The sequence below is a fragment of the Leptospira stimsonii genome (assembly GCF_003545885.1).
GTDB classification, from domain to species: Bacteria; Spirochaetota; Leptospiria; order Leptospirales; family Leptospiraceae; genus Leptospira; species Leptospira stimsonii.
Genome location: NZ_QHCT01000014.1, coordinates 1 through 45,000, shown reverse-complemented (window position 1 = coordinate 45,000; position 45,000 = coordinate 1). Strand labels below are relative to the sequence as shown.

Annotated in this window: 37 protein-coding genes and 3 pseudogenes; 22 read left to right on the top strand and 18 right to left on the bottom strand. The window is 42.0% G+C overall.

The window, feature by feature from the left end; genetic code table 11:
• Window positions 1–388 precede the first annotated feature (388 nt).
• From DLM75_RS23165 to DLM75_RS23135, 6 genes are all read left to right on the top strand, one after another.
• Window positions 389–943: a GNAT family N-acetyltransferase gene (locus tag DLM75_RS23165; RefSeq protein WP_118970887.1), complete on the top strand. Its 555-nt coding sequence runs from the start codon at window positions 389–391 to the stop codon at window positions 941–943.
• A gap of 284 nt (window positions 944–1,227) precedes the next feature.
• Window positions 1,228–1,881 (top strand): SH3 domain-containing protein, encoded by a 654-nt coding sequence (locus DLM75_RS23160; RefSeq protein ID WP_118970886.1) that lies wholly within the window; start codon window positions 1,228–1,230, stop codon window positions 1,879–1,881.
• Between the two features lie 744 nt (window positions 1,882–2,625).
• A complete protein-coding gene (locus DLM75_RS23150) occupies window positions 2,626–3,105 on the top strand; it encodes a group II truncated hemoglobin (RefSeq protein WP_118970884.1) in 480 nt (159 codons plus the stop codon).
• A gap of 466 nt (window positions 3,106–3,571) precedes the next feature.
• Complete coding sequence (locus tag DLM75_RS23145) at window positions 3,572–4,366, top strand: helix-turn-helix domain-containing protein (RefSeq protein ID WP_158586515.1); 795 nt, start codon at window positions 3,572–3,574, stop codon at window positions 4,364–4,366.
• Window positions 4,323–5,012 carry an L-2-amino-thiazoline-4-carboxylic acid hydrolase gene (locus DLM75_RS23140; protein WP_118970882.1) on the top strand — a complete coding sequence of 230 codons (690 nt, stop codon included), beginning with the start codon at window positions 4,323–4,325 and terminating at the stop codon, window positions 5,010–5,012. The genes DLM75_RS23145 and DLM75_RS23140 overlap by 44 nt, the downstream gene beginning before the upstream one ends.
• Before the next feature lie 143 nt (window positions 5,013–5,155).
• Window positions 5,156–5,779 (top strand): WG repeat-containing protein, encoded by a 624-nt coding sequence (locus DLM75_RS23135; protein WP_118970881.1) that lies wholly within the window; start codon window positions 5,156–5,158, stop codon window positions 5,777–5,779.
• Window positions 5,780–5,921: 142 nt separating this feature from the next.
• Here DLM75_RS23135 and DLM75_RS23130 read toward each other — a convergent pair whose 3' ends face one another.
• A complete protein-coding gene (locus DLM75_RS23130) occupies window positions 5,922–8,468 on the bottom strand; it encodes a N,N-dimethylformamidase beta subunit family domain-containing protein (RefSeq protein ID WP_118970880.1) in 2,547 nt (848 codons plus the stop codon).
• 391 nt (window positions 8,469–8,859) lie between these two features.
• Here DLM75_RS23130 and DLM75_RS25095 point away from each other — a divergent pair.
• From DLM75_RS25095 to DLM75_RS23105, 6 genes and pseudogenes are all read left to right on the top strand, one after another.
• Window positions 8,860–9,106: pseudogene (locus tag DLM75_RS25095) on the top strand (hypothetical protein); the annotation flags it as partial.
• A 296-nt stretch (window positions 9,107–9,402) separates the two neighbouring features.
• Window positions 9,403–10,227, top strand: a pseudogene (locus tag DLM75_RS25090) (Gfo/Idh/MocA family protein); the annotation flags it as partial.
• An 11-nt stretch (window positions 10,228–10,238) separates the two neighbouring features.
• Entirely contained in the window at window positions 10,239–11,960 is a 1,722-nt protein-coding gene (locus tag DLM75_RS23120; protein ID WP_118970878.1) for an ABC1 kinase family protein, read from the top strand.
• Complete coding sequence (locus DLM75_RS23115) at window positions 11,957–12,505, top strand: lipoprotein signal peptidase (protein WP_118970877.1); 549 nt, start codon at window positions 11,957–11,959, stop codon at window positions 12,503–12,505. Before DLM75_RS23120 ends, DLM75_RS23115 begins: the two co-directional genes overlap by 4 nt.
• A gap of 4 nt (window positions 12,506–12,509) precedes the next feature.
• Window positions 12,510–13,037: a cyclic nucleotide-binding domain-containing protein gene (locus tag DLM75_RS23110; protein ID WP_118970876.1), complete on the top strand. Its 528-nt coding sequence runs from the start codon at window positions 12,510–12,512 to the stop codon at window positions 13,035–13,037.
• Window positions 13,030–14,097, top strand: coding sequence for an AI-2E family transporter (locus DLM75_RS23105; protein WP_118970875.1), 1,068 nt, complete (start codon window positions 13,030–13,032; stop codon window positions 14,095–14,097). Before DLM75_RS23110 ends, DLM75_RS23105 begins: the two co-directional genes overlap by 8 nt.
• Before the next feature lie 475 nt (window positions 14,098–14,572).
• Here DLM75_RS23105 and DLM75_RS23095 read toward each other — a convergent pair whose 3' ends face one another.
• Window positions 14,573–15,091 carry a YcxB family protein gene (locus DLM75_RS23095; protein ID WP_118970873.1) on the bottom strand — a complete coding sequence of 173 codons (519 nt, stop codon included), beginning with the start codon at window positions 15,089–15,091 and terminating at the stop codon, window positions 14,573–14,575.
• 661 nt (window positions 15,092–15,752) lie between these two features.
• Between DLM75_RS23095 and DLM75_RS24350 the strand changes: the two genes are divergently transcribed.
• Window positions 15,753–15,923, top strand: a complete 171-nt coding sequence (locus DLM75_RS24350) for a hypothetical protein (protein WP_158586514.1) — start codon at window positions 15,753–15,755, stop codon at window positions 15,921–15,923.
• 103 nt (window positions 15,924–16,026) lie between these two features.
• Here the strand turns inward: DLM75_RS24350 and DLM75_RS23090 are convergent, their stop codons facing one another.
• Together DLM75_RS23090 and DLM75_RS23085 are read right to left on the bottom strand one after the other, a co-directional pair.
• The gene (locus tag DLM75_RS23090; RefSeq protein ID WP_118970872.1) at window positions 16,027–16,746 is read right to left on the bottom strand and encodes a carbon-nitrogen hydrolase family protein; all 720 of its coding nucleotides are present in this window, start codon (window positions 16,744–16,746) and stop codon (window positions 16,027–16,029) included.
• A gap of 19 nt (window positions 16,747–16,765) precedes the next feature.
• Entirely contained in the window at window positions 16,766–18,631 is a 1,866-nt protein-coding gene (locus DLM75_RS23085; RefSeq protein WP_118970871.1) for a hypothetical protein, read from the bottom strand.
• A gap of 121 nt (window positions 18,632–18,752) precedes the next feature.
• Between DLM75_RS23085 and DLM75_RS23080 the strand changes: the two genes are divergently transcribed.
• Window positions 18,753–19,121, top strand: coding sequence for an STAS domain-containing protein (locus DLM75_RS23080; protein ID WP_118970870.1), 369 nt, complete (start codon window positions 18,753–18,755; stop codon window positions 19,119–19,121).
• Window positions 19,118–19,858 (top strand): LA_1326/LA_4305 family lipoprotein, encoded by a 741-nt coding sequence (locus tag DLM75_RS23075; RefSeq protein ID WP_118970869.1) that lies wholly within the window; start codon window positions 19,118–19,120, stop codon window positions 19,856–19,858. Before DLM75_RS23080 ends, DLM75_RS23075 begins: the two co-directional genes overlap by 4 nt.
• 958 nt (window positions 19,859–20,816) lie before the next feature.
• Here DLM75_RS23075 and ileS read toward each other — a convergent pair.
• From ileS to DLM75_RS23025, 8 genes are all read right to left on the bottom strand, one after another.
• Window positions 20,817–23,561, bottom strand: coding sequence for an isoleucine--tRNA ligase (ileS, locus tag DLM75_RS23060; RefSeq protein WP_118970866.1), 2,745 nt, complete (start codon window positions 23,559–23,561; stop codon window positions 20,817–20,819).
• Window positions 23,562–23,568: 7 nt separating this feature from the next.
• Window positions 23,569–24,222 (bottom strand): leucine-rich repeat domain-containing protein, encoded by a 654-nt coding sequence (locus DLM75_RS23055; protein ID WP_118970865.1) that lies wholly within the window; start codon window positions 24,220–24,222, stop codon window positions 23,569–23,571.
• 16 nt (window positions 24,223–24,238) lie between these two features.
• The gene (gene purL / locus DLM75_RS23050) at window positions 24,239–26,476 is read right to left on the bottom strand and encodes a phosphoribosylformylglycinamidine synthase subunit PurL (protein ID WP_118970864.1); all 2,238 of its coding nucleotides are present in this window, start codon (window positions 26,474–26,476) and stop codon (window positions 24,239–24,241) included.
• A gap of 413 nt (window positions 26,477–26,889) precedes the next feature.
• Window positions 26,890–27,249, bottom strand: a complete 360-nt coding sequence (locus DLM75_RS23045; protein WP_118970863.1) for a DUF2752 domain-containing protein — start codon at window positions 27,247–27,249, stop codon at window positions 26,890–26,892.
• Window positions 27,250–27,258: 9 nt separating this feature from the next.
• Window positions 27,259–27,588: a TM2 domain-containing protein gene (locus DLM75_RS23040; RefSeq protein ID WP_118970862.1), complete on the bottom strand. Its 330-nt coding sequence runs from the start codon at window positions 27,586–27,588 to the stop codon at window positions 27,259–27,261.
• Between the two features lie 738 nt (window positions 27,589–28,326).
• Window positions 28,327–28,806: a hypothetical protein gene (locus tag DLM75_RS23035; RefSeq protein ID WP_118970861.1), complete on the bottom strand. Its 480-nt coding sequence runs from the start codon at window positions 28,804–28,806 to the stop codon at window positions 28,327–28,329.
• Window positions 28,807–28,905: 99 nt separating this feature from the next.
• Window positions 28,906–29,169 (bottom strand): hypothetical protein, encoded by a 264-nt coding sequence (locus DLM75_RS23030; protein ID WP_118970860.1) that lies wholly within the window; start codon window positions 29,167–29,169, stop codon window positions 28,906–28,908.
• 418 nt (window positions 29,170–29,587) lie between these two features.
• Entirely contained in the window at window positions 29,588–30,067 is a 480-nt protein-coding gene (locus tag DLM75_RS23025) for a flavin reductase family protein (protein ID WP_118970859.1), read from the bottom strand.
• 214 nt (window positions 30,068–30,281) lie between these two features.
• Here DLM75_RS23025 and DLM75_RS23020 point away from each other — a divergent pair, with 214 nt between their 5' ends.
• The 3 genes from DLM75_RS23020 (at window position 30,282) to DLM75_RS23010 (ending at window position 33,747) form a co-directional block, all read left to right on the top strand.
• A complete protein-coding gene (locus tag DLM75_RS23020) occupies window positions 30,282–31,319 on the top strand; it encodes a DUF3089 domain-containing protein (protein ID WP_118970858.1) in 1,038 nt (345 codons plus the stop codon).
• A 58-nt stretch (window positions 31,320–31,377) separates the two neighbouring features.
• The gene (yqeK, locus tag DLM75_RS23015; protein WP_118970857.1) at window positions 31,378–31,965 is read left to right on the top strand and encodes a bis(5'-nucleosyl)-tetraphosphatase (symmetrical) YqeK; all 588 of its coding nucleotides are present in this window, start codon (window positions 31,378–31,380) and stop codon (window positions 31,963–31,965) included.
• Window positions 31,966–32,097: 132 nt separating this feature from the next.
• Window positions 32,098–33,747 (top strand): ArnT family glycosyltransferase, encoded by a 1,650-nt coding sequence (locus tag DLM75_RS23010; protein WP_118970856.1) that lies wholly within the window; start codon window positions 32,098–32,100, stop codon window positions 33,745–33,747.
• On the opposite strand, the gene DLM75_RS23005 is transcribed toward DLM75_RS23010, so the two are convergent.
• Window positions 33,738–34,697 (bottom strand): glycosyltransferase family 2 protein, encoded by a 960-nt coding sequence (locus tag DLM75_RS23005; RefSeq protein ID WP_118970855.1) that lies wholly within the window; start codon window positions 34,695–34,697, stop codon window positions 33,738–33,740. The two genes, DLM75_RS23010 and DLM75_RS23005, sit on opposite strands and share 10 nt — an antisense overlap.
• A gap of 195 nt (window positions 34,698–34,892) precedes the next feature.
• On the opposite strand from DLM75_RS23005, the gene DLM75_RS23000 reads away from it, so the two are divergent.
• Entirely contained in the window at window positions 34,893–35,999 is a 1,107-nt protein-coding gene (locus DLM75_RS23000) for a CehA/McbA family metallohydrolase domain-containing protein (RefSeq protein WP_118970854.1), read from the top strand.
• Window positions 36,000–36,026: 27 nt separating this feature from the next.
• Here the strand turns inward: DLM75_RS23000 and DLM75_RS22995 are convergent, their stop codons facing one another.
• The 3 genes from DLM75_RS22995 to DLM75_RS22985 form a co-directional block, all read right to left on the bottom strand.
• The gene (locus DLM75_RS22995) at window positions 36,027–36,413 is read right to left on the bottom strand and encodes a hypothetical protein (RefSeq protein WP_118970853.1); all 387 of its coding nucleotides are present in this window, start codon (window positions 36,411–36,413) and stop codon (window positions 36,027–36,029) included.
• Window positions 36,414–36,601: 188 nt separating this feature from the next.
• Window positions 36,602–36,787 carry a hypothetical protein gene (locus tag DLM75_RS22990; RefSeq protein WP_118970852.1) on the bottom strand — a complete coding sequence of 62 codons (186 nt, stop codon included), beginning with the start codon at window positions 36,785–36,787 and terminating at the stop codon, window positions 36,602–36,604.
• Window positions 36,784–37,665: an SDR family oxidoreductase gene (locus DLM75_RS22985; protein WP_118970851.1), complete on the bottom strand. Its 882-nt coding sequence runs from the start codon at window positions 37,663–37,665 to the stop codon at window positions 36,784–36,786. Before DLM75_RS22985 ends, DLM75_RS22990 begins: the two co-directional genes overlap by 4 nt.
• A gap of 134 nt (window positions 37,666–37,799) precedes the next feature.
• On the opposite strand from DLM75_RS22985, the gene DLM75_RS22980 reads away from it, so the two are divergent.
• Window positions 37,800–38,750 carry a helix-turn-helix transcriptional regulator gene (locus tag DLM75_RS22980; protein ID WP_118970850.1) on the top strand — a complete coding sequence of 317 codons (951 nt, stop codon included), beginning with the start codon at window positions 37,800–37,802 and terminating at the stop codon, window positions 38,748–38,750.
• Here DLM75_RS22980 and DLM75_RS22975 read toward each other — a convergent pair.
• Window positions 38,735–40,651, bottom strand: a complete 1,917-nt coding sequence (locus DLM75_RS22975; protein WP_118970849.1) for an adenylate/guanylate cyclase domain-containing protein — start codon at window positions 40,649–40,651, stop codon at window positions 38,735–38,737. The genes DLM75_RS22980 and DLM75_RS22975 overlap by 16 nt on opposite strands.
• 509 nt (window positions 40,652–41,160) lie before the next feature.
• Between DLM75_RS22975 and DLM75_RS22970 the strand changes: the two genes are divergently transcribed.
• Window positions 41,161–41,955, top strand: coding sequence for a dienelactone hydrolase family protein (locus tag DLM75_RS22970; RefSeq protein WP_118970903.1), 795 nt, complete (start codon window positions 41,161–41,163; stop codon window positions 41,953–41,955).
• Between the two features lie 86 nt (window positions 41,956–42,041).
• Here DLM75_RS22970 and DLM75_RS22965 read toward each other — a convergent pair whose 3' ends face one another.
• Window positions 42,042–43,763, bottom strand: a complete 1,722-nt coding sequence (locus tag DLM75_RS22965) for an alpha-glucosidase (RefSeq protein WP_118970848.1) — start codon at window positions 43,761–43,763, stop codon at window positions 42,042–42,044.
• 182 nt (window positions 43,764–43,945) lie between these two features.
• On the opposite strand from DLM75_RS22965, the pseudogene DLM75_RS22960 reads away from it, so the two are divergent.
• Window positions 43,946–44,804 (top strand): annotated as a pseudogene (locus DLM75_RS22960) (hypothetical protein).
• Window positions 44,805–45,000 lie beyond the last annotated feature (196 nt).

The window sequence follows — 45,000 nt, the reverse complement described above, 5'->3', positions numbered from 1 at the left end:
ACGACATTTCCTCGGTTACCGCTCGATTATTAAGAGAAGGTAATATTAAAAGGCTTACCGATATTTTAACTAACCAGCGATTGCAGTATTAGATATGGGTTGTCAAGAGATTACTGAAAAACGGCAAATCCGAGAGTTTTTTGACCATGGTCAATCTATCGATCCTTCCTTTGATATCCATGGTCTTCGTGAACTTGGTAATGGAGTTCCTGTTATCAGGGTTGGTAATCTAATTCTTGAAAACCGTAATAATTCTGGCTCACCTATTGGGCTGAAACTCAAACCATACCAAGTAGTAACTCTTCTATATGGAACGAGTCGAATTGCTGTAACCACGTCGCCTAATTCATAGAATTCGGATGAGAACAATGGTATCTAAGAGGAAATCATGACTGAAAATAAACTGTCTGAACAAATTAAAATAAAACCTGTTACTAAGTCCAATTGGGATGATTTTGAAGTTTTATTTGAGTCGAGAGGATTATTAAATAATTGTTGGTGTATGGCTTGGCGTATGACGAAAGAAGAACTAAAATGCAACAACGCTAAATGCAGGAAAGAATATATTAGGGAACGTATTTTTTCAAACATTCCCATTGGCTTATTAGCTTACTCAAATACTGAAGCAATAGCATGGTGTTCTGTTGCTCCTAGAGAAACATTTCAAAGGCTTGGTGGCGATGAAAGTTTAGAAAATGTATGGTCAATCGCTTGCTTCTATATCGAAAAAGAATTTAGAGATAAAGGTCTATTAAATTTGCTCATAGAAGAAGCAATGAACTACGCTAAAAAAAAAGGAGCCAAATATATGGAAGCCTATCCTGTGAATCCTGATTCTCCAAGTTATCGTTATATGGGTTTTGTTAAAACCTTTGAAAAATTGGGATTTAACTATATAAAAAAAGCGGGGAAAAGAAGATATGTAATGACTTACAAGTTATAAAATATCGGATGAATTCATTAAGCAAATATATTCTGTTATATACAGGAAAATACCTGTGCCCTCTCGTGGAGCTCCGGGATTGCTTCGTAACCCTCGCTTGGCCTTCGGCACATTTGTTTTGCAACTCGGTTCACGAGACGCGACGAATGCCTCTCGAACCTCGTTCCAATTCCTCCGAGCGTCTAGCGCTCCAGGACCGCAAACGTCGAGAAACCTATGTCGTTATGCGAAAGTTTACTAAATATTTCTATGGAAAAGGAGTTTAAAATTATTTAATTAAAGTAATGAAAATATTTTATTTAATTCTATTCCTTATTTTTCAAATAAATTGCGAAAAGCCAGAATATCGATTTGTCGCAACCAAGAATGGCTTAATTTTGAGAGAAGAACCAGATCTCAACTCTAGGAAACTAGCCTCCTTGCCATTAAACTCAAAAATCCAAATCATTGAATTTAATGACAAAACACTTAAGATTGAAAATGTGGAAGGTGTCTGGTTACGGGCAGAATTTGATAATTATCGAGGGTATGTATTCTCTCCTTATTTATCAGAAGAAATTATCCCAGAAATGCTTGATATTTCAGGTATCTATTCTGGTGTCTACGGAAATGATAATAGCATTTATGGACAGGTGGAATTATTTCATGGAAATAGAGGCATTCTTACATTAAATTTTTGTCATGATATGGCTTATCCAAAAATAAAGTGGTTAAGAAATTCAGCATTTATTTTTGTAAATTTAGAAAAAGAAGATGAACGTTGTTGCCCTGAAATCAAAGATAAAACTTTAGAATTTCGTATCAACAAATCCAATGAACTTGTGTATATTGGAGAAATGATTTACGCATGTAGCCTCGGCGGATCAGGAAGAAAATTAAAAAAGCAAATCCATCAACCCAAAGAGATATTAACGCGTGAACCTTCGGCTAACAGATAGTCTAAAATCTAGATATGAACGGGAAGCTTACAGAAATACGTAACTATTGGAATGCAAAAATTATTTTCTTCATTTCGTCTATTTTCGTATTACTCGTCATAGGGCTCTCTTTTTACTTAGGTAATAAACCTCTAATTAATCATTTAAAAGAAATATGCATTACAATAAGTACTATCTTTTTTCTATTCATTTACTATGGATTATATCACGGCTACAAATGGTTAGAAGAATCAATCGATGTAAAATACAAGTTAATCGATTTAGATATGAGTGGAATAAATATTTCTAATATTGAAATTCCAGATCTTGACTTAGGACCATTGAGCATTATTTTTAGTATCGTCGCCTGGCTGTTTTTCTCGGCTTTTATTATTATTGCCAGTTTGTATTTTATTTCATTTGTGTGGGTTACTTTAATTTTTCTTACTTCAATGTTAAATTGGATTTTTTATAGAGGACTTCGAACGGTTTTTCTTAATTCAAAGCAATGTCACGGAAATCATCTCAAAAGCTCCCTAACTTCAGTAAAATTTACATTGGGTTATATAGGTTGGGTAAGTATTCTAATTTATTTCTATGATAATTTAAAATGATTTGTAAGAGATTGAACGTCGCCTTATTTCGATTTCTCATATCGTTCATCACTCTCGGCTCCCTCTCGGACTCATTTCGAAGATGCGAACGTCGATAAGCCTCTTTCGTTAGACGACCTCGTTCTTTAATATTTTGTCGAATGGAGATAGTATGAAAAAAATACCAACATTGTATGAATGGGCTGGAGATATGGAAACTTTTGAGAATTTGTTTGGCAAATTCTATGAAAAAGTAATTAAAGATGAACTACTACAGAGAGTATTCCAAAATATGTCTTCGGAGCATATTAAACACGTAGCTCATTTCGTTGCAGAAGTTTTCGGAGGAGATAAGCTGTACACCTCCGAGGATAAGGGATCCCATTTTCGGATGATCGGAAAACATATTGGCAAAATGTTAACTGAAGAAATGAGACAACGTTGGGTTCATTTACTCTTATTGACCGCTGATGAAATTGGACTCAAAAGTGATCCAGAATTCCGCTCCGCTTTTATAGGGTATATAGAATGGGGAACTAGATTAGCTGTTGTTAATTCAAACCTACTGGAAAATCCGATAGATAAAAACGAGGAAATGCCTAAATGGGGCTGGGGTGAGACTGGTGGACCATATATTGAGAATGAAAAATAATTCGCATTTATTCTTATCTTAAAAATACTGATTTATTTCAAAATAACGATTATATTCATTAGACTCGATGTATAACTGATTAAAATAGCAACGTCGTGTAACTGCGGCATCTCGCCAGGCATCGAGATTGATTCTTAGTTCTCGAATGGACTCTGCACATAATTGCTTTGTCACTTCCTTATGCGACAAATTCGCTAAGGCTCACTCGAACCCTGTAGCCTCCGTGTCACGCAAAAGAACTTGCGAACGCAAACCTCGAGAAGTCGGAGTTGCGAAATCGTTTCATTGCACCGATGGCTCGTCATAGAACGAACTTGCACGCTTTTAGACGAACTTCGCGTATTGCACGAGACTTATGGTTTTAAAAAATGGAATCTGAAATTTTCTTGCTTTTGCTTTTGAAGCGGACTATAAGCAGAGAATCAGTTTTAGAGAAAATCGGCAAATGATGACGGATTCAAATTTCTTGCAAATCATTTCTTTCATTCTCAATCCGGAATATGAAAATGAATTCATAAAAACGACTCATACCGGCTCCTTGAACTCTTATATTAAGTTTTTTGGAAATGAAATTCTATTCATCGGACAAACGGATCAACCTACCTTTGTTCACCTCACGGACATAGATCCACAATCATTCGCCGTAAAACTTCCGGTCGGTTCCCTACATGCAAACTTTGGAATTTCTCCAAAAGAGATTTCAAACAAAGTTTTCTCTTTTCACGATCTCCCGCAAAGCCCGGCAAAAGAACAGATTCTAAACGTGGTTCAAAAAGAAAAAAATCTCATTTTCAAAATTCGAACAATCGAAAAAATAATAGGCAACGAAACTCCAGTAGATTCTTTCCTAAAAATAATTTTAAGAGAAGGCGACGATTCTTTCAGCTCGGTTGAAGAATTGAGCGATGCCTTGGGATATTCCAATAGGCAAACACAACGACTCATCTTGGATCTTACTGGATTTTCACCGAAGAAATTCTTAAACATCCTCAGATTTGAAAAATGCAAAAGGATGATTCAACAATTTTCCCGCAAGTTTGACCTTTCCTCGATCAGCGCGGAAAGCGGCTTTTTTGATCAGTCTCACATGATCAGAGACTTCTTGAAATTTTCCGGGGTCTCCCCGAAATATTATAAATCTCGCATGTCCGATTTATCCAATACGAAAGCTTCCCCCTTTGTTAGAATCAATCCAACAAATCCGAACGGGGCCTTACATGTTCAAATTCAAAAGAATCGTTTCCAAGAATTTTTGGTATGAATTACTGCAAAACATCACGATCTGGAAAACGATCCAAAAGACTTCAAAATTCAGTTCCATCGAAATCAAAAAGATTCGAGAGGAATACAATAGATTAAGAAAAACCAATCGAGTTTTCATCAGAGACATTCAATCCGAATATCATGTTTCCTGGTGTTCTATCATTCTTTCCATTTATAAAGCATGCTTAGAGAAAGGTATGAAGAATGCGGACGCTATCGGCCTTACTGAGGAAATTATTTTCTCGAATATGAATGCCGAGGGAATCTCAAAATTTATCGAAACCGCTCTGGATAAATCCAAAGACCCATTCAATTTTATCGTGACCGCTTCAAAACAACAGGAAACAAATTTTTTCGGGAATACGTTTCGCTTTAGCAGAATCAAAGACGGATTCGATTCCTATCACGTCCATGTGAACGAATGTATGTACAACGAGTTCTTCAAAGAAAACGCCTATCCCGAATTGATGACAATCGTTTGCAAATGGGATATGATTTCTTGGTCTCGAGGAATCAAACAGGAAAAGCATAAGATTTTTTTCGAAAGGCCGGTCACTTTAGGGTTGAATGGAGAGGATTGTAAATTCAAGTTTGAAAGGATTCTTTTAGATAAAATAGATACCTCAAAGAATAAAACTTCGTAAACATCGGTGACTCCTTGCAAAGGTTACCGAGTGATCCTGGGATTTATGCGATGTTAAAAAAATAAAATCGTATAATTCAACTGCAACAGAATCCTCTTTACATGCTGACTTCGAAATTCAAACATAAGGAATATTAGTCCACGATGCATCAATCACAATCGATTTCTAAAAGATTCTTTTTGAATGGATTTTCTAAACTGTCAATTCTCTTCACCACCTTGATTCTTCTTTCATCGGGTTGTAAAAAACAATCGCTCAGTGCATTCGAGGAAGGAGATCACTTCGGATTTAAGAATCAGGACGGCGAGATTATCATCGCGCCGGATTATTTTTTCGTATATGATTTTAATGAAAAAGGAGTCGCGCTCGTTTTTGGAAAAATGGGATGGAGTTGTATAGATTCCGGAAATCGGATCCTATTGAATCCGTTTCAATACGACAATGGGCCCGATCCTTTCGTGGAAGGCTTGGCACGTTTTACGGAAAATAAAAAAATCGGCTTTTTCGACGTTGGATGCAGGAAGGTCATCGAAGCAAAATACGATTTTGCATTTCCTTTTGAAGAAAATTTTGCCGTCGTTTGTCTCGGTTGCAAATCGATAAAGATGGAAGAGCATTCTTCAATAGAAGGCGGTAAATACGGCCTCATCGATAGAAAAGGAAAAGTTATAATTCCGATAGAATATAATTCCATCTCGGTGGATCGGGACAAAAAAATCGCGCGGGCAATCAAGGGCAAGGTTGCAAAAGACATTCCGATTTTTTAATATATTTTCCAATTGATAGAACTATTCGATTCTCCTTTTCAGAAATATGAAAAGTCAAAGGTCAGCAAGAATCGCTGAGAACAACGGCTCCCCAGCGATCAAAAGATTTCTTCAATTCAGAAAAGATGAATAGACGTCGATTCTACTTTGAATCAGGAACATAAAACGCAGGCCCGTTATTATGCCAGCCTAAACAATCCGTTCCGATTGCGCATAATTGATTTGGCATATATAAAAATCTTTGAACCGGACTATCAACGGAATACGAATATACTGGAATGGTTCCAGGCTGCTGACTTAGGTAAGCATAAAAGGACGGTCCGTTATTATACCAACCAAGACAACTGGACCCAGTAGCACAAAATTGATTCGGCGAATACATAAATCTTTGTCCTCCGTCCGAATCTTGAACTTGGTATTGATAAATTGGCACAGTCCCGGGTAAGAGTCGATCATACGCGTAAAAAGCAAAACCATCGTAGTCATATTCAATTATTAATCCATTTCGATAAAAACTCTGCGGCAAAAAAGGAATTCGACTATAATATAAACTTTGATAAGCGTTCCAATTTTTATCGGAGTATTGATAAACGGCGGTGGTCGCTTTTTGAACTGCAGCTTTCGGCTGCTTTAGTTTTTCGATAACGTTCCAAACGATATTGCTCACTATATTTGGATTTCCATTTTTTTCGTGAACTAAGCCGTTTTGCCAGTCGTATAAACCCCCATTGAAGACCATTCCATTATTTTCAAAAACACCCATAACGATTCCAGTGTGATCATCTGTGGGCGAACTATGACCTGACCGTTCATAATTTACACTATTGCGCGCATCCAAATAAGCAAGGATCTGAAAGCTAATTGGAGATAAATCTTTGCCGGTCGCAAACATTTTTTTGTTATGCGTATCCTCCCCACTTGATACTAAACAACCTCCTTCACATTTGAATAGAAGACTGTCTCCTTCCGTCGATCCGGGAGCAGTAAGCCCCTTATCATCCAATTGACCGTCACTCTTAAAAAATAAACCAAACTTCTGAAAGTCTTGGACAATGAGGTTGGGATCGTTGGAACGAAAAACCCAATGATTTGCTTGCTTGATTTCAAATTCTCTAGCATTTTCTGTTGTCCAAGTTTCATGAGGTCCGGATTGCGTTCCATACCGAAAACTCAAACCGAAAGTTTGATTTTCAGGATAATATAAGCTTCTTTGATACCAATTGAAAGTTTTCAGTAAGGGATCGGGAAAAGGATCTAAGGATACATTTATATTTTCTGTAGTTTTGTAACAAATGAGAAGCCTATTCGGATTTCCTACTGCGTCAGGATTCAAACGGATTTGAAACCAGGATGTATTCCCCCCGAATACAGCCATGTTTCCCCCGTTTCTAATATAATAATCTAAATTCAAACGCATCTGTTTCGAGATATACTCGTTTTGGCCGACAAAAATTACCAATTGGTATGAATTCAATAAATTTGGATCGGCATGTAAATCGACGTCGCTTGCAAATTCGATATTACTATAGGGAAATTGATTATTTATATCTTTTTTACTTAACATAGATGAAATAAAATCAATATGCCTACTTGGGCTGCCGGTAGTGGGTCTATTGAAAGACGCAGTCGGTGAAATTAGAATATTTTTACTTGGATCAGGGTAAGTGCTCGTTCCACCCCAAGTATTGTATGCTTGCCAAGTTGAAAAAGGAATTATCATAAGAATATTACTCACTACCGCAGGTTGACTTGACTTAACGACAAAGTAAATCCTTTGCGAATCACTAATTTCTAAATAATAGAGACCGGAAGGCCAACCCGTTGCTGGTATTGTCTTTGAAATTGTAGCTGTCCAAGAACACCCCGATGACGGCGCACAGGAATCCACATCTTGAGAATCGACTAACACATTATTTTCGGTACCGACTGGATCGTTAACCCCCACTTTATAGAACTTCAATGGATTGGTAGCTCCAAACACTGTCGGAGTTCCAAAAGCAGTCGGATCATTCAGATAAAACCGAATCGTCTCACCAGGCGACACGGAAGTTGTCGAACTATAGCCTTCTATCTCCGAAGTAGAGGTATGCTCTTTATAAGGAATTTGCGGTACGTAAAAAGCGGTTCCACCATTGGTCCAACCGAGCCAATTACCACCAACCCCAACAAAGGCCTTGGGGGAATAAAAAAATCTTTGCTGAGGCGAATCCACGACATAGGCATACACCGGTCGCGTATAGGATCGAGGATTTGGAAAAGCATAAAACGCAACTCCACTATTGTACCAACCGCAACTTGTTCCTACTGCGCAATACAAATTGGACGAATACATAAATCGGTAGTAACCACCCGGATCAACCGCATAGTATTGATAGACAGGAACGGTTCCGGTCCGGGGATTTGAGAAAGCATAAAAAACTACCCCATCTGAAGTCCAAGCCGTCGGAGTATTTGCGCTTTGAGAGTAATATAAAATCTGACTCCCGTACATATCTCGATATTCATATTGATAAATCGGTATAGGGGCGTTTGACGGAGAAACACTCTGTGCGCTTCGAATATGATCCGCAATCGAAATCCCATTCTTATCTTTCGTCGAGGAGAAAAGAAAATCCAAATAGTTGTTTGTATCCGAATTACAAAATTGAAACGTTGTTGAGAAAAATAGTAAAAAAGCGATTCGCAACATAAAAATTCCTTGTTCGTCCTATTAAAAGACAATTCGCATAATCAATATTAGTTTTATCCCCGTCAAGACTGATTGAAGCCAAGAGAGACTAACTTTCGAAAAAAGAAAATCTCCTATTTACCAAAATTCTTTGATCCAAGGCGATTAAGATCTTTGCTATTTTCTTCTATAAAAAGGAATCGAAACTATCGCATTCAATTGTAAAACAAAGGAGTTCCTACTTTTACTCATCGAACCGGTTTGAGAAAAAAAGGAAGCAACCGAAGTTTCTTTTTTCTAGCCCGAGACAAAACACTCTCCCCGAAAAAAGTAGGAACTCCCTCTTCTATCCACTTATCCAAACAAAATATCTCTTGATTCCAAGTCGGAACCCCGAAATGCTTTGCCCATCATGATTCCCGTCCTACTCATCGGCCTTGGAAGAATCGCGTCTCTTCTCGAAAAGGATCCTCTCCGAAATCATCCGTGCACGCACGCGGGATCGATCTTTTCTTCTTGGGGGAAAAAGAAATTCGTTCTTCTGGGAGCGATCGATCCGTCGGAAGAACGACGGAAAGAATTTTGCAAAGATTGGAATATTCAAGAAAACAAATGTTTCTCCGACTTCAGAGAATGGTTTGCGTTCTTTTCCTCCGAAACAAAAGAAAATGCGGAGAATTCACCTTTCAAAACAGGAGATCCGACTTCAAAGTCCGCAAAGGCCAATCATTCCGAATCAAATCCAAAAAACTTTCGGATGCGCTCCAAGGTTTCGGAAAACGAAATGGCTTCTTCTTCCCCAATTTTGAAAAAGAATGGAGCTCCTACTTCTAACGCTTCAAAAGAAAGAACTACTTCCCAAGCGACCGGTAAGGTCGGAACCTCATCCAAGACAAAGACACCCCTTCTTTCCTTTCATCCAGATTCGGAACCAAAAAGTAGGAATTCACACCTTCCAAAAAAAGACATCGATCTCGGAAATTGTCTCGTCGTGATCGCAACCCCTTCCGACACACACTTTGAACTTGCAAGAACAGCGATCCGTTTTGGATTCCGACATTTGCTTGTGGAAAAACCGGTCTGTCATTCTCTTCCTCTCGCAAAAAAACTCGCAAGACTCTGTAAAGAAACAGGGACGGATCTCCGTGTCAATCACGAGCGGCGTTATCATCCACTCTACAAACGAGTTCGCAAATGGATTCAAGAAGAAACCTTCGGCCCGGTCCGGACGATCCGAGCTTCCGTTCTCACTTCCGCACGAAATCCTGGAAGGGCGATCCTCGATCAAACCGGCCCCCTCTTTCATGACGGAACTCACGCCGTCGATCTCCTCACTTGGTATCTCGGAATCCCGGAACGCATCCATTCCGTCCTTCGGTCCTATCCCCATTCTCCTGTCGAAGAACAAGCGGTGGCCCTCCTCACGTATCCAAAGGGAGAAACCGTATTCTTAGAGGCAGGTGGAATGCGGAAATACTTTCAGTTTGAGTTGGACATCCAAACGGAATCCGCGCGATTTCTCGTCGGGAACGACGAGGTCCGATTTTGGAAATCCAAACCTTCACGAAAATACAAAGGATTTAATAGTTTGACTCCGGTTTCAATTTCCGAAAAATCTTCCGCAGGCTCGAATCCGTTTCTCAATCTCTACGAAGCTCTTTTCCTCCATCTCAAAGGAAAACCTTCTCAGATCACGGGAGATATGGAGGAGAATCTTCGGATTCTTTCCATCTTGGATACGATTCGGAAGAAAGCCGAAAAAAGAATCCTAGAGGTTTAGAATTTTTGTCCATGCTCGTTTCTTCCACAACCGGAACAGCCGAACCTCAGGAAACACAATCCTACAAAAGGCATAGTAGCGCCTGGAGATTCTGGAATGCCAGCACCTTTGTTTGGAAAAAGATCTGGTCTATATTCTGGTTTTTTAAATTAGGAAGAATCTTCTTTCCTTCTTATCGAAACGAAGCCGTTCAGGAAAAATATTTCCGGAGTTTAGGAACGGACAGTCGGAATTTCTTCTTATCCATGGGCGGGGTTTATATCAAACTCGGTCAATACCTCGGAAACCTCTCCCATATCTTTCCGGATTCTTTTACGGAATCTCTTCAAGACTTGCAAGACAGAGTTCCTCCCCATCCTTTTTCCGAAATCGAAGAACGGTTTCGTCAGGAATTCGGAAAAGAAATCACAAAGGTCTTTCCCGATATTCGAAACGTTCCGGAAGCGAGCGCATCGACCGCGCAAGTTCACGTCGCTTCGATCGGAGGACAAAAGGTCGCAGTCAAAGTTCTCTATCCGGGAATCGAAGCCCTCATCGCGAATGATCTCAAAAACATCCGCTCCTTTCTCAAACGGATCAACCGCTATCTCTTCCGTTTCGAATACAAAAAAGTCCACGACGAAATCAGTCACCTGGTAACTCGGGAAACCGATCTCCAACTTGAAGCGGATTCTTACGATCGAATGAGAACCTTCTTTGCGGAAGAACCGGACTACGTGTTTCCGAAAGTCATCCGTCAATTTTCAGGGAAGAGTGTTCTTGTTACGGAATTTATCGAAGGAGTCAAGATCACTCGCGCGACTCCCGTTCTCAAAGGACAAGCAAAGTCTAGACCAATGGAACTTCTTGTGAGGGCCTATGTCCTCATGATCTTTCAGTATCGTTTTTATCACGCCGATCCTCATCCCGGAAATCTGATCTACACTCCGGATGAAAAACTTTGCTTTATCGATTTCGGCGCGGTCGGAGAAATGGGAGCGAACGGGGTCTTCGCTCTGAAGAAGATTTTTCTTTCTGCGATCAGCAAAGACTACTACGGCGTCGTTTCCGGATTGGAGGACATCGGCGCGCTTTCGGAAAACGCGGATCGGGACAAACTCGAAGAAGTCGTCCGTTATTCTTTGGAAAAATTAGGAAGATTTATCGCCGATACGGATTATTTTAAAAATCTCTCTCTGGATCAGATTCATACGAGAGAGGACATTCTCTTTCTCAAGGAGATCAATTCCAGCCTGAAAGAAATTTTTAGAATGATTCAGATCCCTGAAAATTTCATTTTCCTGGAAAGGGTATTGGGTTTATTGGTAGGGATCACTGCGATCCTGGATCCGTATCGAACCGTTTTAGACTACGGTGAAAAACCGTTCCGGACAGTCGCCACCGGCAAAGAAGGCGGACTGGAGTCCCTTTTGTTAAACGAAGATAAGAATCTTTTAGGAAACACACTTTCCATTCCCGGAGAATTTTATAAAGTCCTCCAGAACATCAACCGGGGAAAACAAGGAATTCAGCTTCGGGAAGTGGAACGCCACACCCGAAAGATGTATATCCTGGGGCATCAGATTCTTTATTCCGGATTCTTGATTGCAGGAATTCATTTCGGAAATTATTATCTCGAAAAAGGATTGGAAACACAGAGCTGGGGATTTTTCGGAACCTCCGCGTTTTTCGGACTTGTACTCATCTATTCATTCTGGAAGAATAAACTTAAAAAGAAAGGAAACCCCTTGTGAAATATTTTGAAAAACGATTTTTAGACGTCTATCGTCCTCTCTATCTGGGCGTCATCTTTATCGGCGTCGTCTTGGATCTTCTTACGAAGTTTCTCGTGATTCTTTACTATCAACCGCATCGTTACGTGGAAGTTCTCGGTGACTTCTTCCGAATGACTCTTACGTTCAATACCGGTTTTGTTTTCGGCGCCTTCCAGGACAACGCGATTCCATCCTTGGTTGCGACCGGAGTTGCGATCGTCTTTTTGATCGGTTACAGATGGAAGAATTTCGATCTCGGAAATCCTTGGGGTTGGAACCTCGTGATGGCCGGAGCCTTCGGAAACTTCCTCGATAAATTCTTCGTAAAAATTCCGGGAACCGGTTTTAGAATCGGTTTTCAACCCAACGCGGGAGAATACATCGGAGTTGTGGACTTCTTAGATTTCGACTGGCCGGACTTTTTACTCTTCTCCCGTTGGCCGGCATTCAACGTGGCAGACTCCTGTGTCACGATAGGACTTACGATTCTTATCCTAACGATGAAACTCGAAGAGGAGAAATAATTCTTTGAAAGCCTTGGACCTGCCCATCTGGAGAAAAATATTCAGCCGAAAGGAAGCGAACAATAAGGAAATCATACATTTTCTTCGGGAGACGAGCGTCTTTGGAAGAATGAAAAAAAGAACCCTGATTGAGATCGCGAGAATGGTGCACGTCCGAGAATACCAAGAAGGGGAAACCGTCTTCAGGCAAGGAGAAGTCGGAGCGGGATTTTATCTCGTCTACGAAGGTTCGGTTGTAATCCGTTCCGTTCGAGACGGAATCGAACTTGATCTCGCACATCTCGACCAACACGCGTTCTTCGGAGAACTTTCGCTCTTTACGGAAGAAAGAAGAACCGCGAGCGCGATTGCGATGGAACATACGACGTTGCTCGGATTTTTTCAACCGGACTTAAAAGAAATCATAGAAACAAAACCGAGAATCGGAATCGAAATTCTCATGAGCCTTTCCACGGTAATCGTGGAACGACTTCATAGAACGAACGGACTTCTCGAAAAAGCCTACTTTCGAGGAAAACAAAAGAATGCGTGATCCGGAAAGAAGAGAACTCTCCGAGTATTTCATTCGAATCGTTTTTTTTCTGATCGTCGCGTTTACGATCATAGTCTCCTTGTGGGGACTTCAGCTCCTTGCGGTCCCGATCGTAATGGCGCTTTTGATTTTTTATGCGTTCAACGGAACGATCAACAATCTGGAAAGTATCGGGATTCCGAGAATTCTTTCGATCGCGATTCTTATGATTGCGATCAGCATTCCGATCTATATCTTCATTAACTCCGTCGCGCCTCCGATCGTTTCCACCCTCAATCCGATTCTTAAAAATTGGAAACAAGATCTGGACGACGCGAAGTTCAAGTATCTGACCGTAACCGTAAATCTTCAGTTCAACGAATTCCCTGCGAGTTGGAACGAGACCTTAAGACCGGATGAACTCATCAAAAAAATCGCCGAACTCATGCACGAGCAGGTGAAAAGTCTCGTTTCTTATTTTCCGACTTTGATCGGTTATATGATCATCACTCCCCTATTCGCATTCTTATTTTTGCTAAACGGAAATGGGATGTATAAGAATCTGATTTCTCTGATTCCGAATCGTTATTTCGAAATGGCATTGATGGTCACCTATAAGATCAACGAACAGATGACGAACTATCTCAAAAGCCTTATGATTCAGAGTGCAATCATCTGTGTCGTTTCGACCACGGGCTTTTATATCATCGGGCTTCCTTACTTTTACATTTTCGGATTATTCTTGGGGGTCGCGAATTCGGTGCCGTACCTCGGTCCGATCATGGGTGCGATTCCACCGTTATTCTTCTCTCTTGTCATCGGAGGAAGCTCCTCTACGGAACTGATGACTTCTATTCTGATCGTCGTTTTGATCGCGCAGATCATAGACAACTTTATCATTCAGCCGGTTGTAATTTCAGGCTCCGTTTCTTTACATCCGATCGTAGTCGTCGGCGCGGTGACCGTCGGTGGGGCGGCCCTCGGTCTTGTGGGAATGTTGATCGCCGTTCCGATGGCCGCAATTTTAAAAGTCACGATCCAGACGTTTTACAGTTCGATGAAGGATCACAATTTGCTGTGAGCACCCGATCGCGGAAGATTCACTTTCCGAATTCGTCTAACGGACTTGAATTCGAAACAAAAGTTTCGATTCCCTAAAAAGAAAAAGCCGACCCCGTTTCCTTAACTCCGGAAAGATTGAAGTTTAGTTTCTCTTCCAAGCGCAACTCCGTCGAGAGAGAAGTTTATTGAGAACGTATCGAAAAAGCGCCTTTTCAAAGGACGTGCATTCCTACCCAAAAGTTCTCTGGATGGCGGAAGATCCTGTCGGATCTACGACGGTCCTCCGTGAAAGTCGCGCGCCCCGCCCAAATTTCGGGTGGAGGGGAGCGGTGGCGGGAAAAACCTCGGATGACTTTGCTATATCACAAAATTCTAATTTTGCAAGAAAAAAGTTCCGCGTAGGAACTCCGACAAACCCTTCTTCTTAAGACGATTCTCATTGCAATTCCTCCCAGCTTCCGGCTAAGGACATTAGGAAAAAGAAGAAGATGAATCTAAATCACAAAACTCTGAAGTTTTTCCAGAAATTCCTTCTTCTCTGAAGCCTGTATGGAACTTTGCGGAACAATCAAGGCGTTCAGTGAGGATACGTATAAAAAGAAGTAATCCCTTGTTTCGATCACTTCACTGATCGAACCCGGCTTAAACTGTGCGGAAGTAAATGACGTTTCAAAGAGAAGCTGATCATTGGATAAAGTGATTTTTTGTTTTCCGATCATTCCTTTGTTTTCTTTCTCGCGAAGCATTTTATCGACATTGTTTCGGAGTCGCCAAAAATAGAGCCGGTCAAAAAGAAAAAACCAGGCGATTGCAAATAAGAATATTGGAATATTGAAGAGAAAGGAAATTTCGTCTAGGTTCGTATAGTTTAACGCCAAAAAGACGAACGAGGACCAAATGGGAATGATGAGTTTTGCGATCATTCTTTTCTTTTTTGAAACCTTGGAATGTCGAAAATGATATTCATTGAAGTTTACTATATCTTCCAAAGTCAATTCGTAGGAGATCTGCATAGAGTGTATTACCGGTTAAGTTTGTTAGAATAATATTCTGAATCTTAGAATCGGAAACGATTTCGATCAACAATTGCGCGTCTGCACCGAAAGAGATACAAATTTTCCGAAATTCTATTACGAATGAAATAGAAATCCAATTTCAAGTTCTTTTTCGGAAAAATATCATCGGGATCTCCAAACCCAGTCGATTCTTTTTAACAACAAGCGATCTTTTTTAATGTAACTGAATTCTTACAAAAGGATGAAAAAAACTGTTCCAAAATTGGAATCATTCCCTGCTAAATAATTTCCTTAAGCCGGTATAAACGCGAGCGTTACGGATTCTTTTTTACGATTCCGGAACTTTCGAACCATTGTCTTGTGGTTCCATTTTGATTTGTGCTCCTCCATCCCGTGAACTCAACTTAGCGCCTCCCTTTCATCGTCCTAACAGGTTTTGGCAAAAAGTCATCCAAAACCTTTCTGCATTCTCAAGAACACTCTGTCGGATCTACGACGATCCTCCGTGAAAGTCGCGCGCCCCACCCAAATTTCGGGTGGAGGGGAGCGGTGGCGGGAAAAACCTCGGGTGACTTTGCTATATCACAAAATTCTAATTTTGCAAGAAAAAAGTTCCGCGTAGGAACTCCGACACACCCTTCTTCTCGAGACAATTCCAATGCAACTCATCCCAATTTCCGGTAAGGCTTTGCGTTTTGGGACAAATTCTAAGGCAGAAGGAAACGTTAAGAACCGAAGACCAAATCATGATCAGAGTAAAATAAAATCATTGGATCGAGTCGTCCGGATTCATGTCCTATTTTTGACAAAAGTGATCATGAGAATGTAGTTTGAAAAATGCAATCTTGCCGACAAATTTATTTATCACGACAAGTAAAGGGATGCCGGCTTCCTCCCTTTACGAAAAGAGGAATCGGATTCTTCCTTTTTTTTTAGAACAGTCCGTTGACCCCATTGATCGTCACGGTTTTGATCACTTCCTTGTCTTTCTCCGATTCGGCGACCTTCCAGTTGACTCCGGAAGCAGTCGAAAGAAGACTTCTGCCGACTCCAACACGACCTAAAGCGGACCCGACTCCGCTGACCCTCGCGATAAAAATTCCGGATTGAGCGGAAAGTTTCGCATAACGTTCCAAATCTTGAGCGTGAGTAGAATCCGCTTCCAAAACGGAGTCGATATGAAAAAGAAGATTTACGTTTTGAGATCTTAGTTCTTCCAGACGTTTCGGGTTTTCGATTTCCTTTCCTGTAACGATTCCGAATCGAAAGCCGCTCATGATAAAAATGGTTTCGGATTCGCCCGTTAAAGCAGGTTTTTCCACGGGAAGAAGTTCGTGTTTTTCGTACCAATCCACCACCACAACACTCTGGATGATCGGGACCGAAAGTTTCATCTTCCCAGAGTCGTCCTTTCTAAAAATGGAACCTCCGATAATTACACCTTTATAATATTCTGAAATTTGCAATAACTCGTCCGTCAGCGCTTTTGCTTTTTCCGAAGATCCTTCCGGAGTGGAGGATGAGTTATAAAACGGAAAGTATTCCGGAAGAAGGAGAAAGTCCGACTTCTCCTTCGCAAGTTTCGACTTTTGTTCGTTTGTGATGGGTTGATTGAGATGTTTTTGAAAAAGTGTTACTTTTGCGGATGCCAATAATCGATACCTTCCTGATTTAATCCCCTAAGATGGAAGGATCCACACCGAGCGAATCCGCATCCAGGTTCTCGGAAGAACCGACTTCTCCTTGAGCGCCGCCTCCGGAGATTCCAAGATCCGATTCTCCGGTAGGTTGTTCCGTCTTGATTCCGAATTCTTTTTCCATCTCTTCCGCGGAAAGTTCGGTAACTCCGCCGAAAAGATCCCCGTTCTCAAGTCTTCCTGCGAGAGCGATCGCATAACAATAGGATTCCATAATACACTGTTTGATCGGCTTTTTATTGAGTCTTCTCTTGGATTCCATGAGGTCGAAGGTCATCAGCTCGTCCATGTTCGTGACGATCTCTTTTTTCGATTTCATATCCGCGATCAGCTTTTCCAAAATTTCTCCGGTCTTTTCCACGAATTCCTTCACGGTGACTCTTACGTTTCTGGATTGCTGACTTCTTTTTGTCTCCAGCGCGCTGGTTTTTTTGGACGCTTCTATGTAGTTCGCGCCCGGATTCTTTAGATGATTCTTTAGTTCTTTATAATATTGATCGTAGATTCGAAATTGTTCGATGGAGGCTCTTGAGGTTTCATAATGGTCCACCATCTTTTCTCGGTAGTCCACTTTCGCCCCGTTTACGATCGTAGGTTTGATTTCGATCTTCTTCGTCGTCATCACAAAGGAATATTCCGCGTCGAACTCCTTGAAAAACAACCATGTTAGAAAGGCCTTGTCCGCCGCGGGAATCAGTTCGTATTCTCCCTTCGGATCGTGTTTTCTTCTGAGTTGATCGAGAGGAAGCATACGCATTAGCTTCAGACCGTATTTTAATTCCTTGCTTAGAGAATCTTCCGGATTGACTTCTTCCTTCTTTTCCTCTTCGACAACTTCTTCTTCGGGGGCCGCACCTCCCGAGATCTCATCCAATTCTTCTCCTTGTTGTCTCTGTCCCGGTTTTTCCTCAGGCAAAACTCCGATGACGGCTTCCATCGTATTACTCAAGAGTGGAATATTCTTATTTTCGTTTCGAAGAACGACAAGATAGAGTTTTTCAAACAAGGTTCCGTAGAGATAATCGAATTCCTGCAACGCCCTCTTCTTCTTTGTGTTGTAGATGCTCGAAGGTTTTCCTTCCAATTTTTCGAGGGCCGCATAACCGAGGTTAATCGCCTTTACGTAACTTCCCTGAAACGGATAAACATAGTATAATTTTCTAAAGATAGAATAAATCGGATCTCTGACACGGGAAATTCCCACCGGAAGATCGGGAGCCGCGTTATGCGGTTCTATGACTTGATTGACTTCCGCGTTGTCATAAAGTTTGTGCATTCTCCCTATGAGTTCTATGTAGATCGGATTTTGTGCGTCGAGTTCCTTCGCAATCTTTCCCGCATAGGCCGGGTTTCCTAAAATATCGTTCCCCACAAAGTTCATTTCTAGGATGGCTTTTTTTCCGGAAAGATTGAATTCGGATAAGAAGGAAGGTAGAAGTTCCGAAGAGGAAAATCCCGTAACTCTTCCTAACCAACATTTGATTCGTACGGAGAAACGATTGATAAAGTTTCCCATTTCGTCTTCGAGAGCTTTACGATCTCTCGGAGCGGGTCCTCTCGATACCGAACCACCCTTTCCTCCGGAAACGTTCGAAGATCCGGATCTCCCTGCTGAGCCTCCTCCCGGACGAGAAGAAGAATCTCTTCCGCCTGCCTGACTTCTCTGGCCTTGACGAACATTCGGCTGACTCGGTTTACGCGCGGCTTCTTCTTTCTTTTTATCCTTTTCGTTGACGACCTTGCCGCCAGCGGACTGGAATTTATCGAACATTTCTTTTCTGGCCTTATCATCCAGATTGTTCACTCCGATGGAGCGTTTTGTTTTATCAAACTCAGCCATAATGCAACCTTTGCAATCCCGCGTCTCAGTTCAAATTTGCAGTTCTGAGAAATAAATCAAGAAAGATACTGGTTCATTTTACTTCTTGACAGACCTTTCTTCCGGGTGTTTTTTCGATCTGATGATCATCCGCAGCGAGATTCGAGAGAACCACATCGTTCTTAGCGTTCTTGAAGATATTCTGATGGATAATTCGAGGGATTTCTACTACGAATTTGAAGAATCGGTAAAAAGCGGAAGTCCTGAAATCATCAGTTTTTTCCTCGGAAAGGTTAAATTCATAGATTCTTCCGGAATTGGCATCATCATCAAAGTACGGAATCAAATCCGAGAAAAAAACGGCACCGTCAACATATTCGGACTCAATAAATCCCTAAACTCGGTGTTTCGACTATCGGGCCTGGACAAAATTGTGAACCTTTATACGAACGACGAGTTTCTAAACAAGTATCCGATTTTCCAGGAGTTTGTGGATCAAAATTCTAAATGAAACTAATATTCAAATCTTTCTCTGTTCTTATCATTCTTCTCCTCGTTCAATGCTCTTGGGTTCACGAAAGAGGAATCTTTTTCTGGTCCAAAAGTCAAAACCTAATCTATAACTCGGAAGAGGTCGCGTATTTCAAAATTTCCCCTTCCAAGGTCGAGCAGTTTGACGAGTTCGTTCCTCCGGGTCCGTTTTCTCATCCCGTAGATCTCAAACCCGAGCAGTGGAAGGACCTTTTAGGAAATCTCAAATACGTTAAAAAGTCCTCTCTCGGTTTTTTTACAGATCATGTCTTTTCCGATGGAGAATTGGAAATCATTGCAAGAGATCTTCCACACGTGATGAAATCTCTTCCGGAGAACAAGATTCTTGTTTTGATTACGAAATACGATGACATTCAATCCGTGATCTCAACGGAAGAATTGACCACGGCACTCATCTGGGGTGAGAAGACAAAGGTGAATCTCGTCTTTGGGAAGATCAAAAGGGAAATCATCGACAAGAACATCGGTATGGATTTTGCTCTTTGGACCGATATCAGACAGATTTATCTTACGAACGTTTCGGATGGAACGGAGATTTCGGATAACGGATCCGTTCAGTTCCAGACGGTGAAAAATGTTCCCAATCGCAAATGGGTTGTTTTTAATTTGGATCAGATGGAACAGTATAAGTTCAAACCGAGAAAGAGAAATGAAATTCGAAGACTTACCGATGAAAACGATCGTCCGGGCGGTTGATTTTTTCGTTTTCTTTTTTCATTCTTCGGTCCCTAAATTCCTAAGCGGGAGATTTCCAAAAAAGGGATTCTCTCGTTTCCGTTTGGCCCCGCCAATCTCCGCTCAAGCTCAATCGTTCGACTCTTTACGAAGAACTTGTTTCCATTTTTTGAAAGAAGATTTTTACTTTCTCGATCGTTTCAAAAGAATTGATCGAGACCAATGCAATCTTTTTTTCTCGGGGCGTTCATTTGTCGGAAAAAGTTTTCAGCTTTGTATCGAATTTATAATATTTGTGTGAGTTCCTACTTTTAGAAGAATCTCGGCTTTCGAATATGATTCAATCTTTCGAAAATGGGAGTTCCGACTTAAAACGCGTCAATCCGACCTATACGATTTTGTAAAAGTGTGAGTTCCTACTTTTTCTATCTTCGAGAATGTTTCTGGAACCGTTGATTTTTCTTTCAAAATCGTCCTCGAAGAACAAACGCGCTTTTGGACAAAATGTGTGAGTTCCTACTTTTTCTAAAATTCGAAATCCAATTTCTTGAAAGAATATCGGGGGGTTCCGACGATTTTGTATTTCGAATCGGCACAATTCTTAACGATTCGACTTTGTGAAAGTGTGAGTTCCTACTTTTTACGTCTTCGGAATGTTTCTGGAACTGTTGATTTTTCTTTCAAAACCGTTCTCGAACAACAAACGCACGTTTGGACAAAACGTGTGAGTTCCTACTTTTTCTGGAGAGATTCTCTGAAAAACATTCCACCTTCGGTTTTTTTCTGATGAGGAAGATTTTTTTCTTCTCAGACGATTCTGAGAATGCGGGAACTCCCGCGATTTCCAAAGAGATACGCTACACAATTTTGAAAAGAAAGATCGGTCCGGGCTAATTTCAGGATCCATTTCCCGGAGAGGGGGTAGCGAAAAACGCGAATGCGTTTGTAGCGAGGGGGAAACTTCCCCCTCCTTTAACCTTCAACCTACGACGGACTTACAACGCCCGCAGAGATCTCCTTCTTTTGCGATGTCTTCCGTATGTCTCCAGCAACGAGGACATTCTTCCTGAGTCGGTTTCAAAACTCTTACGGAGAATTTTTCGTTCTCGTGGGATGAGAGGACTTCCAACTTCGGATTTGTCTCGTGCACTTGTGATACGACAAAGAGGAGTTCCAACGTTTCCCTTGGTAAGAGTTTCGTGAGTTTCGATCCGTCTTTCGGAACGATCTCCAGACCCGCCTCGAGCGACTTTCCGATCTTTCCTTCTTGTCTTGCAAGCTCAAGGGCCTTCTGCACGGCTTCTCTTGCCAGCAACGCGGATTCGAACTTTTCTTCAAGCGCAGGATTCTTCCAGGCTTTTATTTCCGGAAACGTTTGCAAGAACACGGATTCTTTTTTCCCATTGGAAGCCCAGACTTCTTCCGCGGTAAAACTCAAGATCGGCGCTGTCAAAATACATAACGTTTCCAGAATTTTTTGGAGCGCCGTCGCTGAGGATCTTCTCGTTTTGGAATCCCTCGCGTCGCAGTACATCCGATCCCGGATCATATCGAAGTAATCCTGAGACAAGGTCACGGTACAGAATAGAATGAGTCTCTGATAGATCTGATGAAACTGATACGTTTCGTAACTCGCACTTGCGTCTTCGACGAACTGCGCGAGTTTGGAAAGGTAGAATCGATCGATTTCTTCCAGTTCTTCGAAGGGAAGGTTTTCCTCTTCGCGATGTCCATCTAAATTTCCCAAAAGATATCGGAACGTATTTCGAATCTTCCTGTATTGTTCGGATACGATCTTCACGGATTCCTTTCCGACTTTGATATCGTCCCGGAAGTCCAAGGAACTCACCCAGAGCCTCAGAATATCGGCCCCATATACGTTGATGATATCGGTCGTCGGATCGATCCCGTTTCCGAGAGACTTGGACATCGGGTGCCCTTTTTCGTCCAAAACATATCCATGGGTCAATACCGTTTTAAAGGGAGGAATTCCTCTTAGTGCCATCGAAGGCCAGAGAGAAGATTGGAACCAACCCCTGTGTTGATCCGATCCTTCCAAATAAAGATCCGCCGGCGGCTCCCCTTTTCTTTCGTCTAACACCGCAAAGCTGGAAACACCGGAATCAAACCAGACGTCCAGGATATCGTTTCCTTTCTTGAATGAATTCTTTCCGCACTTCTCGCACTTTGCATCGGAAGGTAGAAGTTCGCTCGCTTTTTGAGAATACCAGATCTCGATTCCTTTTTCACGAACTTTCTGAGTAAAGAATTGAATCGAAGCCCCGTTGATATGAGTTTCTCCGCAAGCTTCGCAAGTAAACGCAGGAATCGGAACTCCCCAGTTTCTCTGACGAGACAAACACCAGTCAGGTCTTGTCTCTACCATAGAACGGATTCTCGTGATACCCCAGTTCGGAATCCACTGAACCCCGTCGATCGCTTCGAGAGATTTTTCTCTGAGTTTGTTGAAGTCCATCTTGAAAAACCACTGCGGAGTCGCGCGAAAGATCAGAGGTTTTTTACTTCTCCAGCTATGTGGGTAAGAATGTTCGAACTCACTGTGATGAAAAAGGAATCCCTTCTCTTTCAGGAGTTCTATGATGAGTGGGTTCGCGTCAAAAACCTTCGTTCCCTGCATCATTGGAAATTCATCGGTATATTTTCCGTAGTCGTCTACGGGCGAAAATGGTTCCAACCCTGCCGCAAGCCCAACCTTGTAGTCGTCTTGCCCGTGCCCTGGCGCCGTGTGAACACAGCCCGTCCCCGCTTCCAGAGTCACGTGATCTCCAAAGAGAGGAATGGAAACTCGATCGATAAAAGGATGTTGGAATTTGAGAGCCGAGAGTTCGTCCGCAGTGACCGGTTTTACTTTTGTCAACGCCACCCCGGTAGCGTTCGTAACGTTTTCGGCGAGTCCGTCTGCGAGAATCAATTCTTCTCCGGACTCCGTTTTAAAAATAGAATATTCAATTTTTCTGTTAAAGCAAATCGCAAGATTCGCCGGAAGAGTCCAAGGAGTCGTCGTCCAAATTAGACAGTAACGATTCGGCTCTCCGATCACGGGAAATTTCACATAGATCGAAGGAGATACGTGTGGATAGTATTCTATCTCTGCTTCCGCGTGCGCTGTCGCCAAATCGATCGACCAATAGACCGGTTTTTTTCCGCGATAGACGTAACCTTCCTGAAAAAGATCTCCGAACACTTCCACAATTCTTGCTTCGAAATCGGGAGACATCGTTTTGTAGATTCTTCCTTCTTCCCAGAAACAAAGAAAACGACTCAAGTCCTCGCTCTGTTTTCCAACAAACTCTTCCGCGTAATTTCTACAGAGTTGTCTCAGTTCTTCCGGTCCGGTTTCACGCGCTTTTTTACCGAGATTCTTTAAAACCTGAACTTCGATCGGAAGTCCGTGGCAATCCCAACCCGGAATCATGTCCGTATAAAATCCGGCCAGCGCTTTCGATTTTACGATCGTATCTTTTAAGATCTTATTGAGCGAGTGCCCCAAGTGAAAATTTCCGTTCGCATACGGAGGACCGTCGTGAAGGATGAACTCTTTTTTCCCTTTTCTAAGTTCTCTCATCCTATGAAAGATTTTCCCCGACTTCCAGGCTTGGATCTGCGCGGGTTCTCTTTTTGCAAGATCCGCTTTCATAGGAAAATCGGTCTTGGGAAGCAATACGGTGGACGAATACGGATTTTCTTTTTGTGTTTCGCTCATATAAATATCAATAGTCGATTTTTGTCTTCGGGAGAATCGCCTGGAGTTTTTCCGCGTCCTCTCCTTTGAGTGAGGTTTTTTTAATATTCAATCTTTTTAAAAGAGTGAGATTCTTCAGCTTGGTGTAATTTGCTGGAAGACTTTTGATTCCAGTATTCAGACTCAGATCCAATTCTTCCAAGCTGGAAAGACTCGCGAGAATGTCCACGTCCGTTTCGGTGAGAATCAGTTTGTTCTGATCCAGATAGATCGTTTTGATCTCCGGCAAGAACAAAAGTTCGGATGGAAGATTGGCGAGATCGTTGTTCCCTGCGAGAAGAACTTTCAGATTTTTTAATTTAGATAGAGCGGAAGGAAAGGTTTTGAGGTCGTTTCCAAAAACGTTCAGTTGTTCCACACTCTTACATTCTCCGAAAGATTCGGGAAGGGAAGCCAAACTGTTCAAACGAAGATCGAGACGTTTCAGGTTCGGAAATTTACAAGCTCCTTCAGGAATCGAGGTCAGCTTTTGCATACCCAAATCGAGTACCGCGATCGAATCCGCGCTTGCGTTCGCTTCGTTTAATATTTCTTCCACATTCTTCTTACATGCGACAAAGACAAGGCTCGTCGCGGAGAGGAGAAGAATCAAGGTTTGCTTTTTCGAGAAGAGAGACTTCATTCTTTCTTTTCCTTTTTTAGAGTGCGAATATGGCTTCTAAACCGTTTTCATAGGGTTCGCTCAACTGATCAAAAGAAAGACGGATTCCTTCTTTTTGAAATTCTAATACTCCGCTTTCGTTCGTCTTTCCGACGGAATAGAATTTGAGTCCGGAAGCTTGTGTTTGTTTTTGAATCTCTTCCTTCTCGGAAGATACAAAGCCGACGAGAACCGCCGTGGAAGTTTCTCCAAAAAGAGTCAGATCGAGACGATCTTGTTTGAGAGAACTCAAGTCCGCGGAAATTCCAAGACGAGAAAAAAGAACCGTCTTTGAAAGCGCGATCGCGATTCCTCCGAGAGAAAGATCTCGGGCCGATTTCAAAATTCCTTTTTCATTCAAGGAAAGAATCAAATTGCAGAGCGCCAATTCTTCTTTGATATCGAGTTCCGGAATGGCTCCGTTGACTTGTCCCTGAATCTTCTTTAAGTATTCACTTCCACCGAGAGAGGGGCGGAAGTTTCCGAGGACCGCAAGCTCGATTCCTGCTTCTTTCGGAAAATTGGAAAGAAGTTTTGTTTTGTCCTGGAGAATTCCCACCATTCCGATCGTGGGAGTCGGAAAGATCGGGCCTTCCGGAGACTCGTTGTAAAAGGAAACGTTTCCTCCGGTTACGGGGAGTTCGAGAAAACGGCAGGCGTCTCCCATTCCTCGAATACATTCCGAAAACATATAGTAGTTTTCCGGAATATAAGGATTTGCGAAATTGAGATTGTTCGTCACCCCGAGTGGACGAGCGCCGGTGACATAGACGTTACGAGCCGATTCACAAACCGCAAACTCGGCGCCCTTGTAAGGATCCAGATACGTATATCTGGAATTACAATCGGTCGCGGTCGCGAGCGCCTTGTTTGTGTCGGGGATCGAGGAAAGTCCTCCGTCGAGTCCGGGCCCGATGAGTTTTACGAGTCCAACTTCGCTGTCGTATTGTTCCGTGATCGGTCTTCTGGAACAGACGTTCCAAGAAGAAAGAATTTGAATCAGGACTTCGGTCGCATTCTTACCCGAAGTTACGTCGGGAAGAGAATCCGGTTTCCAAGATTTTACCGCGTCCAGATAAGAAGGACGTTTGGTTTCGCGTTCGTAACGAGGAGCTCCTCCGCCTAACACGAGACATTCGGCGGGGATATGGGCCTTGCGGATTCCCCCCATAAGAATTTCGATAAATCCGTCGTGCGTGATTTCTCCGATTTGAACCGCATTCAAATTCCATTTTTCGAATATAGATACGAGCTCGGCTTCTTTTCCTTTTTTAGGAACCACAAGCATTCTTTCTTGAGATTCGGAAAGCATCGCTTCGTAGGCGTTCATTCCGGTTTCGCGGAAAGGAACTAGATCCAAGTTGATCTTCATCCCGGTCTTTCCCTTTGCGCTCATCTCCGAAGTCGCACAGGAAATTCCCGCGGCGCCCATGTCTTGAATTCCGATCAAGAGCCCTTTCTGGATCGCTTCGAGACTCGCTTCCATAAGAAGTTTTTCCATAAACGGATCTCCGACTTGAACTGCGGAACGTTTGGATTCCGATTCTTTCGAAAGGTCTTTGGAAGCAAAGGAGGCTCCGTGGATTCCGTCTCTTCCCGTCGTAGCTCCGACGATATAAACCGCGTTTCCGATTTGTCCACCGGTGGTCGCGCTCGCCATCTGATCGTGACGAACAATTCCGACCGTCATCGCGTTTACGAGAGGATTTTTAGAAAAACATTCATCGATAAAAAGTTCTCCGCCTGAAACGGCGATCCCGAGAGAATTTCCGTAGTCGCCGATTCCTTTGACCGCACGAGAAAGAAGGTATTTGTTTCGAGGTTCGTCCGGATTTCCAAAACGAAGGGAATTGAGAGAGACGATCGGACGCGCGCCCATCGTAAAGATATCTCTCATGATTCCACCGACTCCGGTCGCGGCGCCTTGATACGGTTCCACGGCAGTCGGATGATTGTGACTTTCGATCTTAAAAACAACCGCGAGTCCGTCGCCGATATCCATCGCGCCCGCGTTTTCTTCTCCGGCTTGTGCGAGGAGCTTGTCCGAAGAGGTCGGGAGCGTCTTTAATTTTAGAATCGAGTTTTTATAAGAACAGTGTTCCGACCACATTGCGGAGAAAATTCCGAGTTCTGTGGAGTTCGGGATTCTTCCCAGGATGTCCTGGATTTTTTGAAATTCTTCTGCGGTAAGCCCGTGTTCCAGGGCGTCTTGTAAGGAGACGGCGTCTTTTTCCATCGATTGTCAGTATTTTTTCCGAGTCGCACTCTGAAAATCAAATATTCCGATAAATTCAAACGAGGAGTTCCCGCATTTGTCGGGAGGAGCGAAGTTTTCAAAAGAAAGAATTTGCGACCTTTGAAGAAATCCCTTTTTGTGAGAGTTCCCACAAAAAGGGATTTCGGTTTTGATTTTTTTGAAGTACGATCGGCCCTTTCTTAGGAGTTCCCGCAGTCAAAAAACAATTCTGAGTTTTCAAAAGAATCTTACGGAGGCAAAGGAAATTCTCCTTTTCCGAGACCGAGCTTCTCCTCCGAAAAGTCAGGGAAATTCTTCCAAGAAAGGTTGGAACACCCGCGTTCCTCCGACTTCTCTCGAAAGTAGGAACTCATACTTTCCCCCACGTTCGCAGACCCAAACCTTCTTCGGAATCAATCCGGAAAAACACGATTCTTCAGGGAACGGATTTTGGGAGAAAAGACCCAATGTAAGAGACAGGAAACAAAAAGAGGAAATGTCAACCAGATCCAGGAATTGTAATGATACGCATCTTCGAAACGAAAGTGTAAAATACACCAAAAGCCTCTCGTCGTTCCACAACCCGGACATTCCCAATCAAAAAGAAAACGAAAGAAACAAAGAGGAAGCGGATCATAAATAAATTCTTCCGGAATCGAATAAAAAATCCAGGTAGCAACGACGACGAAAGCAAATCGAACGTGTCTTGGAAAGCGTTGCAGAAAAACAAAAATCCCATGCCTGTGGCGCTTTCTTTTTGAAACCAAAGACATGGGAACAACTTAATTCCTTGCGATCTTGTTTCCCTTTGAGTCTTTAAAATTCCCCGTAATAATCTTGATCAAATCGATCAACGCCCAAAATCCACAACCGCCTCCGGTGAAAAGCATCAAAATCCCTGTTCCGGTCTTACCCGTATAAAAACGATGCGCGCCCAGGATCCCGAGGAAAAAACAAAGTAGAAAAGTGGTCATCCAATTTTCCGAAACACCACCCGAGCCGCCTTTCTGACGAACTCCGCACTTCGGACAAATCTCCGCTTCCCGTTTGATTGCCGAACCGCAAGAACCACAAAAGACTTCGTCCACATTTTTTTCTCTAAATTCACTCATTGAAGAACCTCCAGCATTTGCTAATATTTAATTTTAGAATCCGTTATATACGATTGCTCATCTCAAGGGATTCTAAGGACATATTTTGGATAAAATAGTCGGTTTGAAATTTTCATTCACAGAGATCGACGAGTTCTCTTTGTTACACCTGAAGTTCTGCGCGATTTTCTAAATCTGATTTTTTCAGAAAGAAATTGAGAAGTAGAACGATAAGGGTTCGAAATCGTTTACTCTTTTTTTCTATTGGAGAGGAATGGAGAATGAGAACATTTATGAAATTAAAATACATCTTGCTTTTGCATCCGCGATTCGATCAGAGCAGAGTCCACAAAAGTCGGGAACCATTGCTCTGGATTAGGATACCATACATTTCATTCTAATGATCGCTCGTTATAACTTGAATTTATTTTTGTGAAAAGGAATGGATCCCCCTCTTCGGAATGAGGATTTAAGAATCGAAAAAAGGCCACTCCCAAAATCGGAAACTGCAAGAACATACAGAGTAGTTTATAATTTTAGAATATATTCCCTTTGTAGTTTCGCAGGACTTGCGTTAGGATCTATCTAAACTTTGATTTATAATCGCAGACTTGTATTTAGAAGAATAAGACGAAGCGAAAGATTACCGAACCTTCGGAAAGAATCGCACATTTTTAAATCGGATTCGAATCTGGATCTCCGTGGGCAAAAGTGACTCGGTCCGAATTTTAGAGAACGGAAACAAAAAAGGAAGAAGGTCTATTCTTCCTTTCGACTCAAAAACGATTCCAACTCTTTTACCAATTCTTTCGAATCTCCTTTCACCGCGTCGAGATCGATTAATAAGTACTGGATCGTATGGATTCGCACCTTTAAAAACAGATACTGTTTTTTAGGAATGATCTTTAGGAGTTCGTTCGGAAGTATTTTAAGTTCGCCTTTCTCATCGGAGATCTTCAGTTCTTTTTCAGAAATCGAAATTCTTCCCTCCGTGTCTTGAAAACGAATTCTTCTTAGAAAAATAAAAGGCCTTAGAATATAATAGATGCCTATAATTCCAAAAAACAATGGAATCACGTACCGATCCGTATTCTTATAAAAATAGAATTCCAGTGCGGAAACGATCAAAAGTAGGATCGGTAAAAATCGTCTTTGAAACCAAAGGATCGGTCGGTTATAATAGCCGAAGAGATAGTTCTTCCTTTGTTTTTTTACATCCAAAACATAAGAATATTCCATAAAACCTCCGCGATTTCCACATCCTAAAGATAGGAACGTTAGGATCAACCTTTCCCGAATTTTTCTCAATGAAAAACATCGAAATGAAGTTGCGAACGTTTATTTTTGACAATGGGTGAGAATGTATTCCATCAACACAGGACGCGGTTCTCCGGAAGGCTTTTTTTTCATCCATCCTCCGTCTCCCAATTCCAGAACGGAAAGATTGCAGATTTCATCCTCTCCGTTGACTCCCGCTTGAGAAAAGAGAAAGAGGGATTTCCAAAATGAAAAGGGAGATTGGGAAGAATATAAAATTGGGACTGTAAGAAAAAGGGAACAGAATAGAAAGAACGTTCCCAAAATAACGAATAATTTCTTCATTGAGCGTTTTTGTTTTACCTCGGAATCCAAGCCCTCAAAAAGGAATACGAAGTTTGAAATCAAATGCGCCAAACTTTGTTCCGAATTCTTCTGAAAATCATCGTCCGAATTCGGTTTTTTTACGAATCACAGTTCTTTTGGAATCCGTTGGTTGAGTGCTTAAGGGCCGATCGATTCCATTGCTATTTCTTCTTGAGTCCTAATTCGATTTTTTTTATCGAAATAGAATAGAATGATAATCGAATTTTGAGAACAGAGAAACCTCCATTATAAAGAGAAGCGTTTCTGATTATAAAATGAATGAGAACATTGGAATCCGAAAAACGAGGCTTGGATTAAAGGAAAGAATACTTCCGCGTCTACGACCTGTTACTTCATCTCGAAACGCGAGTCTCATCTACTCCAAATTGACTTCTTATCAGATCGAATAATAATTTCTTCGATAATACAATAAAGGACGAAGAGAATCGTCGGCTCCGGCGGAGATGACTCTTCCGATTACGATGGAATGATCTCCTCCGTCCACGAATTGATCCACTTCGCATTCAATGTAAGAAAGAGTTCCCGGAAGAATGGGGAGACCCAATTCTCCTTTTTTACACTGTAGTTCTTCGATAAGCGCGTGTTTGTCGGTTTTTCCCGATGCAAATTGATTGGAAAGAGAATCTTGTCCTTGTGCTAAGATATTGACGACGAATTTTCCCTCACTCCGGATCGGATCGTGACTTGCGATATTCTTCTGCAAACAAAAAAGAACAAAAGGAGGATTGAGAGAAAGAGAACTAAAACTGCTTACGGTAAGGCCGCTCTGTTTCCCTTGATGAGAATACGTTATGACGGTGACGCCAGACGGAAAATGAGAAAGCGCATTCTTAAATACTTCGTCCGTGATTTTCATAGTGTCGATCTTAAAAATGCAAAACTCCCTGTCAACTTCTCATCAGAACCGATAAGACAAAGATGAAATTTTCATAACCTCAGGAATTCTTTGAAAAACTTTTTCCTTCTTTCGGATCCGATAAACCGAATTGACACACCTGCATTTGGCAAATAAAATCGGAAGAATCTTGAAGATATTCATCCGCTCCCAAGTTTCTATTTCGAGGTTTGTTATGCGAATTCGTTTTCTTTCCCTGCTTTCGATTCTGATTTCTACATTCTTTTCCCTTTCTTGTCTTTGGATCATCCGTCCTTCCGGAAATTATTCCGAGCAGATAAGACCGCAGGAACCGGATTATTTACTTTTGAAATCCTGGTCGGCGCTACCTCAAACGAAAGACGATGCGGATAAGGTTCCTTCGGAATCCACTCTTCAAGACAAGCAAAGTCAAGCGCCGGTCGACGTCTTTTTTGTTCACCCGACCACTTTCTACGGTAGAGATTGGAACGCATCCTTAGGAGACGAAAGAGTGAATGAAAGAACGGACGAATCCACAATCCGACAACAAGCGAGCGTTTTCAACTGTTGTGCTAAAATTTACGCACCGCGCTATCGACAAGCGACGTTGTATTCTTTTTTGGATTCTGAAAACGGGAAACTCTCTCTTGAATTAGCATATCAAGATGTACTTAAGTCTTTTGAAACGTATCTCAAAGAATGGAACGCCGGTAGACCGTTTATCATCGCTTCCCATAGCCAAGGCACTTACCACGCGATCAGGCTCCTTCGGGAAAAAATCGACAACTCACCTCTCAAAAATCAGCTCGTAGTCGCCTATCTACTCGGAGGAGCGGTCCCGATCGATTCTTATAAAAATATACCGATTTGCTCTAATCGAACACAAACCGGTTGTTTCATAAGTTGGCGAACTTATGGAGAAAAAGCGGAGGTTGGAAAACTCCCGCACGACCTGAAAGGACCTTATGTGTGTGTGAATCCGCTGAGTTGGCGTGCGGACGAAACGATTGCAGTGGCCGACTTGCACGCAGGAGGAGTGAACGGGAAATTCAAAACGATCGAACCGAAACTCTGCGATGCAAAATGTACCGATGGAGTTCTTCGAATCTCAAAACCGAATGCCAAAGGTTTTTCAAGGTGGTTCGGAGAGAATTATCACGTATTGGACTACGGAATCTTCTATCAAAATATTCGAAATAACCTTTCGGAAAGAATCGAAGCCTTTCTTCGATCCAAGAAGAATATAAATTGAATTCTCGTCGGACTTTCTCACCATCGCACTGAAAATCAAATTCGCAAAGGAGAATTCGATGACTACCTCCGAATGGGAAACAAGAACGCAAGAGTTTAAGAGAATCGTACCGACTGAAATAACGATCACCCGTTGGGAACATTCTCTCAAGGTAGCCGAAATTGCGAAAGAGTTAGCGATCCTTCATTCCAAGGACGAAGCGGATCTCGCGTATTTGGCGGGAATCGTTCACGATATCACAAAACAAAAAACTTCGGAGTTTCACATAACGTTATTTAGAGAATCCGGTCAGGAAGAATTGGAACAACTCCCTTCCGCCGCTTGGCACGCCTACTCGGCGGCGATCTATCTCAAAAAGCAGTACGATTTAAAAAACGAATCCGTTCTTTCCGCGGTTCGAAACCATACTCTGGGTGCGGAAACACCCGGACCATTGGATTTAATTCTTTACGCGGCGGATTTTTTAGGATCGGAATACGCCGAAAAAAATCCTCTCTATCCCGAATGGAGAGAACAAACTCGTAAAAATCTCTATTGGGGTGTTCTTTGCAAAGCGAAGAACACGATTCTCGATTTGATTTCTACAAACAAAAGGATACACCCCAGAACGATCGCGACTTACAATCTCGCAGTTTCGAAATGTTAAACGACTTACGATCCTTTTTCTCTGGTCGTTCTCACCGAAATGTCTCGGGAATGTAATACGAATCAAACCGAACCACCCTAACATACGCAGACTTCTAACGGGAAATAAACCCGAAACTTTAATAGGAAACGTATGCGATTTGAAAACCGGGCCTTTTGGATTCTTTTACTGATATATTCTGTTTTCCTAATTTTCGGACTTGGTTCTTTTCCGCTCATCGATTGGGACGAGAATATCTACGGCTCAGCCTCCAAAAGTATGTTTCAAACAGGGGATTATTTTAGAATCAAGGTGAACCAGCAAGCGTTCACGGAAAAACCTCCCTTCTACTTCTGGCTTACTTCGATTTTCTATCACATCTTTGGAATCGGAGAATTCGCCGCTCGTATGCCTTCCGTATTGAGTGGAATCCTTTCCTTTATCGCGATTTATTTCTTTGGTAAAAAAATTCTTTCCGAAAAATTCGGCCTCGCCTGGGCGCTCCTCTATTCCTCTTCTCTATTACCTTTGATTCTTTCGAGAACAGCTTATATCGACCATCTATTCAACACATTTCTCTTTTTGTCGGTCGTCTGCATTTATCTCTACGACGTAGAAGCGGAACTTAAGAATCGAACTCGCTTCCTTTATTTGATCCTAGGCGCGTTCGTTATGGGACTCGCAACTTTGACAAAAGGACCTCTCGGAATCGGAATCCCCATTCTTTCCTTTATCACGATGAGAATCCTTCAAAAAAAATATTCGATTTCCGTTTGGGAAACCGCGATCGCAGGATTCGTCTGCGTTTTAACGATCGGTTCTTACTATTTTACGGACTATTTACTTCACGGAGATGAATTCATCTTAGGCTTCTTAGAATTTCAAAGGAAACTACTAACAAAATCGTTAGAGTCGCATACGGGTCCTTGGTTTTATCATTTCTTAGTCGCGTTAGTCGGCTTTTTCCCCTGGACGCCGTTCTTATTCGGGTATGGCTTAAAAGAAAATCGAAACCTTAGAGAGAACGATCAACTCAAAGGCCTCTTTCTTTTCTTTCTATCCTGGACAATTCTTGTGCTTGTTATTTTTTCAATTGTACAAACAAAATTGCCGCATTATTCCTCTTCCATTTACTTCCCTCTTTCTTTTTTTGCGGCGTATCTATTCTGCGAACAAAAAAATATCAGAACGTCGATTAAGATTCTATTTTATACTTTCGGATTTTCCTTCTTCGTTCTTTTTATTTCACTTCCTTGGATTCTTAAATTTACTCTGCAAAGTAGCGATTTTATTCAGGCGTTCGGTGGCGGACATTCCTTCGAAATCGATACACTTTCATTCTTACCGGCTTTCATTTTTATTCTCGGCTTTATCGCAAGTGCCTATATGCTTCATCAAATTCCGTTTTCATCGAAGTTTGTTTCATCTCTGATTCCGCTTTGGCTCTCGATGATAGGGTTTGTAATTTCACTTTCGATTTTTATCGCACCAAAAGTGATAGAGACACTACAAGGAAGAATTCTTAGATTATCGGATATCGCCTGGAAAGAAAAAGGCGACTTGGTATTCTACAAGTATCTTTCCTTTTATCCGTTCTTCTATCGCGACAAACCGATCTTCATCATCGGAAGTTACAAATTTCAAGACGATGAGTCCTTGTTAACAAATTCGCGAACTCAAAAGACGTTTCTTCTCACGAATAGAAACAGCATCTTGGAACTGAGTTATCTCTATCCTAAGATCAGAGTGGAGTTGGTGGCGAGCGAGGGAAACTTAGTTCTACTCAAAGTCATTTATCTTTGATCGGATCCTTTCCATTTTAGAATCTGAAGTTCGAAATTGAATCTTTGGATTTTCGAAACCGTATGCAGGATCAAACCGATCGAAAGATTGATCAGTGAAATGATCATTAGGCCTGTAGCAAGAATAGCCAAAGGTACGTGATAAACGAATTTGAATTTTAGATAATCATAAATCGCCGGGAAACCGAATAACACGGAAAATGCGAAAGAACAGAAGGACAAAAATCCGAAAAAATGCATCGGCTTGTAATCCTTAAAAATCCAAAGAATGTTTTTTACGACCGAGTAGCCGTCCCGAATCGTATTCAATTTTGAGACACTTCCCGCTGGACGATCCGAGTAACGAACCGGAACTTCTAAAATGGAAAGTCGCTTATCAAGCGCGTGTAAAGTCATCTCTATTTCCAATTCAAACCCCTTGGAAAGAATCGGATAGTGACGAACAAAACGATCGGAAAAAATCCGGTAACCGCTCATCGCATCCTTAAGTTGAACGGCAAAAAGGAAATTGATCAATCGGATCACGAGATAATTTCCGAAAGAATGGAATCTCCTTTTGTTCTCCGTTTCATAGATTCCATCGCTCAATCGATCTCCTACTACCATATCGAAATCTCCGATCTCTCGAGCTTTCAGCAACTTCTGAATTTCATTCGCCGGATAAGTCATATCGGCATCCGCCATGACGTAAACATCGGCCTGAACGTTTGAAAAACCTTTTCTGACTGCGTTAGCCTTTCCCTGTTTCGGCTCAAAAAGAATTCTACCCCGTATTTTATGTTTTCTGAATGTTTCTTCGGCGATAGCCGAGGTCTTATCCTTTGAATTATTATCGATCACGACGAATTCCGCATTCGGAAGTTCTTTAAAAAAGGAAAGAATCGTCTCTCGAATCGTAACCTCTTCGTTATACGCAGGTAACAAAACCGCAATTTTATTCTGATTTGACATACTCTAATTTCATTTCCAATAAGATCGAATCATTTCGGAAAAAGGATTCGAAGCATCGGCGCAAAAAGAGAAGGAGGACACAATTCATTTTCGAATGATACAAATTACAATTTCTTAATTTTCCGTAACCAAAAGGAAATATAAGAAGTGAAAATATGATTTTTTATACCGAAGGAAAATCTCAAATGCCAATCGATGAAAAAGATTTTCGAAAGAACCCTTCTTTCTCTTCTATTTTTGTTATGCGTATTCGTTTGTTTCAATGTTTTTACATACTTTTCGTTTCGATCCGATCATGATGAGCTACTTTCAAATCACTCCGAGACGATTATCGATCCCTATCGAAAAAAACTGCAACTCAAATGGCAGAAAGCGTCTTTTCACAATCATACGAACGAAGTATGGTACACTCCCGGAAGAAATAGCGTGGAAGAAATTCAAAACGCATATGTTAAACACGGATATAAAATTCTTAGCTTCTCCGATTATGAGAGAATCACCCTACCTAAAAATCCAAAACTCACTCTACTTCCGGCATTCGAATGGGGAACAAATTTAAGGAAGAGACATCTATTGGTATTGGGAGCGAGTAAGGCGGAATCCGATCCGTTTCCATTCTATGCTTCGATCTCAAACATCCAATGGGTGATCGATCGCTTTAGCGAGGAAGGTAACTTCGTTACGATCAATCATCCCAAACTCAACTTTAGTTTTTCCGATGAGATGCTCCGGACCCTCCAACGGTACGACGCAATCGAGATTTTTAGTCCTTTCGGAGATCATCTCGAACTCTGGGACAAATTATTAAGCGAAGAAAGATTTCCGTTTTGTATGGCTTCGGACGACCTCCACTATCTTCCAAAGGATGAATATGAAATGGCGAAGGCGGATTCGAAGATAACCATGCGGGACATTGTTTCCCTCTTATATCGACCCGAGGGGCAATCCTTGACGCGTTACGTGTTGATAAATACGGAAACACTCGAACCGAAAAATATCTTAGCCTCTTTAAAATCGGGAAATTATGTCTGTGTTAAAAAACACGATCGCATTTTAAAGGATCCGGTCCTCGTCGACTTAGGGATCAGAGATAAGAATAAAGTTTACTTCGTCTTCGATGAAAAAGCGATTCATGTTCAGTTGATCGGAAAAAATGGGAAGGTTCTCGGAGATCTCTTCAACTTGAAGGAGGGGTTTTTTCAAATCCCTCCTTCAGAATCCTATGTAAGACTTCAGATATATTTCCCAACTTCGGTCGTCTTGAGCAATGCGTTTCTTCGTAGAGTTCAATCGAAGTTGTAAACGAGTATCTTTGAATTCAAACCGAAATTAAGCCGACCTTTTATCCACGACCCAACCGATTGAGAAAGCTACGATTAGGATCGTAAGATATCGAAATCCGATTTGAACGAAATAGTCGGAGACGCTCATTTTGGACATCGGAAGCAAAATCAAGAAGTCCAACCCCCAATTGATTGCAAGCCAGAGAATTCCAGTGATAAAAAGAATGGATAACGTTCTTCCTGAGATTTTCACAGCGAGCAAAGAAAGTAAGACGCTTCCAGTGAGATTGCCTACGAGAATCATAACCGTCTTAAACAAAAACATGTCGGTCAGGAGTTTCCCATCCCTTGAGTGAAACGGAATCGCAACGGCAAAAGGAATCAGCCAGACTAAAAAACCGTAACTCAAAATTCTTACTAAATACTGTTTCATTTATTTCTCCTTATGAATCATCTAAAGTTCGAAAACAAATCGTAGAATTTAAGAACTCTTTCAAAAGTCTTCATGAATTCAATTCTCATTCTATCCAAAAAGAATCGAACTATTTTGAATATAATCGAAGGAAGATGGGTTCTCCCGGAAGAGATCCCTTTCGGTTACAAGAATCGAATCTTCTAGATTTACAATTCAGTCGATTCCAATTGCAACGCTGGTTCCGATTTTGCCTCCGTCTCGGAAGAGTTGGAAACGGTTCTGGAAAGCGAACCGGGGAAAAGAATTCGTGAAACCATACTCAGAATTCCGGTGGAAACCTCTAAAACATTGGATTCGAGTAAAACTCTATCTTGAGAATATTCAGGTTTCATAATTCTTCTCCGAATTTTTCTTTAAAGTAATTTCCCCAGTGCGGTCGACTTCCATCCAAATCCGTAAAGTCGTATTCTTCCGATAATTTCCAAGTACTCGTCGAAGTTCCCGTTTTTGAAAATACGTTCTTATCAGCGGCGAGCGCGACCACGGCTCGACCGATATAAGCGGGAGTTTCAGAAACGATAAAATGCGGATCCTTTTTTGTCGCGTCCCTCCAATTTTCTTCGCGAACTCCGAAATGATCGAGCATGGCCTCCGACCTCAGAAAACCGGGTGTTAGAGAGAGAGCCGTGATTCCGTACGGCTTTAATTCCTCGGAAATGGAACGGGAAAGATTGATGATAGAAGACTTTATTAAAGTGTAATATAGATTTCCTCGATAACGATAATCGATCCCGTCGGTGATCTCTAAGATTAAACCCGAACGATTTCGAATCATCAAAGGAGCCGCGAAATAATTGGTAATGAGGTGCGATTCCAAACAAGTCCTTTGAACCTTGATTCCGTTTTCCAAAGAATGTTCCCAGAATCGTTCCTCCCAACGAATATAAGGATCTCCTCCCCAAATGTCGTTGACAAGAATATCCAACTTACCCTGCTCAAGATCGATTTTTTGTATGAGTTCGCGAACCTGATCGGAATCCGTATGATCGGTTCTTATCGCAAACGCTTTCCCACCGTTTTTGTGGATCAAATCGACCGTATCTTCAATGGTCTCCGTACGATTCATTTCCGAACGAGACGCTCTCGTGCTTCTTCCCGTAACATAAACGGTAGCACCTACTTCACCTAACGAGATCGCGATGCCCCTTCCTGCACCCCGTGTTCCTCCGGCTACTAAAGCCACCTTACCAGCCAAAATCCTTTCTTTCATTCTATTATCTTACTTGGAGGAAGATGACAAGTTCTGTCATATATCAGGAAGCGATTTCTAAAAACGGATTTTTTTCGATTTTATAAAGAAATACATGACAGATTTTGTCATATTTTTTGTGCTAAGCTTGAATCATGCGCGCGGATCGATTACTTTCCATTCTACTTCAACTCCAAGCAAAGGGAAGAATTTCTTCCAAAGATTTAGCCCGTAAACTCGAGGTTTCGGAAAGAACGATTCACAGGGACATGGAAGCGCTCAGCGCTTCGGGTGTTCCGGTTTTTGCGGAAAGAGGTTCGAAAGGCGGATGGGAATTATCACAGGGTTATAGAACCAATCTTACCGGTATGAAAAAGGAAGAGATCTTTTCGATGATTCTCACGAGTTCCACACGGATCGCTTCCGATCTCGGAAGGAAAAAGGAATTCGATTCCGCATTCATGAAATTTATGGCGTCGCTCCCACCGGCCTATCAAGAAGAAGCCGAGATGATTCGCCAAAGAATTCATATCGACGGCGCGGGTTGGGGAAATTGGAAGGAAGAATTCCCGTTTCTTCCTTTATTGCAGGAAGCCGTTTGGGAGAATCGAAAGGTGATTCTTCGTTACAAGTCGGACGAAGCCTCCAAAAAAAGAATCGTTCTCCCCTTAGGACTTGTAGCCAAAGGGAAGGTTTGGTATCTCATCGCAAAATATGGAAAAGAATTTAGAACCTTTCGTATTTCAAGAATTCTCGAGGCACAACTCGGAGAAACTTTTGAAAGACCGAAAAAATTCGACTTAGAAAAACACTGGCAGGAAAGCACGCAGGAATTCTTCTCGAAACTCCCGTCCTATTCCGTCTCCCTCAAAATCAAAAGCAACGAACTGGAACATTTCAGAAAATTCGCATATAGTTATATATTAGAATACTCTAAAATAGATGACACTTGGATAAGAGCAAGTGTCAATTTCGAAACAAAAGAATGGGCTCTGCATAACATTCTAGGATTCGCGAACAGAGTGATCGTAATCGAACCTAAAGAATTGAGGGAAGCGATTAAAGCTTCCGCGAGCGCCATTCTTGAATCTTATTTGACTTCATAGACACCGATCAGGTTTTCTTTTCCTTTTACCGAAACCTTGCCCAATTCCTGAAACGTATATTTCCGCCGATTTCGTATTTTCTGATAACTTTCATCGGAAAGAAGTATATCCGCTCCATATTCTTTCGTAAGTCCTTCGATTCGAGACGCAAGATTGACGGCGTCCGAGATGACGGTTCCGTCCATCCTCGCCTCTTCTCCGATCGTTCCCAGCATCAAAACACCGGTATGAATTCCGATCCCGATTCGGATCGGATCATAATTTCTTTCCAAACGACTTTGGTTGTGTTCTTCCAGTGTTGATTTCATCTCCTTCGCCGCTTCCACTGCGTCATCGGGAGAATCCGGAAAAAGAGCCATGATCCCGTCTCCTAAATACTTATCCACAAAGCCTCCATGTTTTCGAATGATCGGCCCCATTCTTCCCATATAAGAATTTAAAAAATCGAAGTTATCCTTCGGTGTCATCTTTTCGGAGAGTTGTGTGAAAGATCGTATATCGGAGAAAAGGATCGTCATTTCCTTTTGAGTTTGATCTCCTAATTCAATTTCCGTAATATTCTTTTTCCCGAGAAATTTCAAAAATTCTAAAGGAACAAAACGACTATACGATTGATTCGTTCTCGTTAGATCCGCGGATAAGTTTTCGATCGAGACAAACGCGGAGGAAAACTTCAGCGAAAGCATATAGGACTGGGCGAAAATAAACGAAAAAAGTCCGATCGGAAGATAGTATCCGTGACTGACGAGAGTTTGACTTTGTAGAATATCGTTGATCGCGGCCGCGATCAATGCTAAGACGCCGATCCCGGCGATGATTGCACCATCGCGTTTTCGATATATAAATCTTCCGGACCAGAAGAAGAAGAATGGTATATAAAGAAGTAGAATTCCTTGGTAAGGAAGCAGTGTTAGTGCGAAAATTCTAGTGGGAAAAAACAAAATGATAAGCGAAAAGAAGCCGACGACCGCGGTAGCGATCTTTGTAACCAACGGTGGCATGTCCCCCGGAAAAATACTGTCCATGTATTTCTGAAAAATCGGCCACGCAAGATAAAAAGAAAGATATTCCAACTTGCTTCCGAGCTCCCAAGGTATGTCCGGAAATTTTTGGAGAAGAAATCGTTCTCCGGTAGTGAGTAGACGCACGACGATGACAAAACAAAATAAACCGAAGAACAAACTCGAGTTGTCTTTTCTCCTTAAAGAAAAAAGACCGAAGTGATAGAGGGCCATGATCGCAATACTTCCGAAAAGAAACATCTCGGTCGCGGATCGATTTTCCTTATCGTCCTGTATGCTCTTCCGACTTCCAAGACGAATCGTTTCCCAGATTCCACCTTTAAAATGATGAAAGTTGGAGACTTCGACTTGGATCAAGGCTTCGTTGTTGTCTGTGGGAACGTCTATATATCGCGGAAGATACTGCGGCCTTGAAGTGTTTTCATCGGTTCCGACCACTCCACTTCGGATTAATTTTTTGCCGTTCACCCAAATCGCCGCGGCCGTTCCCACGTCCTGAAAACGCAGTCCAAGAGGGATTTGATTTTCGTTTAACAAAACCTTCAGAGTAAACGTTCCATAACCGTAGGCCGACGCCGAATTGATATCTCCGATCTCCTTATAGGAATTCCAGTTATCGGGAACCGGAACAAAATACGTTTTCGAATCGGGAAGAACCGTGTTCGGCTTGGAAAGAGGAAGTTGTTTCCAGACAAAGGACCATTCCCCGTCCAATTTTACGATTCCGTCGGAGTTGAAATCCCAGTCTCTCAGATCCAAAATTCCTTTTTCGGCGCGAGGAGGAATTTTAGAATTTCCGGACGATCCACAGGCGTTGAATGAGAGGATCCAAAGAACAATACAGAGCAAAGGAAATAATAACTTTCTTCGTTTTAGCATTTCGACCTCGTATGTGATTTCGTTTCATATTTGTAGAATGATGAGTGACGATAAATAATAGGAATTCATTTTCGTTCAAGTCTTTACAATGGACACGAACCATTTTTATCAATTTTTTTCTTCCGGAAGTTTCGCTTTTGTCCTCCTTTCTCAAAAGAAAAGTGAAAAAGATACGCCCTTCGTTATAAAGATTTAAAACGAGACGTCGCGAACCTTTCCAAACGATGAGCCGAAGAGCACAAACGAGAGATCGTTTCGAACTCTTGGGCGTCGCGATTAGAGACAAAAGTGGAAACACGATTTCTAAAACATAACAGATTCTGAATATATTCCGTAGAAAGATGGAAGGCGGAAAAAATGGGACCAATCGAACCGAATCATACGTTCAATAAACGCTTCCCCAACCGCCTTAGATTGGAATGAAACCTACTTTTAATAAGAAGTTGGTTCTAAAATTCATTGCTTTTCCAATAGAAATCTGTCAAAAGAAGAACGAGGTAAATCGATTCATGAAGAAATTCTTAACCTTTTTTGCGGTCTTACAGTTATTCTCCGTTTCCATAGCGGCCAAAACGATTTCGAAGAACATCGTCTATCAAGAGGGAGAAACCACTTTAGAAGGATACATTTCCTATCCTGAGCTCGGTTCTAAAAAGACGGCGCCGGGTATCCTGGTCGTACACGATTGGCTCGGTTTAGGAGAAAATTCCAAAATGCGAGCGGATAAACTTGCCGAGTTAGGTTACGTTGCGTTTGCAGTGGACATCTACGGAAAAGGCATTCGACCCAAAGGTATGGAAGAAGCTTCTAAGTTAGCCGGTCAATTCAAACAAGACCGCAAACTGATGAGAGCTCGAATCACGGCGGCATTAGAAACACTAAAATCGCAACCGGAAGTGGATGCGCAGAATATCGCGGCGATCGGCTATTGTTTCGGCGGAACCGTGGCGTTGGAACTCGCACGAAGCGGGGCGCCGATTAAGGGAACCGTTAGTTTCCATGGTGGATTACAAACCCCTAATACGGAAGACGCGAAGAGTATCGCTGGGAAGGTTCTCGTATTACACGGAGCAGACGATCCTTTCGTAAAAAAAGACGAGGTAGACACGTTTCAGGATGAGATGAGAAAGGCAGGAATCGACTGGCAATTTATTTCTTATGGCGGAGCCGTTCACTCCTTTACAATCAAAGAAGCGGGAAACGACAATTCCAAGGGGGCGGCTTACAACGCAAAGGCGGATCGCCGCTCTTGGAACGAACTACTTTCTTTTTTTAAGGAGATTTTCCCAAAACAGAAAGTGTAAAAAATCAAACGGCTTTCTTCCTTTCGATCCGTTCCGGTTCAAAAGAAAGAAAGCGTTTCCGATGGAAAAAACCGATTTATAGGAGTTTATTTTTTTCTCTTAACTTTCGGTTTTATTACAACCCTCGGAGAATGGTCGTTCTCCAAGATCAAACCGGAACACGGCGGCACCTGAAAGAGATCGAATTCATTGTGATCGTAGACGTGAGTTGAAAAACAATATTTTTTGCAATCCGTCGTATTATTAAAAAGACGTTCTTTTTTTCCAAAGTTAAAAATCACCATTTTCCGTTCTTTGTCGGCTTCTCGAATATAAACGAGCATATCTTTTGGAACACCTTCTTCAAGCAGAGTCAAATTTCCTTCTCTCAATGCCTTACTTTCGTTCCGTAGATGGATGACTTTTCGATATACGCTCAAAAGTGAATCCTTGTCTTCGGATTCAGTGCTTACGTTTCTTGCCTTGTAATTTCCGTGTACTCGAATCCAAGGTTTTGCCTTTTTAGTCGTAAAACCGGCGTTTGGTGAATCATCCCACTGCATCGGAGATCTGGCTCGATCCCGAATGATAATGTCCGCGAGTCCCAGAAATTCGGAAAGTGTATCACCTAACCAGCGATAGATTCTTGCGAGCGGATCTTGGGCTTCGGTGAGTTTGATCGTTTCGTTGGTCATCCCGATTTCCTCACCGTAATATGTGACCGGAACACCTCGAGCGGTAAACTGAAACAGAGCCACCAACTTCCCTTTTTCCAGGTTGTTGTTGATCTTACGCATATACCGTCTTTGATCGTGATTCCCGAAAACATACGTGGGAGTGTATGGAGCCGGATAGATTTCTTCCATCTTCTTGATGATGCCCTTGAAAAAACTCGTCTTGAATTTCAACATCAGGGTTTCGAAAAGAAATATCAGATTCAATCCGTCTCTTTTTTCGCCTAAGTAACGTTTGATGGTATGATCATCCCCGGCGACCTCGCCGACAGCGAAACGATCACCTTCGAATTCGTCGAGGACGGATCTGAGTTCTTTTGCAAATTCGAAGTTGTTCGGGTGATTAACCGTATAAAGTCTTCTCTGAAAGTAACCGTCGTGATCATTCTCGGTTACTAAGTATTTAAAACGAAACGGGTTATCCCGAAAATGTCTGTCTTTGTAAATCGCGTGAAAGATATCCAAACGAAAACCGTCCACGCCCTTTTTTAACCAAAAACGCAAAACGTCGAACATCGCTTTTTTGACTTCCGGGTTATAATAGTTCAAATCCGGCTGGAAATCAAGAAAGCTCGCACAATACCACTGATCCGTTTTTTTATCATACTGCCAAGCATTGGGAGTAACGAACGAACTCCAGTTGTTAGGCGGTTTTCCTTTCCCTTTGCCGTCTTTCCAAATATACCAATCCCTTTTGGGATTGTCCTTACTGGAACGGGATTCTTTAAACCATTCGTGTTCGTCCGAAGTATGGTTCATCACCATGTCGAAGACGATCTTCATTCCTCTTTTATGAACTTCTTTGATTAAGTTCTCCGCGTCCTTGAGAGTTCCGTACTCGGGAGAAATCGAGTAATAGTCGCTAACGTCGTATCCGTGATCTCGTTGAGGACTTTTATATAAGGGAGAAATCCAGAGGGTTTCAAAACCCATATCCTTCAGATAATCTAACTTAGAAATGATCCCGGCGATATCACCGATCCCATCTTCGTTCGTATCCGCAAAGGAACGGGGGTAGATCTGATAAATCGTGGTTGTTTGCCACCATTTGTTTGTTGGAATTGGGGATTTCTTTTTGGATTTTATAGAACTCATATCTCTTCGTCTTTAATGGAATCAAAAATCTTAGAATGGAAGCTGTCAAGACGGTATTCCTTCTAATTCTTTTTGTTGACAAAGAAGAAATTCGGCCTTCTTTAACGAGGAATCCTCTCTTCTACATTCTTGGTTCCAAAAAGAAAGAACGAACCAAAGCATCGCCTACGGAGGAATTCAACATGTCCGACCACTCGAGTCGAATATTACTATTACTGCTTTTGTTCGGAAGTTGTATTTCAGCGCCGAATTATAGACTATCAAACAAAGATCCGCAGATCAACCATACAAGAAAAGCGAACATAATATCCGCCTTCTTCGGCTTAGACAATGCATTGCCGTTACGATCTTTTTTTTTATGGAAGAATGCACCGGGGAAAGACGGAATACCTCTCGTATTTTCGCATGAGATCGATCCGGGAACCCTCGACGCTTCCGATTCTCAAATCCTTACAAAGAAAGGAGAACTGCTTCCCGTTTCCTTTGTTACGTTCCGTCCCGCTTTGGAAGAATACGAACTCAGGACGATTCTTTTGATTGGAGAATTCGGAAATTTTCCGGAGAACGAACCGGTCGAGGTTCGAATTATCAACGACTTAAGAAGCCGAGATGGACAAAACTTTCAAGGACAAAAGATAAGCGTCACTTCCCTGGCGGAAGGACCTTTTCTAAGTTATGCGGAACACTTCGAACTTGGGCACGACTATCCGTACAACGAGACGGGGCGCGGGGCCGATTGTCCCAGATCCAAAACCGTTTCAGTTGTACGAATCGTTTGGTCGGGTGGGGTCAGGGCGACGGATGGAGGAGAACTCGGGTTACGAGAACTCGAGAGGTTCAAAATCAAATTAAAAAACGAAAAGAAAACGGATTCGGTATTCCCCTTTCAAATTGCGGACATCGACGATAACGACAACAATATAGACCTTTGCATCGATCAAAAAGGAATCCCGATCGAAGTAAGTAAAGGAGAATACGGCAATCGACCCGAGAAACGATCCAAACCCTTTTACAAAAATAAAAATCGTAAGTCGATGGTAATTTTTAAAACACCTCTTCCCGAAAGAATCAGCCCCTTAAACGCAAGTTGACTGGATCTTTAAAAAAATCCGTCGTAGTTACGACAATTCTCCTGTAAAAGTCGCCGGCCCCACCCTGATTGTACATCCTGGAACATAGGTAACACTTTAGACCAGAGACATGGGTTACACTTTTAAAGTCTTTGTTACTTTCTTCG

What these genes read in the sequence shown, in the direction of transcription:
- DLM75_RS23165 (WP_118970887.1), top strand. Translation starts at nt 389, where the DNA reads ATGACTGAAAATAAACTGTCTGAACAAATTAAAATAAAACCTGTTACT.
- DLM75_RS23160 (WP_118970886.1), top strand. Translation starts at nt 1,228, where the DNA reads ATGAAAATATTTTATTTAATTCTATTCCTTATTTTTCAAATAAATTGC.
- DLM75_RS23150 (WP_118970884.1), top strand. Translation starts at nt 2,626, where the DNA reads ATGAAAAAAATACCAACATTGTATGAATGGGCTGGAGATATGGAAACT.
- DLM75_RS23140 (WP_118970882.1), top strand. Translation starts at nt 4,323, where the DNA reads ATGTTCAAATTCAAAAGAATCGTTTCCAAGAATTTTTGGTATGAATTA.
- DLM75_RS23135 (WP_118970881.1), top strand. Translation starts at nt 5,156, where the DNA reads ATGCATCAATCACAATCGATTTCTAAAAGATTCTTTTTGAATGGATTT.
- DLM75_RS23130 (WP_118970880.1), bottom strand. Translation starts at nt 8,468, where the DNA reads ATGTTGCGAATCGCTTTTTTACTATTTTTCTCAACAACGTTTCAATTT.
- DLM75_RS23120 (WP_118970878.1), top strand. Translation starts at nt 10,239, where the DNA reads ATGCTCGTTTCTTCCACAACCGGAACAGCCGAACCTCAGGAAACACAA.
- DLM75_RS23105 (WP_118970875.1), top strand. Translation starts at nt 13,030, where the DNA reads ATGCGTGATCCGGAAAGAAGAGAACTCTCCGAGTATTTCATTCGAATC.
- DLM75_RS23095 (WP_118970873.1), bottom strand. Translation starts at nt 15,091, where the DNA reads ATGCAGATCTCCTACGAATTGACTTTGGAAGATATAGTAAACTTCAAT.
- DLM75_RS24350 (WP_158586514.1), top strand. Translation starts at nt 15,753, where the DNA reads ATGCAACTCATCCCAATTTCCGGTAAGGCTTTGCGTTTTGGGACAAAT.
- DLM75_RS23085 (WP_118970871.1), bottom strand. Translation starts at nt 18,631, where the DNA reads ATGGCTGAGTTTGATAAAACAAAACGCTCCATCGGAGTGAACAATCTG.
- DLM75_RS23080 (WP_118970870.1), top strand. Translation starts at nt 18,753, where the DNA reads ATGATCATCCGCAGCGAGATTCGAGAGAACCACATCGTTCTTAGCGTT.
- DLM75_RS23075 (WP_118970869.1), top strand. Translation starts at nt 19,118, where the DNA reads ATGAAACTAATATTCAAATCTTTCTCTGTTCTTATCATTCTTCTCCTC.
- ileS (WP_118970866.1), bottom strand. Translation starts at nt 23,561, where the DNA reads ATGAGCGAAACACAAAAAGAAAATCCGTATTCGTCCACCGTATTGCTT.
- DLM75_RS23055 (WP_118970865.1), bottom strand. Translation starts at nt 24,222, where the DNA reads ATGAAGTCTCTCTTCTCGAAAAAGCAAACCTTGATTCTTCTCCTCTCC.
- purL (WP_118970864.1), bottom strand. Translation starts at nt 26,476, where the DNA reads ATGGAAAAAGACGCCGTCTCCTTACAAGACGCCCTGGAACACGGGCTT.
- DLM75_RS23045 (WP_118970863.1), bottom strand. Translation starts at nt 27,249, where the DNA reads ATGTCTTTGGTTTCAAAAAGAAAGCGCCACAGGCATGGGATTTTTGTT.
- DLM75_RS23040 (WP_118970862.1), bottom strand. Translation starts at nt 27,588, where the DNA reads ATGAGTGAATTTAGAGAAAAAAATGTGGACGAAGTCTTTTGTGGTTCT.
- DLM75_RS23035 (WP_118970861.1), bottom strand. Translation starts at nt 28,806, where the DNA reads ATGGAATATTCTTATGTTTTGGATGTAAAAAAACAAAGGAAGAACTAT.
- DLM75_RS23030 (WP_118970860.1), bottom strand. Translation starts at nt 29,169, where the DNA reads ATGAAGAAATTATTCGTTATTTTGGGAACGTTCTTTCTATTCTGTTCC.
- DLM75_RS23025 (WP_118970859.1), bottom strand. Translation starts at nt 30,067, where the DNA reads ATGAAAATCACGGACGAAGTATTTAAGAATGCGCTTTCTCATTTTCCG.
- DLM75_RS23020 (WP_118970858.1), top strand. Translation starts at nt 30,282, where the DNA reads ATGCGAATTCGTTTTCTTTCCCTGCTTTCGATTCTGATTTCTACATTC.
- yqeK (WP_118970857.1), top strand. Translation starts at nt 31,378, where the DNA reads ATGACTACCTCCGAATGGGAAACAAGAACGCAAGAGTTTAAGAGAATC.
- DLM75_RS23010 (WP_118970856.1), top strand. Translation starts at nt 32,098, where the DNA reads ATGCGATTTGAAAACCGGGCCTTTTGGATTCTTTTACTGATATATTCT.
- DLM75_RS23005 (WP_118970855.1), bottom strand. Translation starts at nt 34,697, where the DNA reads ATGTCAAATCAGAATAAAATTGCGGTTTTGTTACCTGCGTATAACGAA.
- DLM75_RS23000 (WP_118970854.1), top strand. Translation starts at nt 34,893, where the DNA reads ATGAAAAAGATTTTCGAAAGAACCCTTCTTTCTCTTCTATTTTTGTTA.
- DLM75_RS22995 (WP_118970853.1), bottom strand. Translation starts at nt 36,413, where the DNA reads ATGAAACAGTATTTAGTAAGAATTTTGAGTTACGGTTTTTTAGTCTGG.
- DLM75_RS22990 (WP_118970852.1), bottom strand. Translation starts at nt 36,787, where the DNA reads ATGAAACCTGAATATTCTCAAGATAGAGTTTTACTCGAATCCAATGTT.
- DLM75_RS22985 (WP_118970851.1), bottom strand. Translation starts at nt 37,665, where the DNA reads ATGAAAGAAAGGATTTTGGCTGGTAAGGTGGCTTTAGTAGCCGGAGGA.
- DLM75_RS22980 (WP_118970850.1), top strand. Translation starts at nt 37,800, where the DNA reads ATGCGCGCGGATCGATTACTTTCCATTCTACTTCAACTCCAAGCAAAG.
- DLM75_RS22975 (WP_118970849.1), bottom strand. Translation starts at nt 40,651, where the DNA reads ATGCTAAAACGAAGAAAGTTATTATTTCCTTTGCTCTGTATTGTTCTT.
- DLM75_RS22970 (WP_118970903.1), top strand. Translation starts at nt 41,161, where the DNA reads ATGAAGAAATTCTTAACCTTTTTTGCGGTCTTACAGTTATTCTCCGTT.
- DLM75_RS22965 (WP_118970848.1), bottom strand. Translation starts at nt 43,763, where the DNA reads ATGAGTTCTATAAAATCCAAAAAGAAATCCCCAATTCCAACAAACAAA.